This is a genomic window from Rhizobium sp. 16-488-2b (genome assembly GCF_017741815.1).
In the GTDB taxonomy this organism is placed as follows: Bacteria; Pseudomonadota; Alphaproteobacteria; order Rhizobiales; family Rhizobiaceae; genus Rhizobium.
In genome coordinates, this window is sequence record NZ_JAGHMF010000036.1 from 1 (window position 1) to 57,671 (window position 57,671).

General features: G+C 60.2%; 58 protein-coding genes (1 of these 58 running past the window's edge). 18 read left to right on the top strand and 40 right to left on the bottom strand.

The window, feature by feature from the left end; genetic code table 11:
- The 12 genes from J5286_RS26515 to J5286_RS26570 all read right to left on the bottom strand — a co-directional run.
- The coding region (locus J5286_RS26515; protein WP_209190840.1) for an NAD(P)-binding domain-containing protein at positions 1–100 on the bottom strand (100 nt) is incomplete at its 3' end.
- Between the two features lie 28 nt (positions 101–128).
- Positions 129–1,160, bottom strand: coding sequence for an L-idonate 5-dehydrogenase (locus J5286_RS26520; protein ID WP_209193005.1), 1,032 nt, complete (start codon positions 1,158–1,160; stop codon positions 129–131).
- A 10-nt stretch (positions 1,161–1,170) separates the two neighbouring features.
- On the bottom strand, positions 1,171–2,112 hold the full coding sequence (locus J5286_RS26525; RefSeq protein WP_209193006.1) for a 2-hydroxyacid dehydrogenase: 942 nt from the start codon (positions 2,110–2,112) through the stop codon (positions 1,171–1,173).
- Entirely contained in the window at positions 2,099–2,686 is a 588-nt protein-coding gene (locus J5286_RS26530; protein ID WP_209193007.1) for a gluconokinase, read from the bottom strand. The genes J5286_RS26525 and J5286_RS26530 overlap by 14 nt, the downstream gene beginning before the upstream one ends.
- Positions 2,655–3,422 carry an SDR family oxidoreductase gene (locus J5286_RS26535; RefSeq protein ID WP_209193008.1) on the bottom strand — a complete coding sequence of 256 codons (768 nt, stop codon included), beginning with the start codon at positions 3,420–3,422 and terminating at the stop codon, positions 2,655–2,657. Before J5286_RS26535 ends, J5286_RS26530 begins: the two co-directional genes overlap by 32 nt.
- A gap of 2 nt (positions 3,423–3,424) precedes the next feature.
- A complete protein-coding gene (locus J5286_RS26540; RefSeq protein ID WP_209193009.1) occupies positions 3,425–3,763 on the bottom strand; it encodes a hypothetical protein in 339 nt (112 codons plus the stop codon).
- A 12-nt stretch (positions 3,764–3,775) separates the two neighbouring features.
- Positions 3,776–4,657 (bottom strand): NAD(P)-dependent oxidoreductase, encoded by an 882-nt coding sequence (locus tag J5286_RS26545; protein WP_209193010.1) that lies wholly within the window; start codon positions 4,655–4,657, stop codon positions 3,776–3,778.
- A 65-nt stretch (positions 4,658–4,722) separates the two neighbouring features.
- Positions 4,723–5,454: an amino acid ABC transporter ATP-binding protein gene (locus J5286_RS26550; RefSeq protein WP_209193011.1), complete on the bottom strand. Its 732-nt coding sequence runs from the start codon at positions 5,452–5,454 to the stop codon at positions 4,723–4,725.
- A gap of 55 nt (positions 5,455–5,509) precedes the next feature.
- The gene (locus J5286_RS26555; RefSeq protein ID WP_209193012.1) at positions 5,510–6,295 is read right to left on the bottom strand and encodes a transporter substrate-binding domain-containing protein; all 786 of its coding nucleotides are present in this window, start codon (positions 6,293–6,295) and stop codon (positions 5,510–5,512) included.
- A 64-nt stretch (positions 6,296–6,359) separates the two neighbouring features.
- On the bottom strand, positions 6,360–7,016 hold the full coding sequence (locus tag J5286_RS26560; RefSeq protein ID WP_209193013.1) for an amino acid ABC transporter permease: 657 nt from the start codon (positions 7,014–7,016) through the stop codon (positions 6,360–6,362).
- Position 7,017: 1 nt separating this feature from the next.
- Positions 7,018–7,704: an amino acid ABC transporter permease gene (locus J5286_RS26565; protein WP_209193014.1), complete on the bottom strand. Its 687-nt coding sequence runs from the start codon at positions 7,702–7,704 to the stop codon at positions 7,018–7,020.
- Positions 7,705–7,740: 36 nt separating this feature from the next.
- Positions 7,741–8,373: an HD domain-containing protein gene (locus J5286_RS26570; RefSeq protein ID WP_209193015.1), complete on the bottom strand. Its 633-nt coding sequence runs from the start codon at positions 8,371–8,373 to the stop codon at positions 7,741–7,743.
- Between J5286_RS26570 and J5286_RS26575 the strand changes: the two genes are divergently transcribed.
- Complete coding sequence (locus tag J5286_RS26575) at positions 8,366–9,382, top strand: LysR family transcriptional regulator (RefSeq protein ID WP_245206583.1); 1,017 nt, start codon at positions 8,366–8,368, stop codon at positions 9,380–9,382. The two genes, J5286_RS26570 and J5286_RS26575, sit on opposite strands and share 8 nt — an antisense overlap.
- A gap of 179 nt (positions 9,383–9,561) precedes the next feature.
- Here J5286_RS26575 and J5286_RS26580 read toward each other — a convergent pair whose 3' ends face one another.
- From J5286_RS26580 to J5286_RS26610, 7 genes are all read right to left on the bottom strand, one after another.
- Positions 9,562–11,625 (bottom strand): SUMF1/EgtB/PvdO family nonheme iron enzyme, encoded by a 2,064-nt coding sequence (locus J5286_RS26580; protein WP_209193016.1) that lies wholly within the window; start codon positions 11,623–11,625, stop codon positions 9,562–9,564.
- Entirely contained in the window at positions 11,622–12,005 is a 384-nt protein-coding gene (locus J5286_RS26585) for a VOC family protein (RefSeq protein ID WP_209193017.1), read from the bottom strand. The genes J5286_RS26580 and J5286_RS26585 overlap by 4 nt, the downstream gene beginning before the upstream one ends.
- 17 nt (positions 12,006–12,022) lie before the next feature.
- Complete coding sequence (locus J5286_RS26590) at positions 12,023–13,408, bottom strand: ABC transporter substrate-binding protein (RefSeq protein ID WP_209193018.1); 1,386 nt, start codon at positions 13,406–13,408, stop codon at positions 12,023–12,025.
- An 8-nt stretch (positions 13,409–13,416) separates the two neighbouring features.
- A complete protein-coding gene (locus J5286_RS26595; RefSeq protein WP_209215392.1) occupies positions 13,417–14,256 on the bottom strand; it encodes an ABC transporter permease in 840 nt (279 codons plus the stop codon).
- Positions 14,257–14,261: 5 nt separating this feature from the next.
- On the bottom strand, positions 14,262–15,272 hold the full coding sequence (locus J5286_RS26600; protein WP_209193020.1) for an ABC transporter permease: 1,011 nt from the start codon (positions 15,270–15,272) through the stop codon (positions 14,262–14,264).
- Positions 15,273–15,358: 86 nt separating this feature from the next.
- Complete coding sequence (locus tag J5286_RS26605; RefSeq protein ID WP_209193021.1) at positions 15,359–16,924, bottom strand: ABC transporter substrate-binding protein; 1,566 nt, start codon at positions 16,922–16,924, stop codon at positions 15,359–15,361.
- A gap of 238 nt (positions 16,925–17,162) precedes the next feature.
- A complete protein-coding gene (locus J5286_RS26610) occupies positions 17,163–18,020 on the bottom strand; it encodes a sulfurtransferase (RefSeq protein ID WP_209193022.1) in 858 nt (285 codons plus the stop codon).
- A gap of 190 nt (positions 18,021–18,210) precedes the next feature.
- On the opposite strand from J5286_RS26610, the gene J5286_RS26615 reads away from it, so the two are divergent.
- Positions 18,211–20,013 (top strand): ABC transporter ATP-binding protein, encoded by a 1,803-nt coding sequence (locus J5286_RS26615; RefSeq protein WP_209193023.1) that lies wholly within the window; start codon positions 18,211–18,213, stop codon positions 20,011–20,013.
- Positions 20,014–20,028: 15 nt separating this feature from the next.
- On the opposite strand, the gene J5286_RS26620 is transcribed toward J5286_RS26615, so the two are convergent.
- Positions 20,029–20,721: a GntR family transcriptional regulator gene (locus tag J5286_RS26620; RefSeq protein WP_051961510.1), complete on the bottom strand. Its 693-nt coding sequence runs from the start codon at positions 20,719–20,721 to the stop codon at positions 20,029–20,031.
- Between the two features lie 192 nt (positions 20,722–20,913).
- On the opposite strand from J5286_RS26620, the gene J5286_RS26625 reads away from it, so the two are divergent.
- From J5286_RS26625 to J5286_RS26645, 5 genes are read left to right on the top strand one after another with little or no spacing between them, the layout of a single operon-like run.
- Positions 20,914–21,576 (top strand): aspartate/glutamate racemase family protein, encoded by a 663-nt coding sequence (locus J5286_RS26625; protein WP_209193024.1) that lies wholly within the window; start codon positions 20,914–20,916, stop codon positions 21,574–21,576.
- Entirely contained in the window at positions 21,573–22,934 is a 1,362-nt protein-coding gene (locus tag J5286_RS26630; RefSeq protein WP_209193025.1) for a dihydroorotase, read from the top strand. The genes J5286_RS26625 and J5286_RS26630 overlap by 4 nt, the downstream gene beginning before the upstream one ends.
- Before the next feature lie 21 nt (positions 22,935–22,955).
- Positions 22,956–23,882 (top strand): dihydrodipicolinate synthase family protein, encoded by a 927-nt coding sequence (locus tag J5286_RS26635; protein ID WP_209193026.1) that lies wholly within the window; start codon positions 22,956–22,958, stop codon positions 23,880–23,882.
- Positions 23,882–24,640 (top strand): SDR family oxidoreductase, encoded by a 759-nt coding sequence (locus tag J5286_RS26640; protein ID WP_209193027.1) that lies wholly within the window; start codon positions 23,882–23,884, stop codon positions 24,638–24,640. Before J5286_RS26635 ends, J5286_RS26640 begins: the two co-directional genes overlap by 1 nt.
- A 3-nt stretch (positions 24,641–24,643) precedes the next feature.
- A complete protein-coding gene (locus J5286_RS26645) occupies positions 24,644–25,789 on the top strand; it encodes a MalY/PatB family protein (protein WP_209193028.1) in 1,146 nt (381 codons plus the stop codon).
- 180 nt (positions 25,790–25,969) lie between these two features.
- Here the strand turns inward: J5286_RS26645 and J5286_RS26650 are convergent, their stop codons facing one another.
- Positions 25,970–26,737, bottom strand: coding sequence for an IclR family transcriptional regulator (locus tag J5286_RS26650; RefSeq protein WP_209193029.1), 768 nt, complete (start codon positions 26,735–26,737; stop codon positions 25,970–25,972).
- A gap of 140 nt (positions 26,738–26,877) precedes the next feature.
- Here J5286_RS26650 and J5286_RS26655 point away from each other — a divergent pair, with 140 nt between their 5' ends.
- From J5286_RS26655 to J5286_RS26695, 9 genes are all read left to right on the top strand, one after another.
- Positions 26,878–27,585: a 3-oxoacid CoA-transferase subunit A gene (locus J5286_RS26655; RefSeq protein WP_209193030.1), complete on the top strand. Its 708-nt coding sequence runs from the start codon at positions 26,878–26,880 to the stop codon at positions 27,583–27,585.
- A complete protein-coding gene (locus J5286_RS26660; protein WP_209193031.1) occupies positions 27,582–28,271 on the top strand; it encodes a CoA transferase subunit B in 690 nt (229 codons plus the stop codon). The genes J5286_RS26655 and J5286_RS26660 overlap by 4 nt, the downstream gene beginning before the upstream one ends.
- 10 nt (positions 28,272–28,281) lie before the next feature.
- A complete protein-coding gene (gene pcaF / locus J5286_RS26665) occupies positions 28,282–29,487 on the top strand; it encodes a 3-oxoadipyl-CoA thiolase (protein ID WP_209193032.1) in 1,206 nt (401 codons plus the stop codon).
- 201 nt (positions 29,488–29,688) lie between these two features.
- Positions 29,689–30,603: a LysR family transcriptional regulator gene (locus tag J5286_RS26670; protein ID WP_245206584.1), complete on the top strand. Its 915-nt coding sequence runs from the start codon at positions 29,689–29,691 to the stop codon at positions 30,601–30,603.
- A 249-nt stretch (positions 30,604–30,852) separates the two neighbouring features.
- Entirely contained in the window at positions 30,853–31,797 is a 945-nt protein-coding gene (locus J5286_RS26675; RefSeq protein ID WP_209193033.1) for a glutathione S-transferase family protein, read from the top strand.
- A gap of 9 nt (positions 31,798–31,806) precedes the next feature.
- Positions 31,807–32,439: an alpha/beta hydrolase gene (locus J5286_RS26680; protein WP_209193034.1), complete on the top strand. Its 633-nt coding sequence runs from the start codon at positions 31,807–31,809 to the stop codon at positions 32,437–32,439.
- Positions 32,440–32,566: 127 nt separating this feature from the next.
- Positions 32,567–33,511, top strand: coding sequence for a hypothetical protein (locus J5286_RS26685; RefSeq protein ID WP_209193035.1), 945 nt, complete (start codon positions 32,567–32,569; stop codon positions 33,509–33,511).
- A 78-nt stretch (positions 33,512–33,589) separates the two neighbouring features.
- Positions 33,590–34,168, top strand: a complete 579-nt coding sequence (locus J5286_RS26690) for a YceI family protein (protein WP_209193036.1) — start codon at positions 33,590–33,592, stop codon at positions 34,166–34,168.
- Positions 34,169–34,397: 229 nt separating this feature from the next.
- On the top strand, positions 34,398–35,429 hold the full coding sequence (locus tag J5286_RS26695; protein ID WP_209193037.1) for an aldo/keto reductase: 1,032 nt from the start codon (positions 34,398–34,400) through the stop codon (positions 35,427–35,429).
- A 43-nt stretch (positions 35,430–35,472) separates the two neighbouring features.
- On the opposite strand, the gene J5286_RS26700 is transcribed toward J5286_RS26695, so the two are convergent.
- The 15 genes from J5286_RS26700 to J5286_RS26770 all read right to left on the bottom strand — a co-directional run bounded on the left by J5286_RS26700 (position 35,473) and on the right by J5286_RS26770 (position 51,793).
- The gene (locus J5286_RS26700) at positions 35,473–36,543 is read right to left on the bottom strand and encodes an ABC transporter ATP-binding protein (protein WP_209193038.1); all 1,071 of its coding nucleotides are present in this window, start codon (positions 36,541–36,543) and stop codon (positions 35,473–35,475) included.
- The gene (locus J5286_RS26705; protein ID WP_018896480.1) at positions 36,540–37,367 is read right to left on the bottom strand and encodes a carbohydrate ABC transporter permease; all 828 of its coding nucleotides are present in this window, start codon (positions 37,365–37,367) and stop codon (positions 36,540–36,542) included. Before J5286_RS26705 ends, J5286_RS26700 begins: the two co-directional genes overlap by 4 nt.
- Positions 37,364–38,266, bottom strand: a complete 903-nt coding sequence (locus J5286_RS26710) for a carbohydrate ABC transporter permease (protein ID WP_018896481.1) — start codon at positions 38,264–38,266, stop codon at positions 37,364–37,366. Before J5286_RS26710 ends, J5286_RS26705 begins: the two co-directional genes overlap by 4 nt.
- Before the next feature lie 143 nt (positions 38,267–38,409).
- Entirely contained in the window at positions 38,410–39,642 is a 1,233-nt protein-coding gene (locus J5286_RS26715; RefSeq protein WP_209193039.1) for an ABC transporter substrate-binding protein, read from the bottom strand.
- A 67-nt stretch (positions 39,643–39,709) separates the two neighbouring features.
- Entirely contained in the window at positions 39,710–40,612 is a 903-nt protein-coding gene (locus J5286_RS26720; protein WP_018896483.1) for a sugar phosphate isomerase/epimerase family protein, read from the bottom strand.
- Positions 40,613–40,623: 11 nt separating this feature from the next.
- Positions 40,624–41,658: a Gfo/Idh/MocA family protein gene (locus tag J5286_RS26725; protein WP_209193040.1), complete on the bottom strand. Its 1,035-nt coding sequence runs from the start codon at positions 41,656–41,658 to the stop codon at positions 40,624–40,626.
- Positions 41,659–41,906: 248 nt separating this feature from the next.
- Complete coding sequence (locus tag J5286_RS26730) at positions 41,907–43,160, bottom strand: glycerate kinase type-2 family protein (protein ID WP_209193041.1); 1,254 nt, start codon at positions 43,158–43,160, stop codon at positions 41,907–41,909.
- Positions 43,161–43,180: 20 nt separating this feature from the next.
- Positions 43,181–44,218 (bottom strand): substrate-binding domain-containing protein, encoded by a 1,038-nt coding sequence (locus J5286_RS26735; RefSeq protein WP_018896486.1) that lies wholly within the window; start codon positions 44,216–44,218, stop codon positions 43,181–43,183.
- Between the two features lie 161 nt (positions 44,219–44,379).
- On the bottom strand, positions 44,380–44,925 hold the full coding sequence (rfbC, locus tag J5286_RS26740; RefSeq protein WP_209193042.1) for a dTDP-4-dehydrorhamnose 3,5-epimerase: 546 nt from the start codon (positions 44,923–44,925) through the stop codon (positions 44,380–44,382).
- Between the two features lie 3 nt (positions 44,926–44,928).
- On the bottom strand, positions 44,929–45,807 hold the full coding sequence (gene rfbA / locus J5286_RS26745; RefSeq protein ID WP_047505434.1) for a glucose-1-phosphate thymidylyltransferase RfbA: 879 nt from the start codon (positions 45,805–45,807) through the stop codon (positions 44,929–44,931).
- A complete protein-coding gene (gene rfbD, locus J5286_RS26750) occupies positions 45,804–46,700 on the bottom strand; it encodes a dTDP-4-dehydrorhamnose reductase (RefSeq protein ID WP_209193043.1) in 897 nt (298 codons plus the stop codon). Before rfbD ends, rfbA begins: the two co-directional genes overlap by 4 nt.
- The gene (gene rfbB / locus J5286_RS26755) at positions 46,697–47,746 is read right to left on the bottom strand and encodes a dTDP-glucose 4,6-dehydratase (RefSeq protein WP_209193044.1); all 1,050 of its coding nucleotides are present in this window, start codon (positions 47,744–47,746) and stop codon (positions 46,697–46,699) included. Before rfbB ends, rfbD begins: the two co-directional genes overlap by 4 nt.
- Positions 47,747–47,796: 50 nt before the next feature.
- Positions 47,797–49,236: an exopolysaccharide biosynthesis polyprenyl glycosylphosphotransferase gene (locus tag J5286_RS26760; RefSeq protein ID WP_209193045.1), complete on the bottom strand. Its 1,440-nt coding sequence runs from the start codon at positions 49,234–49,236 to the stop codon at positions 47,797–47,799.
- Between the two features lie 474 nt (positions 49,237–49,710).
- A complete protein-coding gene (locus tag J5286_RS26765) occupies positions 49,711–50,004 on the bottom strand; it encodes a hypothetical protein (protein WP_209193046.1) in 294 nt (97 codons plus the stop codon).
- 886 nt (positions 50,005–50,890) lie between these two features.
- Entirely contained in the window at positions 50,891–51,793 is a 903-nt protein-coding gene (locus J5286_RS26770) for a DMT family transporter (RefSeq protein WP_209193047.1), read from the bottom strand.
- Positions 51,794–52,012: 219 nt separating this feature from the next.
- Here J5286_RS26770 and olsE point away from each other — a divergent pair, with 219 nt between their 5' ends.
- A complete protein-coding gene (gene olsE, locus J5286_RS26775) occupies positions 52,013–53,023 on the top strand; it encodes an ornithine lipid hydroxylase OlsE (RefSeq protein WP_209193048.1) in 1,011 nt (336 codons plus the stop codon).
- Between the two features lies 1 nt (position 53,024).
- Here the strand turns inward: olsE and J5286_RS26780 are convergent, their stop codons facing one another.
- The 3 genes from J5286_RS26780 to cbiE form a co-directional block, all read right to left on the bottom strand.
- Complete coding sequence (locus J5286_RS26780; RefSeq protein ID WP_209193049.1) at positions 53,025–53,813, bottom strand: response regulator transcription factor; 789 nt, start codon at positions 53,811–53,813, stop codon at positions 53,025–53,027.
- 622 nt (positions 53,814–54,435) lie between these two features.
- On the bottom strand, positions 54,436–55,194 hold the full coding sequence (gene cobM, locus J5286_RS26785) for a precorrin-4 C(11)-methyltransferase (protein WP_209193050.1): 759 nt from the start codon (positions 55,192–55,194) through the stop codon (positions 54,436–54,438).
- Between the two features lie 10 nt (positions 55,195–55,204).
- Entirely contained in the window at positions 55,205–56,437 is a 1,233-nt protein-coding gene (gene cbiE / locus J5286_RS26790) for a precorrin-6y C5,15-methyltransferase (decarboxylating) subunit CbiE (protein WP_209193051.1), read from the bottom strand.
- On the opposite strand from cbiE, the gene J5286_RS26795 reads away from it, so the two are divergent.
- Positions 56,436–57,191 carry a cobalt-precorrin-6A reductase gene (locus tag J5286_RS26795; protein WP_209193052.1) on the top strand — a complete coding sequence of 252 codons (756 nt, stop codon included), beginning with the start codon at positions 56,436–56,438 and terminating at the stop codon, positions 57,189–57,191. The two genes, cbiE and J5286_RS26795, sit on opposite strands and share 2 nt — an antisense overlap.
- Here the strand turns inward: J5286_RS26795 and J5286_RS26800 are convergent.
- Positions 57,166–57,671: the 3' portion of a precorrin-3B C(17)-methyltransferase gene (locus J5286_RS26800; RefSeq protein ID WP_209193053.1), read on the bottom strand. It continues 262 nt past the right edge of the window; only the last 506 of its 768 coding nucleotides appear in the window; the start codon falls outside the window, past its right edge — the gene reads right to left on this strand; its stop codon occupies positions 57,166–57,168. The genes J5286_RS26795 and J5286_RS26800 overlap by 26 nt on opposite strands.

Sequence of the window (57,671 nt, forward strand, 5' to 3'; positions counted from 1 at the left end):
GGTTGAACACCGCAATCTTGTTGCCCTTTTCCGCGATGTTCAGAGCGAGGTTGGAACCCATGACCGCAAGGCCGATCAGCCCGATTTCTGCCTTTTCCATAATGTCTTCACCTTGGTGTTGTGCCGCGTCAGAACGCGAGTTGGACCTTCATAGATTTCGTGCGGTCATCGGCAGCTTCGAATGCCGCGACGGCATCCTCGATCGGATATGTGCCAGTTAGAAGCGGCTTCAGGTCGACCCGGCGCTGGTTGATCAGATCGACAGCCAGGCCAAACTCCTCATGGAAACGGAATGTCCCCTTGATCTCAATTTCCTTGGCGACCACCATGTTCTGTGGGATGGACACGTCGCCACCGAGGCCCAGCTGCACCAGCGTTGAGCGAGGGCGCAGCACCTCAAGTCCGGACCGAACCGCTCGTTCATTGCCGGAGGCCTCGAACTGCACGTCGAAGTACCCCTTGTTGGCCGAGTAAACCGAGAGCGCGTCTGGATTAGTGGCCACATTGATGACGCGGTCGGCGCCGATCTCCAGTGCTTTCCGCAGAACGGGATCCATGACATCGGTCGCGACAATCTCGCGGGCACCATGTGCCCGTGCGGCGATGATCGCGAGCGCCCCGATTGGCCCGCAGCCTGTCACAAGCACACGCTTTCCGATGAGCGAACCGGCACGATTGACCCCATGCAGCGTCACGGCGAAGGGTTCAGCCATGGCAGCCTCGTTGATCGAAATCCCCTCGCAGACCTTGTGGCACTGGTAGGCGTCGGCGACCAGCCGCTGGCGGAATGCACCCTGGATGTGCGGCATCGGCATTGCGGAGCCGTAGAACCGCATGTTGAGGCAGTGGTTCTGCTCCCCCTGAAGGCAATACTCACACTCATTGCATGGGCGGCTCGGCGATACGGCCACGCGGTCGCCCACGGCCAGATGCGAAACACCCTCGCCTAGCGTCTTGATGGTGCCCGCCACCTCATGGCCGAGGATCATCGGCTCGCGAACGCGGATCGTGCCGAAACCACCATGATTGTAATAATGCAGATCAGAACCGCAAATACCGCCCGCCTCAATAGCGACCTCCACCTGCCCGAGCCCAAGAGCCTCGACGTCCCGCTCCTCGACGCGCAGATCCCTGGCTGCATGAATGACGACTGCTTTCATAGTCTTTCCCCTACACAACCGGCGTTGACAGCGGCTGGCCTGCAAAATGCGCTGCAAGATTGTCACGCACGAGTTGCCCCATCGCCCTTCTGGTTTCGACCGTACCCGAGCCGTGGTGGGGCTGCAGCACGACATTGTCGAGCGCCAGGAACCGCTGATCGATACGGGGCTCGTTATAAAAGACATCCAGGCCAGCCGCCTTGATGGTCCGCTGCTGCAGCGCGGCTATCAGCGCCTCTTCGTCCAACGTCGATCCGCGCGACACGTTGATCAGGATGCCATCAGGGCCGAGCGCGTTGAGAACCTCGGCGTTGATGATGTTCTTCGTGGCATCGCCACCCGGAACGATAACGATGAGAAGCTCCGACCACTCAGCAAGTTTAAGCAAGTCTGGCTCATATCGATAAGATACCTGCGGCTGCCGATTACGCGAGAAGTAGCGAATGTCGCAGTCGAAGGCGGCTGCGCGGCGCGCAATCGCCTGGCCGACGCGGCCCATGCCGGCAATACCGACACGCTTGCCTGTAAAGCGGGTGACGAGCGGCATTGCGGTCTTGCCCCACTGGCCAGACCGTACAAAGACGTCGGCTTGAGGAATAAGACGTGCAGTTGCCAACGCCAGACCGATCGCGATATCCGCGACGTCTGATGTCAAGACGTCCGGCGTGTTGGTCACGCCAATGCCATGAGCCTTTGCGTAAGCGAGATCGACGGCGTCCGTTCCGACACCGTAAACGGAGACGAGTTCCAGCTTCGGCAAGCTTCGCATCAATTCCGCCGATGCACCAAGCTCGCCGCGCGTGGCAATAGCCTTGATGTTCGATCCGACCTCTTTCAGGAGTGCAGCACGGTCAGCGGCTTCATAGAGCTTGTGGACGATGTAGCGCTCTTCAAGGTCAACCATGTCCCATTCGGGATATGGGCCGGCGAGCAGTATTTCAGACTTTATCATGCGTTCCTCCCTGGGACTTCGCCATATCGCGGTCTTGCGCGAGCTTCGCCGTTTCGGTGATTGCCGTCGACACGATGTGCTCGAGCGGCTGGCCGATATCGATGGTGACGATATCGGCCTCATTGGTCGGCGGCTCCAATGTATTAAGCTGGCTTTCGAGCAGCGAGAGCGGCATAAAGTGTTCGTTCCGGGCGGCCATTCTCGCCGCCAGGGTCTCCCTGCTGCCGTTAAGCAAGACGAAGCTGATCGGCCAGCCAGCTCCATTTCGCAGAACGCTCCGATAGGAGCGCTTCAGTGCGGAGCACGAGATGACGACTTGTCGGTTTGTCGCCATCTCCTCACCAAGAGACAATAACCAAGGCAGGCGATCTTCATCAGTGAGGGGAATGCCTTTCGTCATTTTCTCCACGCTGGCTTGCGAGTGCAGGCCGTCTCCCTCGATGAAGACGTATCCCAGCTCGGCGGCGAGCAGCTTTCCAACCGACGTCTTGCCGCATCCAGAAACACCCATCACGACGAGCGGGCCAATGCCTGGAAGCGTCTTAGAGGGATGTGGTGATGCCGCCGTCGACATAAAGCGTGTGTCCGTTGACGAAAGAGGAAGCCTGGGACGACAGGAACACGGCCGCGCCAACAAGTTCATCGACGTCGCCCCACCTGCCCGCTGGCGTTCTTTTCTCCAGCCAAGCCGAAAACTCTTGGCTATCGACCAGAGCCTGATTGAGCGGAGTCTTGAAATATCCCGGCGCAAGCGCGTTGATCTGCAGGCCGTACTTGGCCCAGTCGGTGCACATGCCGCGGGTGAGGTTCTTTACGGCGCCCTTTGTCGCCGTATATGGCGCAATCCCCGGACGGGCGAGTTCGCTTTGTACCGATGCCACGTTGACGATCTTCCCGCGACCACGGGAGATCATGTGCCGTGCGACCGCCTGGCCAACATAGAAGACACTCGATATGTTGGTCCGCAGCAACTGGTCCCACTTATCAGCAGGGAAGTCTTCAAGCGGCGAGCGAAACTGCATGCCTGCGTTGTTGATCAATATGTCGATCGGGCCGACCTCACGCTCGATCTCATCGACGCCGCGATTGACCGCAGCCGGATCGGTAACGTCAAATAAGGCGATTGAGACCGATGCACCTGCGTCACGCAACGGCGTGGCGGCACTTTCGAGCTTAACACCGTCGCGGCCGTTAAGAACGAGTTCCGCTCCGTGTCTGGCGAGGCCTGCCGCCAACGCGAGACCAATGCCCTGAGACGATCCTGTGACGAGCGCCCGCGATCCAGAGAGGTCGAAGAGATCGAACGCCATCGTCAGCTTCCCAGCGTCTGGTGAACGATCCGGTCGGTGACCCTATGGTAGACCACGCCGTCGAACATCGCGAGCAGGATCTTCGTCTGCTCACGAGATTCGAACCTTGCATCGCAGGCCATCGCTCGTTCGAGCGCAGCCTTGTCCGGATAAGCGATGGCCAGCAGGAGAGGCATCGAAGGTGCTCCCTCATCTCTCTCCAGCTCACGGGACACCGTAACGCTTACGGCGCCGTCAAACTGCGTCCAGAGCGGGGTCAATACGTCCTGAACAAAGCGGTAGAATTCGGCTTCCTTGCCTTCGTGAATCTGCCCTACGAACTCGGCATAACGAATGATCATTGCACTACTCCTTTAGCCCTTCGGGCCATCGTAAAATCGAACGAGCGCGGCGCTGTCTGCCGCACCGAGGCCTGCTGTCATCATCAGCCGGTGTATTTCCATGCAGAGTGCGGTCATCGGCATGGCAGTTCCCGTATGTCCGGCAAGGGACTGTACGGCCATGAGATCCTTGACCATGTTGTCTATGCGCCCGGTAGGCGTGTAGTCGTTTCGCGCCATCTTACCCATGTATTCCTGCAGGATCGCGCTATCGGCGCGACCGCCGCTCAGAGCCGCGGGAATTCTTTGCGCATCGACGCCGGCATCAACAGCGAGCCTGGTGGCTTCGGCGACCGCGACAAAGTTCAAAGCACAGAGAACCTGGTTGATGAGCTTGGTGGTCTGGCCCGAGCCGCTCGGCCCCATAAGCGTCAGATTTTGGCAGAGGTCGTCGAGAACAGGCTTGGCTTTGTCGAAATCGACGGGGTTGCCACCGGCCATAACAGTCAACTTCCCCTCCAGCGCCTTCGGTGCGCCGCCGGAGAGCGGGCAATCGAGCCACCTCAGTCCGGCCTCAACGGCATCGGCCCACAATTGACGTGTTGCGACGGGCTCGATGGACGACATGTCGATGATGACAGTGCCAACAGCGGCGCCTTGGGCCACCCCGCCTTCACCGAATACTGCCTCGCGCACGATCCGCGACGAATTCAGGCTGAGCACGACCGTGTCCGCCCTTGCGGCGGCGTCGGCTGCCGAGGTCGCTGGTTCAGCACCGAGCGCTTCGAGTTGAGCCACCTTGCCACGATCGAGATCGAACGCGATCAACGTGTAACCGGCCTTCAGGAGACGGGTGCTGATGGCTGTGCCCATCACACCGCATCCGACAAGAGCAATCTTCTGTTTTACAGGCACGGCAACTCCCTTCCGCCGGAGGGCGGTCAAATGAATGTTCGGTAAAAAGAATAAGGGCGACCCGCTTAGCCGATCTCGGACCGTAGAAAGGCCTGCAGCTCCGGTGTCTTCGGATTTGCGAAGAGCTCCGCCGACGGACCTTCTTCGTGAATGACGCCGTCTTTCATGTAGATCGTGCGATTGGCGACGCGGCGCGCGAAACCCATCTCGTGCGTGACGAGAAGCATCGTCATTCCCTGGCGGGCCAGGCTTTCGATCACCGCCAGGACTTCGCCGGTAAGTTCAGGGTCCAATGCCGATGTCACTTCGTCAAAGAGAAGGACCTTCGGGCGCATCGCCAGCGAGCGAGCAATCGCCACGCGCTGCTGCTGTCCGCCGGAAAGCATGTCTGGATAAGAATCGAACCGATCAGCGAGGCCGACAAGCGCAAGGCAACGTTTCGCCTCTTCTCTTGCGGACGCCTTCGCTTGGCCTTTCACCTGCACGGGCGCAAGCATGATGTTTTCGCCGGCAGTCAGATGAGGGAAGAGGTTGTAACTTTGGAAGACAATGCCGACGTCGCGCCGCAACTGGCGAAGCAGGGCCGGCTTCTTCGTCATCGCATGGCCCGCGATTTCGATGTCGCCGCCGTCGATCGTCTCAAGCCCGTTGAGACACCTGAGAAAGGTGCTCTTTCCTGATCCGCTTCGGCCGATCAACGCAACAACCTCGCCACCTTGAACCGTCAGGGAAACACCCTTGAGGACTTCGAGCGGGCCAAAGCTCTTACGAATATTGTTTGCAACGACGACGGACATCTCTTTAACCTCTTAAGGGTTGGCGGGGCGACGACCGCCCCGCGGTCGGTCTGGCTTAGAAGGACGGCAGCGCAGGCATCGGCGTTTTCATCCACTTTTCGTAGATCTTGCCGAGTTCACCGCTTTGATTGTGGACGAAGAGCACGGTGTTCAGCCAGTGCAGCAAGTCCGGATCGCCGCGGCGCAATCCGACGCCGTAGAAGCTCTGGAGATACGTGGTCTTCTCTTCGAACTTGTCCGGATAGCGTTGCTGCAGTTCGGCTGCGATGTAGTTGACGGTGCCGATCGCGTCGACCTGGCCGGCCACCAGGGCGTTCAGCGTCGTGCTGTCATCGTCGAAGCGTACGAGTTCCATGCCGGGAATGTTTGCGCTGGACAGGATCTTTTCGTGCGCTGTTCCGCGCGGAACGCCGACGCGCTTGCCTTTCAGGTCATCGAGGCTCTTGATCGCGGTTCCCTTCGGAGCCACGATTACCGACTTGTGGCCACCATAAGGATTGGAAAATGCTACCGAAAGTGCGCGCTCGGTGTAGATGCCGAAGCTGGCAACCACGAAGTCGACCTTACCGGTCTGAAGCGATGGGATGCGGCTCTGGCCGGTGACAGGAACAAGCTCCAGTTCGACGCCGAGATCCTTGGCAAGCAGCTTGGCGACATCGACGTCCAGGCCGTCTGGCTGCATCTCTGCGTTGGTAATCCCGAAGGGAGGGACGGAAAGGTCGACGCCGATCAAGACTTTCTTGCGGGCAATAATGTCATCCAGTGACGACGCCGAAGCGGCTGTGGCACCGAACGCGATCGCGAGACCGACCAGAGGTAGCAGTAGGGATTTGAAACGCATTTTGCGTCCTCTCAGTTTTCGAGTTCCAGTTGTTGGCGAACGACCTTCTTCGTGTCGTTTGATTTCAAGCGCGCGATCCGCGTCGTGCTCCCCTGCGCTCCAGCCACAGGCTGACTTGGGTGAGAGGAAAACAGACGGCGAAGTAGAGTGCCGCCACCGCGAGGAATGATTTCAGGGGCTCGAACGTGGCGTTGCTCACCAGCTGTCCCGCTCTGGTAATTTCGATGAAGCCGATGATCGAGGCGATCGAGGTCTGCTTGATGATCTGGACCAGGAAGCCGACCGTAGACGGCATTGCCAGCTTGATTGCCTGAGGCGCGATAACGTAGCGAAGTGTCTTCAGCGGCGTGATCGCAAGCGCATCGGCACTCTCCCATTGCGCTTTCGGAATTGCCCGCAAGGCGCTTTCCCAGATGGCGCCAAGAAACGCGCTGGAATTGATCGTCAAGGCTACGGCTGCGGCGACGATGGCGCTGACCTCGTAGCCTAAGAGCGACGGCGCATAATAGCAGATGAACATGAGGACGAGCAGCGGCAGCCCCTGAATGAACTGCATGTAGGCCGATGTGAGGATCTTAAGCGCTCTGCTGGACGAAATCCGCAAGAGAGCAAGAGCAATCCCGGCAATACCACCGCCTATAAAGGCAATGACCGTCAATGTTAGCGTCCAGCGCAGGGCGTAAACGATGAAGAGGAATTCCGGCGAGCCAAACGTACGCATGTCAGATCCTCCCCAGCAGATTGCGGCGTGAGCGACGAAACACGATCAGGCCAATAAGATTGAGAAGCGCCCAGAAGATGAAATTGAGCGTGACGTAGACGGCGGCGATGACCAGATAAACTTCCATGGTGCGGAATGTCTCGGAGCTCGCGATCATAGCGGCCCCCGTTATGTCCTCAACGCCGATCGCGGAGACCAGGCTGGTCGACAGCATCAAGAGCACGCATTGAGAGACAACCGGTGTGAATACCTTTTCCAGTGCTGGCGGAAGGATCACGAAGCGCAGCGTCTGCATATAGGTCATGCCGAGACTTTCAGCCGCCTCGAACTGACTGCGGTGCGTGGACTGGATGCCGCCTCTGACAATCTCTGCAATGTATCCGGCATTGTTGAAAACCAGAGCAATCATCACGGATGTCAGTGGCGACATGCGGACACCGATATTCGGCAACCCAAAGAAGATTACGAAAATCTGGACCAGAAGCGGCGTGTTACGCACCGCCTCCACATAGCAGCGGACAAGAAAGCGCGGCAGGAACCACGGCAATGTCGACACGACGGCGAAGCCTATACCTAAGGCAAAACCACCAAAAATGCCGACAACTGATAGCAGCATCGTCAACCACAAGCCGCTGAGGAACTGCGGCAGATATGCTATAAGTGGAGCGAACTGGAAGGTGTATTGCATGGTGACCTCGGCGCAGGTTCCTGATGAGCTTCGAGATTACTCGGCTCCCAGGGGGCGAACGCGGATGTTCTTGCCAGCGAATGAAATCGTATCGGGATGGCAGAGATCCAGGGCAGCGGCGACATGCCACCATGCGTGGTCGGCCTGGCGGATGATGAAGCACTCGGTGCTGTGGCCGATACCGCCGAATTCGAATGCGTGCCCCATGCAGATGTGACCAAGCTCGTCAGGAAGACCGACCGAGAGACAAACGTGGGCGCCGTAAGTGGAATGGCGATAGGTCGGATCGCCATAGCGATCCCCGCGCTCGGCAGAACGCTTCAGGTTTACCGGGTCGAATTCCCAGGTTTTGCCGATGTCATGGCAAAGGCCGCCGGCAAGGATGATATCACGATCGACCTTCGCTTCGGGATAGGTTGCCTTGAATTCCTCATAGATGGCGAGGGCAAGGCGGGTGACGCCGCGAAGATGAGCGTCCTGCGTGCCGCGCTTCAGCGAGAAGACGTTTGGGCTGCCTTCACCCTGGATATCGGTGACGCGGTCGAATGAAGAGCGCTCCAGAGCAAATACCCACGCATCGACGACCTTCTCGCGAAGTTCTACCGACTGGATCTCCGCGATTTCCGGAAGATCTTCTAGGATCTGCGCGCGGGAAATGGTTTTGTACATTTTTTCAACACCGTTGCTATCTGCCTATTTGTCGAGCTTACGGCCGATTGAATTGCAAATCCAATTGGGATATTCGGGGTTATCGATCGAAATTTTCTATCATGCGCAGATGGCTCTGAACTTTTCCGCAGTTGAATCTTTTTATTGGGTCTCTCAACTCCGCAGTTTCAATGCTGCCGCGGAGAAGCTCAACATCACCCAGCCCACAGTTTCTTATCGGATCAAGGAGCTTGAGGAGCAGCTTGGCGTGTCGCTTTTCATAAGACAGAAGCGTCAGCTTCTCATGACCAGCGAAGGTGAAGCGCTAAAACGTTACGCGGAAGCGATGATCGGAATCGCACGCGATATCGAGTCCAATATCAAGACGAGAAATACCAAGCTGCCGACGCTGAGAGTTGGGGTCATGGATAGCTTCGCGGCGGTCGGCCTCCCTCCCCTTTTGGACGAACTGGACCACAGGTTTGCCGGCACGCGTATCGCCGCGACCGTCGATACGAGCCACAATCTTGCAAGGCAGCTGTCGGAAGGGCTTCTTGATATCGCGCTGCTGTCGACGCCTCCGGAACATGAGAATGTTGCTCTTGAGCTTCTTGGCCGTCAGACCGTGGAATGGATCGCCAGCTCCAAACTCAACATGAAGAAGGAATTCGTTTCCGACGACGATCTGCTGTCTCAGCGCGTCTTTTCGACACCAGCACCGTCCAATCTCCATGAACTCACGACCAATGCGTTGAGCGGCGGCTCAAATCTCGGCCTGAGACTTAATGTCTGCAACAGTCTCAGCGCTATCCTGAATCTTGTGGAGGCGGGCACCGGTATCAGCATTCTTCCGGTTCGCCTCGTTCGTGATCAGATCCGAAAGGGATCCGTCCACGTTCTTGAAACCAGATCCAAGTTGCCGATGCAGGACGTCTTCATTGGTACAAACAAAGGTGCGGTGGTCCGCGCCCTACCCCAGGTCACGCAGATGATCAGGAAGGTTAGCGTCGATGTCGCCTTCTGCGGCTGACAACCAGCCTTTGATTTGAGCTGCTCGGGACCGCACCGTCGGCGTTCTTGAGTGGGTACGAACCCACGGCCGGCCCAAACGCTTCAACTAACGAGTTGGAAAATCGAAGGTTTTCGAGAGAGTTAGAAATGCTCGGCGAACGATTTTGGTAAAGGTAAAAGTAAAGTTAAAGCTATGGCTCAGGCGCTTGCGACCACGATCCTGAAACCATTGCCGCACCAGAAACCATCGGGCTCCAGACTTCCGCGATAGGTGCAGCAGGCCTTGAGCTTGCCGCTGGAGAAACATCCTCCGCGGAGCACGCGACGGATGGATGGTCCGGCATCCGGCGCCTCGCGGCCGTCGTTCAGATAGGGATATTTGTAATGCGGCGTCGCCATGTCGTCGCCCCAGAGCGTCGTCGCCCACTCCCAGACCTGACCGGCCATGTCGAAGCAGCCATAGGGCGACCTGCCCTTTGGGAAGAGGCCAACGGCACAGGTGGTGTTGAACCCGGCTTCCTCGGAATTAGACGCATCATCGGTCCATGCAGCACCCCAGGGATAGACGATCGTCTCTGCGCCCACATCAGGCTGATCTCCGCGCGCCGCGCGTTCCCATTCGGGCTCCGTCGGCAGGCGCACGACTTCGTCAGACGAAATACGTCCCTCGCCGCGCCAGCGTTCCGTCAGCCAGTCGCAATAGGCCCGCGCATCGCGCCAGGTGAGGTCCGTCGCAGGCGCGTTGCGTCGATCCTCCGCGAATCCGTCGGGGCTGCGCCAGAGGTGATTCATCGCCCGGACGAAAGCGCCATAGTCGCGGTTCGTGACGGGATAGATGCCGATCCGAAACGCACCGACCGTCACCCTATGCGGCGGTGCCGAATTCGGGTGCGTGTCGGAACCGAACGTAAAGGTGCCGGCCGGAATATCGGTCAACGCCTGCAGATCGCGCGGATCGCCCCAGCGCGAGAGAGTGCGGGCTGCCTGCTCGCGTTGCGGCGCCGACAGCGCGCCATCTGTCACGATGGCAAGCAGATGTACTGCGATACGTTCGCGAAGCGGGCTGGTTTCGATCACAAGGTCGGCGGCAAGGAGCGCGCCACGCAAGACATCGTCACCCTCGCCCGCCAGCAACGCTTCGATAAGTTGGTCGGCGGCGTCGGTACCCGCGAGACGTTTCGCCAATCCCCGCAGAACCGGCGCCCAGAGCGCTGGATACTTCCGGAACGGCAGGACGGCTTTTTCGGCTGATTGCGATGCGAGATGGCGCGCCGCCAGCAGTTGACGCACACGGGTCACCGGGAAGAGCGCGGGATCATCGTTTTCGCCGACGAGAGCATCGAAAGCGAGGCCGCAGAGAAGGCTGCCTGTCTTTTCGTCACCGGCGATCCGCGCCACCCAGCGGTCGGTGATAGCTTCGGCGGTTTTGCCGGCATCGCCAGCCGACATCGCCATGGCAAACTGAGCCGGGTTGCTGGCCCCGGCACCAAGCGCGACGCTTGACTGAGTAAGGTCGAGACCGGCCAATCGGGCGGCGGCGTCGATACGCTGGGTCTTCAGAAGCGGCAGCAGATCGTAGCGGACACAATCGGCGGGCAGCGGCCAGCTCTTGACAGTGGAAATCTCGCCGAGCGCCAGCAGACGAAGCCGAGGATGTGTCTTCTGGAACGCCAGCGCCTCGGCGAGCAGTCGCGGACCTTCCGCGCCGGCGGTTTCGATCGCATCGAGAATGAGGAGAACGATGATGCCGGCATCGGCAAGCGCCTGACCGTCGAACACACTGCGCACACCGGTCTGCTCGATTAGATCGTCGAATGTCTGCGGGCCGGTCACGGCTATGTAAACGGGAAAGACGTTCTCGAGATCCCAGCGCTCTTCATGCGCCGCCCCGAGATCGTTCCGCGGCACTGCCTGCGGTGGCACGGCCGAAGCGCCGATGGCAAGCCTGGAAGCGAGGCTGCGGGCAAAACTCGTCTTGCCGCTGCCGGTTTCCCCGGCGAGCATCACGGCCGGATTGTCGCGAACCATCTCCAACGCCGTGAAATAGACAGCCGGTTCAGGTTCGGCCTGATCCGTGAGCTTGCGCAGCCCCTTCGCCGCCTTATCCTCAAAGGTGAAGTTGACCAGCAGCGGAATATAGCCGGTCTCGAGATCCGCCACCGAGCCATCGGGCAAGCCAAGCAACGGCGCCGCCGCATAGGTCCGCGCTTCGGCAAGAATGGCGTTCAGCGCGGAAAGCGGCGGCTGGTGCGTCGTGGTCATTGAAACAGCTTTGCAACGTCTGGATTGTGGAAGCGCTGGATCTCGATCGCGTAGCCGGCGGGATCTTCGAAGAAGAAATGCTCGCAGAAGCGACCGCGCAGCATTTCGGACTGTCCGGCAACACCGGCTTGCTTGAGACGCGCATGCCAGCCTTCGACATCCTGCGAAACGATCGTCAGCAGCACCGCGCTCTTCTCTTGATGCTTCAGATGGCCGCGATTGCCGTCGACGATGCCGAAATAGCAGTTCTCGGCGATGCGGTAGATGCGCGCCAGGCCTTGATCGAGGACCAGTTCGAAGCCGAGCGTCTGCTCGTAGAACGGCACGACGGCATGGATGTCGTCATAGTAGAAGAAGGTGATCGAATAGTCGTTTTTCATGGTCTGTCCTCACAGGCTCAGGCGATGCTCAAAGTGCCCTTGTGATCGATGGATAGGCCGGCAATCTCCTTGCGCGCGGCGAAGACGTCGACCGGATGCACGAGATAGAGCCAGGGCGGATTGGCGTTGAGATAGGTCAGGCACGCCGCATAGGCAGCCTCGCGCGCCGCGCGCTCGACGGCGGCATTGGCGGACGCGATCAGGCGCTCGGCCTCGGCGTTGTCGTAGCCTTGCCACCACACGGCCTTGGTGACGCTGGAAATCTTGTCGTTCAGGATGCGGTAGGTGCTGTGCGGCGATGAATCGAAGATCGCCAGATCTCCCATCTCCTTGCGGCCGATCTGGCGCGCATATTCCGGCCGGTCCGTTTCGATCTCGATCTCCACCTCGAAGCCGACGGCCTCCAGCGATTGCGCCACCAGCCGGCTTACCTCGGGCGCGCGCTCCGGCATGAAGGTCGGCGTGCGCAGCTTGACGCGCTTGCTTCCCTCGACCTGGCCGAGCAGCGTTCGCGCGCGCTCGGGATCGTAAGGGATCGGCGACAGGCTCGCGTTCGCCATGCCGAGATGATAGGGGCTGACGATGCTCGATGACGGCACGGCGAGACCATGGAAAATCTCGTCTGCGATGCGGGCGGCGTCGACCGCGAGATTGGCCGCAAGCCGCGCTTCAGGCGAGCGAAAGACACCCTTCTGGCAATTGAGATAAAACATCACTGACAGTGTATTGACCGCCTTGCCCCACTGGAAGCGATCGTCCGACGCGAGGTGTCCCTCGACGCGCTCGAGATTGAGCGCGGCATCGACCGCACCCGATATCAGAAGAGCAAGGCGTTTGTCGGCGGAGGGTTCGGCGATGGCGACGATCTCGCGCGGCTGGGCACGTCCGGTGACACGCTCAAGCACCGCTTTTGCCTTGGGCTCGAACGAGCGAACGCGGAATGGTCCAGTCCCAAGGATCGGCTGCCCATCGGGCGCTAAGCGGCAGATGTAGAATTCGGAGAATATGTCGAGAATATCGGCGAAGGCATGGGGGTTGCGGACGACGACGGTGGTGTCGCTCTCGGTGGTGATCTTCGCGTCGGCCAGATAGCGCGCGTAGGACCACTTCATCCCAAACGTGTCGACGGCTTCGAGAATGCCGTCAATGAACGCGATGACATCTCCCGCGACACAGGGCTTTCCATCATGAAAGGTCGCGCCCTCGCGGATCTTAAATCGCCATTCGCGGCCGTCTGCACTATGCGTCCAATCGGAAAAAAGCGCAGGCAGCACCTGTCCGTCCTGCCATTTCAACAGCGGCTCGAACACCAGGTTCTTCAGCGTCAGCACGCTGGTATCGTCGGTCACCCGCGTCGGCGGCAGGAAATCGACCTTCTCGAGGCTGATCGTCAGTGTGGACATTATGGGCCTCAGTCGAGTTCGCTGCGTCGGCGTGGATTGAACCAGTCCGCAAGGGAATCGCCGATCAGATTGAAGGACAGCACGGCAAGCAGGATCGCCATGCCGGGCGCCAGCGCCACCCAGGCGGCGCCACGCACGAATTGCAGGTTGGCTGACACGTCCGCCCCCCACTCCGCCATCGGCGGCTGGGCGCCGAGGCCGAGGAAGCCGAGGCTGGCGGTCTGCAGGATGGCGCTGCCGAGCGCCAGCGTCGACTGCACCAGGAGCGGCCCCAGGCCGTTCAGAAACACATAGCGGAAGAGCACGCGCGGCGTCGGCAGGCCGAGCGAGATCGCGGCCTCCACATAGGGTTTCACCGAGATGCTGACCGCCTGGCTGCGGGCGACGCGGGCAAACTGCGGCGCCAGCGTGATCGCCACGGCGAGCATCGCGTTTTCAAGGCTTGGGCCGAAGGCGGCCGCGAGCGCAATCGCCAGCACCAGCGCCGGAAACGCCAGGATCGCATCGACGATGCGCATGATCACACTGTCCGTCCACCCACCGGCAAAACCGGCGAGCATGCCGAACGAGACGCCGACGACAAAGGCGATCGCCACGACGCCAACCCCGATCGCAAGCGTCGCGCGGCCGCCATGCATGATGCGGGTGAAGACGTCGCGGCCGAAGGCATCGGTGCCGAGCCAGTGGCTGAAACTCGGTGCGGCAAGCTTATGCAACACGTCGAGCTTGGTCGGCGAATAGGGCGTGATCATTGGCCCGACGACGATCACCAGCACGAGGGCGAGCAGGATAAGGCTGCCGGCCATGGCCAGCGTGTTCTTGCGCAGGAAGCTGAAAAACTCTGACATCGCGCTCACTTCATCTTCTTGCGGACGCGCGGATCAAGAACGCCATAAAGGACGTCGACCACGATCGAGGTGAAAACGAAGAGCAGCGCGAAGACCAGCGTGGTGCCCTGGATGACGGGATAGTCGCGGTTCTTGATCGCCTCGAACATGTAGCGTCCGATGCCCGGCCAGGCGAAGATGGTTTCCGTCAGGATGGCGCCGCCGAGCATCTCGGCGAATTTCAGGCCGATGACGGTGATCGCCGGCAAAAGCGAATTGCGCAGCCCGTGATGGATGATCACGTCGCCCCGCCTCAGCCCCTTGGCCTTGGCCGTGCGAATGAAATCCTCGCCCATGACCTCAAGCATGGTGCTGCGCACGAAGCGGCCGAGCGTGGCCGCGAGGAAGGCGGCGAGAACGGCGGTGGGCAGGATCAGGTGCTGCAGCGCGCTCAGCGCCGCCGCCCAGTTGCCGGTGATCATACCGTCCAAGATCGCGAAGCCGGTGACCGGTTCGGCGACTATGAAAGAGCTCATGCGACCGGAGACCGGCAGCCAGCCGAGATAGGTGCCGAAGACCAGCTGCAGGATCAGCGCCAGCAAAAAGGCGGGCATGGAAACGCCGACGAGCGAGACAACGCGCGTCACATGATCGAAGACGGAATTGGGACGGGTGGCAGACAGGATGCCGATCGGGATGCCGATGATGACGGCGACGATGACGGCGAGTACCGAAAGCTCGATCGTGGCCGGTAGTCGCAGCAGGATTTCATGCGCGACTGGCAGTCCTGTTTTCAGCGACATGCCGAAATCGCCCTGCAGTAGGCCACCGACATAATTCAGGAACTGGATCGGAAACGGCTGGTCGAGATCGAGCTGCGCCCGCAGCGCATCGATCTGCGCCTGCGTCGCTCCCGGCCCGAGAAGCGTCACGGCCGGATCGCCGGGAATGAAGCGCACCAGCGAAAAGACGATGACCAGCACGATACACATGACGGGTATCAACGCGATCAATCGGCGCAAGATGAAGGTCGCCATGCCCAGTTCTACTCACATCCTAGGGAAAGAACCCGCAGCGACGAACCGCTGCGGATCGTTTTTTTGTCAGAGAGACGCGGCGCGCCTCACTTCTTGGACACGCCCCAATACTCGTTGAGCGGAGGCGCGCTGTTGACCACAAGACCCTCGACATTGGCGCGGGTGAAGACGATCAGCTTCGGGCTGAACAGATAGGCACCCGGCACGCGCTTGACGATCTCTTCCTGCACCTGCTGATAGAGCGCCTTGCGAGCATCCATGTCGACCGTCTGCTGAGCCTTCAGAATAAGGTCGTCAAGCGCCTTGTCCTCGGGCATGCGGAAGGTCATCGCGGTGTTGGCGAGCGACGAGAGATAGCCGATGGTGATGTGTGCGTCCGGATCATTGTACCACGGTTGACGGCCATCCAGCGCGGCGTCGAACTGGCCGGCGGTCTGCAGCGCGCGGTAGGCCGGGAATTCGGTCTGCTCGATCGTCGCCGTGATGCCGATGTCGGCGAGGTTGGCCTGCACGAAGGTGGCGACAGCGCCCCACAGCGGTCCCTGGAAGCTGTAGAGCTTCAAGTTGATGGTGGACGGATCGACACCGGCTTCGGAGAGAAGCTTCTTCGCAAGCTCCGGATCGTAGGCCGGCGCCATGTCCTTGATCTTCGTGTCGAAAGCCCAGCTGTTCGAGGTCAGCGGACCGTAGACGCGCTCGGCCGTGCCGCCGAATACGCCGGTCAGAAGACCGTCATAGTCGATGGCATGCGCAACCGCCTCGCGGACCTTGATATTGGCGAAGGGGCCATCCTTCTTGCTGTTGTTGAATTCCAGCTGGCGAATGATCTGGCTCGACGCCTCGATGATCTTGACGTCCTTGTTGGACTTCAGCGCTTCGATGTCCTCAGCCGCGATGGCCGACAGCTGGCCCTGCTGCTGCACGACGTCGACACCGCCGCTTTCAAGCTCCAGACGCCGCGTTGAGGCATCGGGAATGACGCGGTAGATGATGCGCGAGAGCTTCGGCGCGCCGCGGAAGTAATCGGGATTGGCTTCAAGCACGACATTGGTGTCGGCCTGCGCGCTCTTGAAGGAGAACGGTCCGGTACCGACAGGATTGGCCGCGAACTTGTCGCCGTACTTCGCGACGGCAGCCGGGCTGACGATCGCCGACTGCGGCTGTGCCAGGATCGACAGAAACGCCGGATAGGGCTCGGAGAGCGTGATCTTGACTTCGGTCGGCGAGACCACCGCGATGTCCTTGATCAGGTCGAAGGTCGCCTTGACATAGGAGTTGGTGGCCTTGGTGCGCTCCAGCGAGAACTTGACGGCGGCCGCATCGAATGGGGTGCCGTCCTGGAACTTCACGCCATCGCGCAGCTTGAAATCGAATTCCTTGCCATCGGCCGAAACGGTCCAGCTGTTGGCGAGACGGCCTTCGAGCTGCTTGAAATCGGGTGCGGTCCACGCGACCAACGTGTCGAAGACGTTGAGAATGATCTCGCTACCGATCGGCTCCGCCTTGTTGGTGCCGGGCTCGAGGCTGACGGGGTCGGAAGGAACGGCAACGACCAGCGTCTTCAATTGGTCGTCGGTCTGCGCATGCCCCGATCCGGAAAAGATCGGCAAGGCGACCAAGGCCACAGCGGCAAGTCCTTTAAGCAGTTTCATTCGCACGACCCTTTCATGGTCTGACAGGGACGCGATCAACGTCGCCCGAGCCTCATTGTCGGCCTATCAAGGCCTTCCCCTTCTGATATTCCACGAAATATATCATCGCTTTTTCGCCTGTAAAGGCTTGCCTGCCAGCGTTTTGAACAAGTAGCCAATATGGCCCAATTATTGTGCAATTGCGAAAAGATTATTCTGCACAGCAGCATTCAAGCGAAAAATTCGGGCTATTCGCAGTCTATGCCGGGTCGGCCCCCGGGACGACCGGCCGCGTCGGGTCACTCACCCAGGCCGACCACGATCCCGGATACATCGCCGCATCGATACCGATCGACGCCAGCGCCAGCACCGTGTGCGCGGCCGACATGCCGGCGCCGCAATAGACGCCCACCGGCTTCTGACCATCGGCGCCTAGCGCGCGATACATCTCCTTCAGCGTCGCCCCATCGGTGAAGTTGCCGTAGTCGGTGACATTGTCAGGCGCCGGCGCGCTCAGCGCATGTGGGATATGCCCGCGCGGCGGCTGGCCGGGAAGCGATGCGCCGCCGATATAGTTCGGACGGATGCGGGCATCCAGTAGCACGCCATCGACGGCAAGACGCAGCGCCTCATCCGGCCCGATCTCGGTCATGTGACCTGAAGTCAGCGTGATATCGCTAGGCGTTGGATGAGAAACCGCTTCTGCAACAGGAAGGCCGGCGGTCAACCAGGCTGGAAAGCCGCCGTCAAGCACCCTGACGTCAGGCAGACCGGCCCAGCGCAGCACCCACCAGGCCCGCGCCGCCGTCATGCTGCGATCGGCGTCGTAGATGACGATCGTGCTCTCGCGGCGCAGCCCCCAGGCGCGCGCCTTGGCCTGCAGCACCGCGATATCGGGCAAAGGCCGCTGCCCGCCCTCGACCGTCGCCGGCGATTGGAAATCCTCATAGGCTTGCGTATCGACGGCCCCTTCGATGCGCTCCCCCTTGAACGAGGCCTGCCCCGTATAGGGGTTGATCGAGTGGACGGCGATGACGGTCACATCGGCGCCCGATGCGCGCATCGCCTGCAGCTGCATCGGGGTGAGCAAAACGGTCTGGCGCTGCGCGTCTGTCATGTCGGTCTCCGATCGATCCGGTGAGGCACCTGTTTGCATCTACGTCAGAGGCAGATTTGTCGATTGGGAAAAGGATCGCAAGCTTAAAATATCTTACGTAATATTCCACGAGGTATTTTTATTGACATTTGTCCATCGACGCGTTGCAATATCGACCTGCCAGCTTTGCCGCGATCTGGAGTATCCGCGCTTGACAGTCCTTTCGGTCGAAAATCTCACCACGTCCTTCCGCAGAAATGGCGCGTGGACACCTGTCGTCAACGACGTGAGCTTCAGCATCGCGGCGGGCGAAACGGTCGCGATCGTCGGCGAATCCGGCTCGGGAAAAAGCGTCACCGCCATGTCGATCATGCGTCTGCTGCCGGAGCGCACGTCGCGCGTATCAGGCAAGATCACGCTCGGCGGAACCGACATCCTGTCGCTGCCGGAGCGGCAGATGCAAGACGTGCGCGGCAACGACATCGCCATGATCTTCCAGGAACCCATGACCTCGCTTAACCCGGTCCTGACGGTCGGGCGCCAGATCGCCGAGGCCATTATCCGCCATCGCGGCTGCTCGAAGAAAGAGGCGCGCGCCGAGGCCGTGCGGCTGCTCGAACGCGTGAGAATTCCGGCCGCAGCAAACCGATACGACGAATATCCGCATCAGCTCTCCGGCGGCATGCTCCAGCGCGTGATGATCGCCATGGCGCTCGCCTGCCGGCCGAAGCTCCTGATCGCCGACGAGCCGACCACCGCGCTCGACGTCACCGTCCAGGCGGAGATCCTGCAGCTAATCAAGTCGCTGCAGGACGAGGAAAACATGGCGGTCCTATTCATCACCCACGACATGGGCGTCGTCGCAGAAATCGCCGACCGGACGGTGGTGATGTTCCGTTCGCGCGCGCTGGAGATCGGCGAGACCGAACAGATTTTCAAAGCGCCCGCCAATGTCTACACCAAGGCGCTGCTCTCCGCTGTCCCGAGGCTGGGCTCGATGGAAGGCCGCGCATATCCGGCAACGCTGCCGCTGACCGATACGGACACGGGCGTTGCCTCGCCGGAGCGCGAGATCGCCGGTACCGTCGAGAGCGGCAAGCGCCCCATTCTCGAGGTCCGCAATCTCGTCACCCGTTTCGATATCAAATCAGGCCTTTTCGGGCGCGTCAGCGGCCGCGTACATGCGGTCGAGAACGTCTCCTTCGATCTTCACGAGGGAGAAACGCTCTCGCTGGTCGGCGAATCCGGCTGCGGAAAGTCGACCACCGGCCGCTCCGTGCTGCGCCTGGTAGAACCCGTCAGCGGCTCCATCCATATCGATGGCCAGGATATCAGAGCGCTCGACCAAGCGAAGCTTACGAAGCAACGCCAGCATATGCAGATGATCTTCCAGGATCCGTTTTCGAGCCTCAATCCCCGCATGCGCGTCGGCGATGCCATCATGGAGCCGATGATCACCCACGGCCTGGCAACCGCGAAGGAAGCGCGCGAGAAGGTGGCGGATCTGATGGTGCGCGTCGGCCTGCAGGCCGACATGGCGCGGCGCTTCCCGCATGAATTCTCGGGTGGGCAGCGGCAGCGCATCAGCATCGCCCGCGCACTCACGCTCAATCCCGGCCTGATCGTCGCCGACGAGGCGGTCTCCGCACTCGACGTATCGATCAAGGCGCAGGTCGTGAACCTGATGATGGAACTGCAGGAGCAGCTGAAGATCGCCTACCTCTTCATCAGCCACGACATGGCCGTCGTCGAGCGCGTCAGCCATCGCGTCGCGGTCATGTATCTCGGTGAAATTGTCGAAATCGGCACGCGCGAGCAGATCTTCAGCAATCCGCAACATGCTTATACGCGCAAGCTGTTGAGCGCGGTCCCGATCGCCGATCCGGCGCGCCGTCATATCCGCCGCGCGACACCCGGCGGCGAGATCGGCAGTGCGGTGAGGCCCGCCGACTACCAGCCACCTGTCGCCCGTTACGACGAGCCGGCGCCCGGACACCTCGTCAAGGTCGCCTGACGCAGCCAGAAAAGATCAGAGCGTCAGCCCCACCTGCCCCGTAGCGACGAGCGCGCCCAGTATCCCCTGGCGCGTATTCTCGTTGTGCTCGACCACGGCGTCGCGCGCCTTGTCGGCATCGCGCTTGCGCAGCGCCGCCACGATGCGATGATGATCGTCGTTCGTCTCCGGATTGATGTCGCGAACGCGGGCGCCCATGTAGAACAGCCGCGCGCATTCCTCGAGATGGCTCATGACCAGCGCATAGAGGCGCGGATTGCGCGAGCCGCGCGCGATCGCGGAGTGGAACTCCTGATTGGAATCGACGAAGGTCTTGGTGCTGACCTCCTCTCCGATCACGTAGCTGACATCGGCGAGCTGATCGAGAAGATCGAGATCGGCATCACTAAGGTTCTTGGCGGCAAGTGCTGCTGCCGTTCCTTCCAACATCCCGCGAATGGCGAAGAGATCGTTCATGTCCTTTATCGTCACCGGCGTCACGCGATAGCCGCGCCGGGGATAGGCTTCCATGAAGCCTTCGACACAGAGCCGCGCCAGCGCTTCGCGCACCGGCGTTTTGCTGACCGACAGTTGCTCGGCCAGTTCCGGTTCCGAGACCTCCACGCCGGGCGCCAGGTCGCCGGTAATGATGCGCTCGCGAAGAATGGCGTAGGCCGTCTCCGTCAGCGACTTTCCACGCTTGCCGCTCGACGTGTCCGCTTTAATCAAAATCAATCTCCAGTTCCGATTCCGGCGGCGTCATCCGTCGAGCCGAGCATCAACATAGGCGAGCAACCCGCCAATTTCCACGGACACTTCGCATCATCAGGCCTGCGCCAACAGAACTTTGACAAGCCGGATTTTCTGATATACTACGTAATATATTTATTGGACGCAATGCTGTCCCCAGCAGGTATCGCCGTGTCAAGACTCCTCGTCATCAATCCAAATAGCTCCGTTTCGGTCACCCGGTCGATGGAAACGTGCCTGGGCATCGTTCGCGATGCCACCCGCCATGACATCCACTGCACGGAACTGCAGAAGTCGCCGCCCGGCATCGAGACCGATGCGCATGTGGCCGAGGTGATCCCCAACATTCTCGAAGCGGTCGCGATCTCCGACGCCGATGCCTTCGTGCTCTCCTGCTTTTCCGATCCCGGCATCGCCGCCGTCAGAAAGGCAACGACCCGTCCCGTCGTCGGCATCGCCGAGGCCGCCTATCTTGCAGCGCTGGGCCTTGGGCAGAAGTTCGGCATCGTCTCGCTCGGCCAATCCTCGATCGACCGCCACCTGCGCTATCTCAAGGTGCTCGGCTTCGACGGCCGGTTGGCCGGTGATCGCTCCATCGACATGACGGTCGTCCAGCTCATGGCCGGCGATGTGGTCGAAACCGTTTCCCGCACGGCGCGCCTGCTGCGCGACGAGGACGGTGCCGATGTCATCATCCTCGGCTGCGCCGGTCTCGGCGGCTATCGCCAGGCGATGCAGGATGCGCTCGGCATTCCCGTCATCGATCCGGTGCAGGCCGGCGTGGCGCTCGCCTGCACCACTCTCGACCTGCAATATGGAAGGCATGCATCATGACCTACGACATCGTCATTCGCGGCACCGCCGTCCTGCCTGAGGGGCCGCTCGACAACGCCTGGATCGCTATCCGCGACGGTAAGATCGCGGCGATCGGCACCGGCGAGGCACCCGATGCGGCCCAGAGCTTCGATGCGGGTGCCGACCTGATCATCCCCGGCGTCATCGACGGTCAGACCCACGCCTGCAGCTATGGCGGCCTGCCCGGCATCCGCTCCACGACGCGTTCGGCGGTCGCCGGCGGCATCACCACCATCGTCGACATGCCCTACGACAACCCCGACCCGCTCAACTCGGTCGCCAAGCTGGACGCCAAGATCGCGGCGATCCGCGAGCACGCCCACACCAACGTCGCCCTCTACGGCACTGTCATGCCCGGCCAGTCCACCGACGAGATCGACGGCCTGATCGAAGGTGGTGTCGTCGCCTTCAAGATCTCGACCTTCGAAAGCAGCCCGACCCGCTTCCCGCGCATCTCCTCAAACCAGACGCTGGAAATCTTCACCGCGCTGGCCGAGACCGCGATCCCGCTCGGCGTGCACAATGAAGACCAGGAGATCGTTCGCGCCAACATCGCCGTCGCCAAGGCCGCCGGCCGCGACGGCATCGAGGCGCATTCCGAAAGCCGACCACCGGCCGCCGAAATGGCCGCGACCGCCCAGTTCCTAGAACTCGGAGCCGCTGCCGGCGCGCACGCCCATATCGTGCATCTGACGACCACGCGTGGCTTCGATCTCGTCGAAAACTATCTGACGGACGGCTACCGCGCTACCGGCGAACTCTGCATCCACTATCTCTGGCTCGACCCAGAAATCGACGGGCCGGCGCTCGGCGCCAAGATGAAGGTCAACCCGCCGATCCGCCCCGGCCAGATCGAACTGCTCTGGGACGACGTCGTGTCCGGCCGCGTCGCCTTCGTCAGCTCCGACCATTCGAGCTGGCCGATCGACAACAAGTTCACGGCATCGATCTTCGACGCCGGCGCCGGCGTTCCCGGCCTCGAGACCCTGCTGCCCGCCTTTTACACCGGTGCCGAGATACGCGGCTTCGACGCCGTGACCCTGACTGTCGAGCAGCTGTGCGAACGCCCCGCCAAGTTCTTCGGCCTGTGGCCGCAGAAGGGTGCGCTCATCGTTGGCGCGGATGCCGACATCGCCATTCTCAAGATGGAAGCACAGGTCTGGGATTCGTCCAAGGCACATGACGAGCTCCGCTGGAGCCCCTTCGACGGCCGCGAATTCAGTGTTCGCGTCGCCCGCACCTATGTCGGCGGCAAGCTCGCCTATGATGGGACGGAGATCGTCAACGCCCCCGGCGACGGCCAGTATGTCGGCCGCAGCGATTCCGCCTGGTTCTGAGTGCTATAGCGAGGATAATACATGTCACACATCACAGCCGATACCTCGGGCGTCTTCGTCATCGCCTGCACCCCCTTCGACGAGAGCGGCGCGATCGACACAGCCAGCATCGATAGTATGGTCGATTTCTACTACGAAAAAGGCGCCGACGGCCTGACGATCCTCGGCATGATGGGCGAAGCGCCGAAGCTGACCCAGGCGGAATCGATCGACGTGACGCGCCGGACGCTGGCGCGCTCTGCCGGCAAGCCCGTTGTCGTCGGCGTTTCCGCCCCCGGCCTTGCCGCGATCGGCGAGCTGACGAAAGCGGTGATGGATATCGGCGCCGCCGGCGTCATGGTCGCGCCGCCGTCCAGCCTGCGCACCGACGACCAGATCGTCACCTACTACCGCAACGTCGTTGAAACGATCGGCACCGACGTTCCCGTCGTTCTCCAGGACTTCCCGCTCGCAACTGGCGTCCAGATCAGCTCGAAAACACTCGGTGTGATCTTCGAGGCGCATCCGAGCATCGTCATGCTGAAGCACGAGGACTGGCCCGGCCTGCAGAAGATCACCGACCTGCGCGCCGCCGAGGCCAAGGGCCGTCGGCGCGTCTCGATCCTCTGCGGCAATGCCGGCGTCTTCCTGCCGGAGGAAATGCAGCGCGGCGCCGATGGCGCCATGACCGGCTTTGCATACCCTGAGATGATGGTGGGCGTTTGCAAATTGAGCAATGAAGGCCGGCATGAGGAGGCGCATGATCTCTTCGACGCCTATCTCCCCCTGATGCGCTACGAACAGCAACCGGGTCTCGGTCTTGCCGTTCGCAAATATGTACTCGCGAAGCGTGGCGCGATCGCCAGCGCCGTCCAGCGCCGTCCCGGCGCCGCATTGAACGCGGCGGCGGTGGCCGAAGTCGAGCGGCTGATTGCCCGCCAGGAAAAGAAACTAGGAGCTTTGAACTAATGGACCTGCAGATCTCTGGGAAGAAGGCACTCGTTCTCGGCGCCAGCCGTGGCCTCGGCGCCGCCATCACAGCCGGCCTTGCGGCGGAAGGCGTCAAGGTATTCGCCGCCGCCCGCAGCGCCGACAAGATCGAGGCGACGAATAACATCGTTCCCGTAACCGTCGACCTCTCCGACGCCGCCTCGGTGGCTGCCCTGGTCGAGATGCTGACCGCGCAGGGCGGCGTCGATATCGTCGTCAACAATTCCGGCGGCCCGAAGGCCGGTCCGGCGCTCGGCCAGTCCTCGGAAAGCTGGGTTGCCGCCTTCCAGTCGATGGCGACCTCGATCTTCTCGATCACCGACGCCATGCTGACCGGCATGATCGCCCGCAAATGGGGCCGCGTCATCACCATCGGCTCTTCCGGCGTCGTCCAGCCGATCGCCAATCTGGCACTGTCGAACGGTGTGCGCGCCGCTGTCGCCGGCTGGTCGAAGACGCTTGCTTCCGAAGTTGCCCGGCACGGCATCACCGTCAACATGATCCTCCCCGGCCGCATCGCTACCGACCGCGTTCGCGAGCTCGACGGTATCAAGGCTGAAAAGACCGGCGCCTCGCTCGAAGCCGTGCAGGAAGCATCGCGCAACGAAATTCCGGTCGGACGCTACGGCAAGCCGGAAGAATTCGCGGCTGTCGCCGTATTCCTGGCGAGTTCTCAGGCCAGCTATGTCACAGGATCGTCCATCCGCGTCGATGGCGGCATGATCAGGGGGCTGTAAGCGATGACCGATTTCGATGCTGTGCATGAGCGCCGCGGCACTGGCAGCTCGAAATGGAGCAAGTATCCGGTCGACATCCTCCCCATGTGGGTCGCCGACATGGACTTTCCGGCCGCGCCCGAGATCGTCGACGCCATACGCAACCGCCTCGAACATCCGATGCTAGGCTATGGCGTTGCCCGCGACGAACTGCGCGCCCGGATCGTCGAGGACATGGCCTCGAAATACGGCTGGTCGATCACGCCTGACGATATCGTGTTCCTGCCGGGTGTCGAGCCCGGCTTCAACATGGCATTGAAGGCGATGCTGGAGCCCGGCGATGGATTGGTGGTGCAGACGCCGGTCTACCGCCCCATCCTCAATGCGCCCGGCCATTGGGGCCTGGTTCGCAACGAAGTGCCGCTGCGGGCAGCCGAACAGGGCTACGTGATGGATGTCGATCCGCTTGCCTCCGCGCTTGCCAGATCACGCGCGCTGCTTCTTTGCAATCCGCAGAACCCGACCGGTAAGGTTTTCACCAGGGAAGAACTCACCGAGATCGCCGCGCTATGCGAAAAGAATGACGCGCTGATCGTCTCCGACGAGATCCACTGCGACCTGCTCTTCGACGGCCGCCGCCATATCCCCATAGCCACGCTCTCGGATGAGACGGCGAACCGCACCATCACCTTGATGGCCGCCAGCAAGACCTACAACATCGCCGGTCTGAAGACCGCCTTTGCGATCGTTCAAAACAAGGAGATCCGCGAACGCTTCGTGCAGTCGAAGCTCGGAATGGTCGACAGCGTCAACATTCTCGGCCTCGATGCGACGCTTGCCGCCTACACGCACGCATCCGCCTGGAAAGAGAAGATGCTTGGCTATATCCAGGCCAACCGCGACTACCTCTCCAAGGAGGTCGCGTCGCGTTTCTCCAAGATCCGCCTAGTCAAGGCGGAAGCCACGTTTCTTGCCTGGCTCGACTGCCGTGACATGGGCCTGACGCCGGATCCGCAGGCATTTTTCCTCGAACACGGCAAGGTGGGTTTCAGCGCCGGATCCGAATTCGGCGCCGCCTATGGAGACTATATCCGTGTCAATTTCGGTTGCCCGCGATCGCTGCTGAGCGAGGGTCTCAGCCGAATGGAGCATGCGCTAGCCAAGCGCTAAGCCGAGCTTCATGTGGCCAGCTGGCCGCTGGGAAAAACTCTAAGCATATCCTGCGCTGAACCACGGTTCGCCTTTTCGCGCGGATCCGGGCCACCGCGATGCGCGAACTCGTCGCGCCTGCCCGTCGGGCCTGACCACGCTCATGGCTCAGAAATTATGAGCCCACGACCTCGGCCCTGCCTACGCCATCGATAGATTGATTTTTTGCGCGAACTCATGAAGCAGCGGCAGGAAGTTTGTCACCATCTCCTGCGACTGCAGATACGCGGCTGGTGCCCCTACGTTCAAAGCGGCAATAACCTCGCCGCGCCGACTGCGTAGCGGCACGGCGATCGAACAAAGGCCAAGCTCAAGTTCCTGATCTATCAGCGCATACCCCTGGGACCGAACTTTCGCGAGTTCTTCGGACAGTCTCTCTATATCCGTAATCGTATGTTCCGTGTTGGCCCTCAGGTCTGACCGGCCCAGGATCTTGCGCGCCTCGTTCTCCGGAAGAGCTGCGAGCAGCACCCGTCCCATTGAGGAGCAGTACGCGGGCAGCCGGCTCCCAGGGTTTAGATTGATGGACATGACCCTCCGTTGAGAGGCGCGCGCGATGTAGACGATCTCGGTGTCGTCGAGGACAGACGCAGATGTGCTTTGCCCGATCCTTTCTGAAAGCGCGTCGAGAAACGGCTGAAGAAGCATTGGGAGCGGTGTCGCGGAAAGATAGGAATGCCCCAGTCGAAGGATGCGCGACGTCAGCGTGAAAAATTTTCCGTCATACTCCGCATAACCGAGTTCCGCGAGTGTCAACAGAGATCGCCTGACGGTCGCGCGGTCCAAACCGGTCTTTTTGGCGACGTCCGAAATTGAAAGCCGACGATCTTGCTCTCCGAACGCTTCGATGACGCGAAGCCCCCGTGCAAACCCGCTCACGAAATCGGTTTCCTTTAATTGGTCGCGCATCATGCCTCTCCATATTTGTGCGATATGCGAACAAATATCAATTATCGCACATTCCATATTGCGGGCAACCCGGCGCTGGATTTAATTAGGCGCAGGAGGCTCTGCCGAAGGAGGCGGGTGCATTCGGCAAGGAGACATCAATGGACAAGACAATTGAGAGCGCGGCTGAAGCCGTCTCTGCAATCGGCGATGGCGCGACTTTAATGATCGGAGGCTTCGGCGGCTCCGGCGCGCCGATCGAACTGATCCACGCCCTGATCGACAAGGGCCCCAAGAACCTGACGGTAATCAACAACAACGCCGGCAACGGTCGAATTGGAATAGCCGCAATGATCGACGCCGGCATGGTGAGGAAGATGATCTGCTCTTTTCCCCGCTCATCCGACCCACGGGCCTTCACCGACAAGTACCTTGCAGGCGAAATCGAGCTTGAGCTCGTTCCCCAAGGCACTCTTGCAGAGCGTATCCGTGCTGGTGGCGCAGGTATTCCAGCGTTCTACACCCCCACCAGCTATGGAACCGAGCTGGCCGAAGGAAAGCCGATCGCGGAATTCGGTGGTCGCAGGTACGTTCAAGAGCGCTGGCTCAAGGCAGACTTCGCCATCGTCAAGGCGCATGTCGCAGACATTCACGGCAACCTGACTTACAACAAGGCGGCTCGGAACTTTAACCCTCTGATGTGCATGGCGGCGGAACAGACGATCGTGCAAGCATCGGAGATCGTACCGCTTGGAGGCATCGATCCGGAGCATGTCGTCACACCCGGGATATTCGTTGATAGAATCGTAGAGATCAGCGACCCGAAACAGGAAGAAGACCTCATCCGCGAAGGAGTGACATACGCATGACCGTCGACACTCGTGAAGACATCAAGCTGACGAATTCGCAGATCGCCTGGCGCGCGGCACAGGACATCCAGGATGGAGCTTACGTCAATCTAGGCATCGGCTTTCCGGAAATGGTTGCGAAGTACCAGCCGCCGGGCCGACAGGCCATCTTCCATACGGAAAACGGCATTCTCGATTTCGGCGAGACGCCGCCAGCGGGCGAAGAAGACTGGGACCTGATCAATGCGGGCAAGAAGGCCGTCACGCTCAAGCCGGGTTCGGCATTTTTTCATCACGCCGACAGCTTCGCCATGGTTCGCGGCGGACATCTGGATGTCGCGATCTTGGGCGCCTACCAGGTGGCGCAAAATGGCGACCTTGCAAACTGGCGGGTTGGGAGCAAGGGCGTCCCGGCCGTCGGCGGAGCAATGGATCTCGTTCACGGAGCGAAGCAGGTCTTCGTCATCACCGAACACATGACCAAGAACGGCGAGCCGAAGCTTGTCGAGAAATGCACCTTTCCCCTTACGGGGGTGGGCTGCATCACGCGAATCTACACAAGCCACGCAGTCATCGACGTCGTCGATTGCCGTTTCGTCCTTCGCGAGAAACTATCCGGCATGACCGTCGAAGAATTGCAGGCAATGACGGGAGCGCCACTGATTGTGAATGGTCCTGCCGCCGACCTCGTCGTACCCGAGCTTTAAGGAGCATCAAATGGCTGATGCATTTATCTGCGATTACATCCGCACCCCGATCGGCCGATTTGGCGGATCGCTGTCCTCGGTTCGAGCAGACGATCTCGGTGCCATACCTCTCAAGGCCTTGATGGATCGTAATCCCGGCATCGACTGGGAAGCCGTTTCCGACGTCATTTACGGCTGCGCTAATCAGGCCGGTGAAGACAACCGCAACGTTGCGCGAATGTCCTCTCTGCTCGCGGGCCTTCCCGTATCGGTCGGCGGAACGACGATGAACCGTCTTTGCGGTTCGGGCATGGACGCGGTCATCACGGCGGCCCGCGCCATCAAATCGGGCGAAGCCGAGCTTATGATCGCCGGTGGCGTGGAGAGCATGAGCCGGGCTCCATTCACCGTTCCGAAGGCCGAATCCGCGTTTTCGCGGAATGCGGAGATTTACGACACAACGATTGGCTGGCGCTTCGTCAACCCGTTGATGAAGCAGCAGTATGGCGTCGACTCCATGCCCGAGACCGGTGACAATGTCGCCATGGACTTCAAGGTTTCGCGTGAAGATCAGGATGCCTTCGCAGTGCGATCACAAACCAAGGCCGCGGCAGCGCAGGCCAACGGTCGCCTGGATCAGGAAATCACACCGGTCACCATCAAGCAGCGAAAGGGTGACTCCGTCGTCGTCACAAGAGATGAGCATCCGCGAGCGACCAGCATCGAGGCGCTGGCGAAGCTGAACACCGTGAACAAGCGCGACGGCGCGACAGTCACTGCAGGAAATGCCTCAGGCGTCAACGATGGGTCAGCAGCGCTTATCATCGCTTCTGAAGCAGCGGCGAAGAAGTATGGCCTCACTCCCATCGCCCGCATAATGGGTGGAGCGACCGCAGGCGTAGAGCCTCGCATCATGGGTTTCGGACCGGCTCCCGCAACCAAACGGCTCTGCCAGCTGGTCGGCCTTACCCCTAAGGAATTTGGTATCATCGAATTGAACGAAGCATTTGCCTCTCAGGGCATCGCCGTTCTCCGCGATCTTGGCCTGTCTGAGAGCGCGGAAAACGTCAACCCGAACGGCGGAGCGATTGCTTTGGGCCATCCACTCGGGATGTCCGGTGCGCGCATCGCAGGAACGGCTGCATTGGAGCTTCGATTGCGTGGCGAGCGATATGCGTTGGCGACGATGTGTATCGGCGTCGGCCAAGGCATCGCGGTTGCACTCGAGCGCATCTAAGATCTGTTTGCGACCGGCTGAAGGCGTACCCTTGCCATGGCCGCGATTTGGATAAGGTTTGGCGCCTGGTGACCGTGCGCATGTCTTGGGATGATCAGCATCAGTCGGCGGCGGTCAGCGAACTCGAACGCCACGAATAGCGTTGGACGAAGGTTGGCTTCAGGCCTTATGACACCTGGGAATCAACTTCGGAGAGAGCCCTTGGATCGTCTCGACTGTGACCGCATGTTTGTAGCCGTGATCGATACGGGAAGCTTCGCTGCAGCTGCTGCGCGACTTGGAACAAGCAGCGGACAGGCCTCGAAGCTCGTGTCACGGCTGGAAGCAAGTCTCGGCGTCCAGTTGATCATGCGTACCACACGCGCGCTCTCCCTATCGGAAGTAGGCAGGGCCTACCACGATCGAATCAAGCCGTTGCTTGAAGACTTTGACGCCTTGGATGCCTCCATCAGAACGGCGTCGGGGACGCCTTCTGGCCGATTGCGTATCACCGCGCCAATTACCTTCGGCACCACCCAGTTGGTAACGATCCTCAATCAATTCGCGTCCAAATTCCCTGACATCAATCTCGACGTCAGCTTCTCCGATCGCATCGTCAACCTCGTCGACGAGGGCTATGACGCGGCGATCCGCATCGGACATCCGGACGATAGCAGCCTGATTGCCCGCAAACTCTGCGCCGCACGGATTGTCCTCGTCGCAGCGCCCGCTTATCTTGAGGCGCGCGGCGTACCGGATCGTCCTGAGCAGCTGATGCAACACGACTGCATCATCGACACAAACTTTCGCGATCCGCTCGCATGGCAGTTCAGAAACATCGACAGCTTGCAGACCTCGATCGCGGACGTACGCGGCCACATCCAGTTTTCGAATGCGGAAGCCTGTGTTTCCGCCGCCGAGGCCGGCCTTGGCATTGCCCGGGTTCCCAGCTTCGTGGCCGGAGCACGACTGCGCGTCGGGGCGGTAAAACCCGTGCTCGGTGCGTTTGAGGACGAGCCGCGTGGTCTCTATGTCGTCTACCCACCCTCCCGATATCTCGCGCTGAAGGTCCGGGTGCTGATCGATTTCCTGGCCGACGCCTTTCGCGGCCAGCCTAGCTGGGATAGAGGCTGGTAGTCACTCCTTCCGTTTTGGAAGTAAATATTCTCTTATTGACCGTATAATCATCCATCCGGATGTGGGCCATAACCTTGCCGTACGAATTCACGCAAGGGAAGCACCTCGGCAATGGTCGATTTTAGCAACGCAACCGCCAAAATCGAATCTGTCGCATCCGCGACTCAGGAGACCCTTTCCCTTCGCGACCTTTGGTGCACCGAAATCACCATCACCGCACAAAGTGAAAAGACGCGTTAGGAGTGCGACATGCTTGTAGACGGAAAGTGGACAGCCAATTGGCATCCAGTGCAGGCGACTGACAACAAGGGTGGCTTTGTTCGCCAGATCTCCGGTTTCCGGAATTGGATTACGCCAAGCGGAGACGCAGGCCCGACCGGTGAAGGCGGCTTCGAGGCTGAAGCCGGTCGCTATCACCTCTATGTCGCGTTGATCTGCCCTTGGGCATCACGCACGTTGATCGGCCGAGCCCTGAAGAAGCTGGAGGACGTGATCTCCGTTTCAGTGGTCGAGCCGGAACTGTCGGACGAAGGATGGCGATTTGCGGAGCCGGAAGCACTGAACGACGCAGGCTACATGCACCAGATCTACACCAAGGCGGACCCGCATTATACCGGCCGCGCAACAGTGCCTGTTCTCTGGGACAAAAACCGTAACACCATCGTCAACAACGAATCGGCGGATATCCTGCGGATGCTGAATTCCGGTTTCGGATCGCTGGCGGACAACGCCAACGATCTTTATCCGCAAGATCTTCGCTCCGAGATCGATGCTCTGAACGAGCGCATTTACCCGCGCCTCAACAACGGTGTCTACCGCACCGGCTTTGCGACCACGCAAGTGGCCTATGAGGAAGCCTTCACCGAGGTGTTTCAAATGCTCGACGAGCTGGAAGCGCGCCTCGCGGACCGCGGACCGTACCTCTTCAGCGACCGACTGACCGAAGCCGACGTCCGGCTGTTCGTGACGCTCGTGCGTTTCGATGCGGCTTACAATGGCCTGTTCAAATGCAATCTGCGCCGATTGGCAGACTACGCCAATCTGAGCCGCTATCTTGAGAACATCCTCGCCATCCCCGGGATCGCAAAGACTGTCAGCATTGATCACATCAAGCGGGGTTACTACTCGATCAAGGCACTCAATCCAACGGGAATTGTGCCGGTTGGTCCGCAACTCCCATTCTCGGTCGCTTGAGGACGAACCATGTCGACAGTAGCTACACACGTCCTAGTCATTATGTTGCATGGCGTGGGATCCAGCGGGAATGATCTAGCACCGCTGGCCGACGTCTGGCGTGACCGCCTTCCGGGCGCAGTCTTCGTTTCACCGAATGCCCCCAGCCCATCGAGCTTCGGCTCTGGCTATCAATGGTTCAGCGTGGCCGGCGTCACCGAAGACAACCGCAGTTCACGCATCAAGGATGCTCGCGCCTCCTTCGACGCAACGATCTCCGCGATCGTCAAGGAGAACGGCTTTGAGGACCGCCTCGACCAGGTGGCCCTTGTCGGCTTTTCTCAAGGCACCATCATGGCGCTGGATGCCGTTGCATCGGGCCGCTGGCCGGTTGGTGCCGTCGTCGGCTTTTCAGGCCGCCTCGGCTCACCGCTCCCGCTTGAACCGGCGCTCGCCACGCCGGTCCTGCTGCTCCATGGCAACGCCGACGCCGTGATACCAGCGAGCGAAACGACCAAAGCCGCCGCCTTGCTCGAACCTCTCGGCATGAAGGTGGAAACAGTCATCGTACCTGGTCTTGGTCATACCATTTCGGCAAGCGGTGCTGAAAAAGCCGGTTCTTTCCTGGCTGAAGCACTTTCAAAGATAGGAGAGCGAGATTGAGGTCGGTCTTCATAGGTTCGGCGGCCTTTCCATTTTTAAGGGCCGCCGCGTCGCGCCAGCGTCTCCAGGAAATTATCGATGCCGCCAAGCTCGCTGATGACGCCGGATTGAGACCAACCAACGCTGATTGCCAACCGGCAGCCTGTTAGAAATTCTTCCCGAAAGCAGCGTCCTCCCGCTCGAATTCCCACCTCGATCCAAGGCGAAAAACGTGATTCAACAAATACTTGTTATGACAATCGCCATCCCATTCATAATGGGGATCGCCATTGCCGCGACGCACCGGACAACGCACTCCGGAGTTCCGCTCCTGACGGGTCTCCTCCTTCTCGCAGCCGCGCTCATCATCCATCTGCTCGGCGAAGGCTTTCCCGCATTTCCGCCCGTCGCCTCCAAGCACAAAGTGATGTTTGTGATCGTCGGATATGCCGTTCTGCTTGGGGCTTCCTACGCCTCGCGAAAGAAGATCGGCTCACCCTACACATGGTTGGCATCGCTGGTCGCCTTCACCATCCCGGTCTACTGGCTCGGGCAGAACATTTTCAAGGCGAATACCACCAAGAGCGTAACCGTCGCGATTATCTTGCTGATAGCGTTTGCAATCCTGCCGCTTGCCGTCAAGGCACAGCGCGCGCCGCAACGAAATGCGCCTTCTGCTCTTCTGCCCGCGCTCCTCGCAACTTTTATCGCCACTGCGATAACCTCCGTTCTTGGAGGCTACATCGGCATGTCGACCGTGGCCGGAGCCTTAGCGGCAATGACAGGAGGCTTCCTGCTGATCATCTTCATTGGCTTCCTGCGTGGCGACAACGACGCGTTCTCCCTGCCGTCACCCGCAGCGCTTTCGTTTGGATGGCTTGCCGTCCTTCACGTCGTGATGACGGCACTCTTCACCCCGAATGCTTCAGCGATCGGTATTGTCCTGTGCATTTTGCCGCTCGTTGCCGCGTACTGCATCGACAGCAATCAACGACTGTTTGCCGGTCTGCCTCGTCCAGTGCAGCCGATAGTCATGGGTGTCGTGGCAGCGGCACCCGCCATCATCGCCATCATCATCGCGTTTTCGATCTAGCCGCAGACACAGACATACATCTTTCCACCGAGCCTCGGCGCGAGCGCCTGGCATTTTATTAAACCAAAGGAGATACAAATGAAGTTAACTGGTCTGACCGCCGCATTGGCTGGCCTGCTGATGGCAGGCTCGGTTTTCGCTGCTGATTCCTATGAAGTCGACCCGACGCATGCCTGGATTGGCTTCAAGACCGGCCATGCCGGCTGGTCGAATGCCCACGGCATTTTCAAGACGGTTGCCGGCACGATCTCCTTCGACAAAGACGACGTGACCAAGAGCTCGATCGAACTGACGATCGACGCCGCAAGCGTTGACACGAATTTCGAGAAGCGCAACGAGCACCTCAAGAGCCCGGATTTCCTCAATGCCGAGGAATTCCCTCAGATTACCTTCAAGAGCACAGCGATCGAAAAGACCGGCGAAAAGACCGCCAAGGTTACGGGCGACCTCACGCTGGTCGGCACCACCAAACCCGTGACGCTCGACGTCACCTGGAACGGCGAATCGCCGCTTCCTTGGGACGCGAAGACCATCAAGACCGGGTTCTCGGCAACCGGCAGCATCACCGGCTCCGACTTCGGCATCACCAAGATGGCCGACTTCGGCCTCGGCCCCGACATCAAGCTCGACATGGACTTCGAAGCAATCAAGAAGTAAGCAAATTCTGCTTCTCAACTAGAGGACCGGGGATAACACCCCGGCCTCATCGGACGACAGTATAGCGAAGGCAAGGCTCTGGGAACTTGTGCGCGGGAGGGAATCTTCCTGCGGCAGCTACCTAAACCGTTGTTTTATCGATAGTGTGAATGCCGATCCAGTGACGCGAGGCATTTGGAGGCCGGCGATCCAGAGATAGAGAAACCCATTTCGACATGGAGGATGTTCGATGGATTATCGAAAGCTTGGACCAAGCGGGACAATCGTCGCGCCATACTGCCTGGGAACGATGACATTCGGCGCGGAGGCCGATGAAGCCACATCCCACAAGATACTCGACGACTATTTCAAATGGGGCGGCAATTTCGTCGATACGGCCGATGTCTATAGCGCCGGCGTTTCGGAAGAGATCATCGGTCGCTGGCTGAAGGCGCGGCCGACAGAGGCCCGCCAGGCGGTGATCGCCACGAAGGGACGTTTTCCGATGGGAAACGGGCCGAATGATATCGGACTGTCGCGGCGGCATTTGAACGTCGCGCTCGACGATTCGCTTCGACGCCTCGGTGTCGACCACATCGATCTCTACCAGATGCATGCCTGGGATGCCCTGACGCCGATCGAGGAGACGCTGCGTTTCCTCGATGATGCCGTCTCCAGCGGCAAGATCGGATATTACGGATTTTCCAATTACGTCGGCTGGCATATCGCCAAGGCGGCCGAAATCGCCAAGGCGCGCGGATACACCCGGCCGGTAACGCTGCAGCCGCAATACAGCCTGCTTGTCCGCGATATCGAGTTGGAGATCGTCCCGGCCTGCCAGGATGCGGGCATGGGACTGCTGCCATGGTCGCCTCTCGGCGGCGGCTGGCTGACGGGCAAATACCGTCGTGACCAGATGCCGACGGGCGCGACCCGGCTTGGGGAGAATCCCAAACGCGGGATGGAATCCTACGACCAGCGCAACGCGCAGGAGCGGACCTGGGACATCATCGGTACGGTAGAAGAAATCGCAAAGTCCAAGGGTTGCAGTATGGCGCAGGTGGCGCTTGCCTGGACCGCAGCGCGGCCGGCCGTGACATCAGTCATCCTCGGCGCCCGGACGACGGAGCAACTGGCGGACAACCTCGGCGCGGCCAAGATCAGCCTCTCGGACGAGGAGATGCGCCGCCTCACCGAGATCAGCGCTCCGCGCCCCTTCGATTATCCCTATGGGGTGGGCGGCACAAACCAGCGCCACCGCAAGCTCGAAGGCGGACGGTAAATCATCAGGCAGCGGCGGCGTATACCGCCGCTGCCTTGTTCCTTCAGATACGGACGCCAGTCGCGTCGTCGAACAGATGCATCTGTGCCGGATCGATGGCCACGCCGATCGTCTCGCCGCCACGGGCCGCGCTGCGGCCAGTCTCGACGATCGTCAGTTCCGGCGTCGTCGCCGCGGCGATGAAGGTGGCCGAGCCGGTGGATTCGACGACGTCGACGGGGATATCGAACGTCCCCTGCCCCGTCGCGGTGATACCGATATGCTCCGGACGGATACCGACCGTCACCTTGCGGCCTGGCTGGAGCTGGCGATTGCTCGGCAGCGTATGCTTGACCGTTCCGAGATCGATAGCGAGCCCGCTTCCGTCCGCCTGCACGACACCAGGAATGAAATTCATCGCCGGCGAGCCGATGAAGCCCGCCACGAATTTGTTGGCCGGCGTGTCGTAGAGTTCTAGCGGCTTGCCCTGCTGCTCGATGACGCCCTCGCGCATGACGACGACGTGGTCAGCCATGGTCATCGCCTCGATCTGGTCATGGGTGACGTAGACCGAGGTCGCGCCGAGCCGATCGTGCAGCGCCCGGATTTCCTTGCGCATGTGAACGCGCAACGCCGCATCGAGGTTCGACAACGGCTCGTCGAACAGGAACGCCTTGGGGTGACGGATGATGGCGCGGCTCATGGCCACGCGCTGGCGCTGACCGCCCGAGAGTTCGCGTGGGTAGCGCTTCAGCAGGTTGGACAGGCCTGTGGTTGCCGCAACATCCGCCGCGGCCTTCTTGGCCTCGGCTTTGGCGACGCCGCGAATTCGCAGGCTGTAGGTCAGGTTTTCCTCGACCGTCATATGTGGATAAAGCGCGTAGGACTGAAACACCATGGCGACGTCTCGCTTGCGCGGCGGCACGTTGTTCATCAGCTCGCCTGCGATCTTCAGGTCACCCTCGGAGATGCTTTCCAGGCCCGCGAGCGAGCGCAGCAAGGTGGACTTGCCGCAGCCCGACGGGCCGACGAGCGCCACGAAGCTGCCCTTGGCGATCTCAAGGTTGATGTTCTTCAGCGCATGAAAGGCGCCATAATGCTTGTTGACGCCGCTGAGCTCGATCTGATTGGTCATTTGAGGGCTCCAGAGGTGAGGCCGGATACGATGCGGCGCTGCAAGAGAACGAAGATGGCGAGAACGGGCGTCACATACATCGTGGCATAGGCCATGATGTTGTTCCACTCGCTGGTGTTAGGCCCCATGAAGGAGTTGAGACCGACGCTGGCGGGCTGAAGCTCTGCTTCCTGGATCATCGACTTCGAATAGACGAACTCCCCGAAGGCCTGCATGAAGATCAGGATCGCGCTGACAAGGATGCCGTTGCGGGCAAGCGGCAGCACGATGTTGAAGAAGGCGCCGAAGCGGGAATTACCGTCGACAAGCGCTGCTTCCTCGAGCTCCATCGGCACGGCCATGAAGGTGGCGCGCACCAGAACCACGAAGAAGGGCATGCTTTTCGCGGCGATCGCCAGGATCACGGCGAAGCGCGGATAGTCGAGCAGGCCGAACTGCGAGAAGCCCACGAAGATCGGCGTGATCATCAGCGATGCCGGCAGGACCTGCAGCATGAGGATGAGGAACAGGCCGATATCCACCCACATGTTGCGATAACGCGCCAGCACATAGGCACAGCCGACGCCGAGCACCGTGATCAGCGCCACGGAACCGAAGGCGATGACGACAGAGTTCCAGAGATAGCGCCCCATATTCCGGCTTTCCCACACATAGGCGTAGGTTCCCCATTGCGGTGAGGATGGCCAGAAGCTCGGGGGATTGGCGAACATCTCCGAGCCACTTTTCAGCGCCGTGATGTACATCCAGTAGAGCGGAAAGAGATAGATTGCCGCCAGGACGATCGCGATGAAGAGCATCAGGCGGTTGCGGTTGGTATCGCTCATCCGCGCACCTCATGTTTTGTCGACCGGACATAGACGATCGAGGCGAACATCACGAAGACGATCATGATGACGGAGATCGTGGCACCCTTGCCGAAGTCGTATTGCCGGAAGGACAGGTCCCAGGCCCAGTATTGCGTGACGTTGGACGAATTGTTCGGCCCGCCATCGGTGATGGCCGCGAACAGGTCGAACTGCTGCAGCGTGAAGATCAGGCCGAGCGAAACGATGGCGCCGATGGTCGAGCGCATCATCGGAAGCGTGATCGTCCAGAAACGCTGCCAGGCATTGGCGCCGTCGAGTTCAGCTGCTTCGTAGAGATCGCCAGGGATCGAAGACAGGCCAACGGAGAGCAGGATCATGTTGAAGGACGTGCCGAGCCAGATATTGGCGATAACGACGGCCCAGAGCGAAAAATTGGGGTCCGAGCGCCAGAAGATGTTGGAGCTGATCAATCCGCTTTCGCGCAGGATGAAATTCAAGACACCGAAATCGCCCGACAGCACCCAGTTCCAGATCGCGCCGACCACGAGGCCGGGCATGACCCAGGAAACGAGGAATAGGCCGCGCAGCCAGGAGGCCCCCGGGAAGTTCACCCAGAAGAACAGCGCCAGGCCGAAGCCGATCAGGAACTGGCCGGCGATGGAGCCGACGACGAACAGCACGGTATTGTAGATGATTGGCAACGTTTCGGGCTGCTTGAACAGATCGACATAGTTCTTAAAACCGACGAAGGGGCGCACGAAGGTCCCGAGGCTGAACATGTCGACCTCCTGGAAACTCATGACGATGTTGTAGACAAGCGGCAGGCCCGCGAGCACGAACAGGAAGATGAGCGGCAGGGTGACAAGCGTGATGTCGAACCCGCGGCCATCGGTGATGCTGGAAAATAGCCTCTTCATGGATACCCCTTAAGCTCCGAACGGGGCTGCCTGGCGCTTGCGCGGAAGACAGCCCCTGCCGGGAGGAAACGGTGGGATGGCGAAAACGCCATTGGGGTCGGACAGGCGGAGCGCGTCCCGCACGCTCCGCTTGCCCTGATATGTCACTCTTCGACGGCCTTGATCTTCTCGGCGGCCTGATCAAGCGCGTCCTTCGGCGACATCTGGCCGGTCAGTGCGGCCTGGATCGCATCCTGGATTGCCTTGGAGATCTTCGGCCATTCCGGCGACGGACCGCGCGGCTGGGCATATTTCAGCTGTTCGACGAAGGTCTTCAGCGCATCATCCTTCAGCTTGTTGCCTGTCGGCGGGATGGCGATGTCGGAGCGAGCCGGCAGCTGGCCGAACTTCTGGTACATCGTGTCGTCCTTCGAGGCGAAGAACTCGAGCGCCTTGAAAGCTTCGGCCGGATGCTTGGAACTGGAGAAGATCGCCCAGTTGTAGTCGCCCATGGCCGAAGACCGCGTCGCGCCTTCCTGCGGAACCGGCAAGAGCGCCGTGCCCCAGTCGAACTTGGCATCGGTCAGCATGCGGTCTCTTTCCCACGGACCGGAGATGGCCATGGCAGCATTGCCGGCGTTGAAGGTGGCGGTCGAATCCCACTGGCTGCGGGTCAGCGTATCGGGAGAAGCAAGCTTCTCGTCCATGATCTGCTTCCAGACCGTCAGCGCCTTCACGGCACCGTCTGCATTGATCGTCTTGTAGGTCGCCCCGCCCATCTGCGCCCAAGGCAAGAACTGGAAGGTGCCTTCCTCGTTGGCCTTGGCCGAGAAGGTCAGGCCGTAGACGTTCTTCGACGGATCGGTGAGCTTCTTGGCGTCCGCAACCAGCTCGTCCCAGGTCTGCGGCGGCTTTTCCGGATCGAGGCCGGCGGCCTTGAACATGTCCTTGTTATAGTAGAGCGCGATCGTGTTTGTCGCCTTCGGCACGCCGTAGAGCTTGCCGTCCCAGGTGGCGGACTTCAGCGGTCCGGGGAAGTAGTTCTCGGGCTTGATGACGGTCGACTTGGCGATCATGTCGGTCAGGTCGAGGAATGCCTTGCGGGCGGCGAACATCGCGTGGTTCGGGTTGTCGATGGCGATGATATCAGGCGCCTTGCCGGTCGAAAACGCGCGCATCGATTCGCTGACGACATCGTCGAACTGGATCTGGCGGTATTCGATCTTGATGCCGTTGTTCTGATCGTTGAATTCCTTGATCAGGTTCGGCGCCGGCTGAATGTCGCGGTCGAGCGACCAGAGGGTCAGGGTGACGTCTTCGGCCTTGGCGGCTAGGCCGAAGAGCGACACGCCCGCCAGCGCAAGCGCGCCGATCATTGCAAATTTACGGATAGCCATGGTTCTCCTCCTTTGTGGTTATCCTAGATCGTAGGCCGGCAATTCCTCCTTGCCGGCCGCGATATCATCAAACCGGATCGACGACGAAATCGCCGCCCCGGGCATGCTTCAAATGGTTCAGCGCATGAACCTGCCCGGTCATCTCGAGCGCGTCGCGATAGACCGGATCGTGCCAACCTTCGATGTCGATGGATCCCGACCAGCCGGCGAGGCGCAGTTCCGAAATGATGTCCGTCCAGTTGCTGTCGCCGAAGCCCGGCGTGCGCATGAAAACGAACTTCTCCTTACCGAAGATGCCATGCTCCTTGATGACATCCCAGCGGATCGTTGCATCCTTACCGTGAACGTGGAAAATTTTCGACGCCCACTTGCGGATCTGTGGGAGCGGCTCGATCAGATAGACCATCTGATGGCACGGCTCCCATTCGATGCCGATGTTGTCATCAGGCGTCTCGTTGAAGATCAGCTCCCAGGCATCCGGATTGTGCGCGATGTTCCAGTCGCCCGTCTGCCAGTTTCCGTCCATCGCGCAGTTTTCGAAGGCGATCTTCACGCCCTTGTCGGCAGCGCGCTTGGCAAGCTCGCTCCAGATTTCCTTGTAGCGCGGCAGGCTGTCGGTCAGCACCTTGCCACGGATACGGCCGGTAAAGCCGGCAACGCAGGTGGCGCCGAAATGGTGGGCGTTGTCGATGCAATCCTTCCAGCCCTGGAGCGTGTCGAGATCGATATCGGTCGTCTCGAGCGGGTTGCCGAACATGCCGAGCGTCGAGATGGTGATGTCACGGTCGCCGATGGCGTCGACGCAGCGCTTTCCGAGTTCGGCGAGGTTCTGGCCGTTGGTCGTCTGCCAGAAGAAGGGTTCGAAGCTTTCGAAGCCCATATCGGCGATCTGGCCGATCCGCTTGTCGGCGCCGCCCTTCGACGCGCTGACCATGGTTCCGATGCGAATGGACTTGGCGGGGTTGCTCACAATCTCAATCCTTATGCTGAAATTTCAATACGCTTGCCGGTCTTGGCGCTTTCGATCGCGCCGAAGACCATGGCGAGGCTTCTGATGTTGTCGGAACTTGCCGTTTCCGGGCGCTTGCCCGTTTTGATCGCCTCGACGAAGCTCGCGATCACGCTGGCGTGGCCGTGCGTCTCTTCGTCATGTTCTGGTGCTGGGACCTCGACCGGCGTGAAGCCATGCAGCAGCCCTGGCTCGCTTCCAGCGGTCGCGGCCTTGAAGCCCTCTTCGCCATCCCAGGTCAGCATTCCCTTGGAGCCGACGAGGCGCCATTGGCTTTCCCAACTCGTGCGTTCGCCTTCAGCGCACCACGAACCGCGATAGGTGAAGACGACGTCATCGGAAAATTCAAACGTCGCGTTGGCGGAAGCGCCATGCTGATACCAGGACCCCTTGGGATTGCGCTCGACACAGTAGACGGCGAGCGGCTTCTTGTCGGCGACGAAGCGCGCGGCATCGAAAGTGTGGATCGCCATGTCGAGCAGCAGCACGTTCTGCATCTCTTCGCGGAAGCCACCGAAATGCGGCGCCAGGAAGAAATCGCAATGGATGCCGGTGATATCGCCGATCGCACCGCTCTCAACGAAACGGCGCATGCGGCGAACGCCGGAGATGAAGCGGCGGTTCTGAATGATGGCGTGGATCTTGCCGGTCTCGGCGGCGAGATCGATGAGAGCAGCCCCTTCTGCGAGCGAGGTCGCCATCGGCTTTTCACTCAACACATGGCAGCCGGCTTTCAGCGCCGTCGACACGACGTTGAAGCGCGCGGTCGGGATGACCACGTCGAAGACGATGTCGGCTTTGGATTTTGCGATGACGTCGGCGAGATCAGTACCGATCACGGCACCGCTCAAACCAAACTCCTCGGCGAGCTTCTCAGCCGCCGCCGGATTGACGTCGACGAGGCCCTTGACCTCGATCTCGGCTGCAAGAGCCGGGGTTTCTTTGATGGCGCGCAACCAGCCCTTGGACATGGCTCCACAACCGCAGAGAACGGCATTCAATGTCACGATTTCCTCCCGTGGACAGTTTCCGGCTTTCCTCCCGAAACTTGTCCCGTAAACGTTTACGATACTAAGCGGAAACGTTTCTCGCTGTCAATCCCACGTGATCAGACAAAAAATGCTGCGGAAAACATCTGCAAATGCGGGGCCTTAACTCCGGCTGCGCCGCGGCGCAGCACGAAAAAATTTCGCGCTATTTTGCGCCCGCGTTCCGGCGGGAACGCAGGTGGCCGGATCAGATTTCGATTCTTCGATTAGCGGATCAGGATCGCACGGAAGTCGTTGACGTTGGTTCCCGTCGCGCCGGTTTCGAACAGGTCGCCAATCGCAGCAAAGCCGCTATAGCTATCATTGCCATCAAGCAGGCGGCGCGGATCGAGACCGGCGGCGCGCAATCGTTCGACCGTCTTCCCATCCACGAAAGCACCTGCATTGTCTTCCGACCCATCAATGCCATCGGTATCAGCAGCCAGCACATGCATGTCGTGCCCCTGGATCGCCAGCGCCATGGCGAGCGCGAATTCGCCGTTGCGCCCGCCCTTTCCACCCTTGCCCCGGAGCGTCACCGTTGTTTCCCCACCGGAGAGAATAACGACCGGCTTTTGGAAGGGTCGATCTTTGGCAAGCACTTCGCGGGCGATCGCCGCATGCACCGAAGCGACATCGCGAGATTCTCCCTCGATGGAATCCGACAGGATAGCGGCTTCCACCCCGTGCGATCTGGCAAGCGCTGCCGCAGCCTCTAGCGAGACGCCGGCCGAGGCGATCACATAATGCTCGTGGCGGCCGAACACCGGATCATCCGGGCTCGGCGCATCGGCAGCCGGCGTCGCGAGAAAATCGAGTGCAGCCTGCGGCAGCGGCATCTTGTATTGCGCGATAATGTCACGCGCATCGTGCCGCGTCGAGCGGTCGGGAACCGTTGGACCGGAAGCGACATAAGCTGGGTTGTCGCCGGGGATATCCGACACGACCATGCTGACGACGCGCGCCTTTGTGGCCGCCGCCAGCCTGCCGCCCTTGATCGTCGAGAGATGTTTGCGCACCACGTTCATGGCGGAGATCGGCGCGCCCGAGGCGAGCAGGATCTCGTTCATGGTGATTTCGTCTTCGAGCGTCAGCCCCTCGGGCGGCGACGGCAGCAGGGCCGACCCTCCCCCGCAGATCAGCGCGATGACGAGATCATCCTCGCCAAGCCCGCTCACGGCATCCATAAGCCGCTTCGAAGCCACGAGACCGGCGCTATCGGGGACCGGATGCGAGGCTTCAAGGATCTCGATGTTTCGGGTCTCGCAGCCATAGCCATAACGCGTCACCACAACACCCTCGAGCGGGCCATCCCAGACGGTCTCGAGCGCCTGCGCCATCTGTGCCGCGCCCTTGCCGGCGCCGATCACCACCGTTCGACCCTTCGGCTTTGTGGGAAGATGAGCGGTGATGCCCGTGAGCGGGTCGGCAGCGTTGACGGCAGCGGAGAAGAGATCTTTTAGGAATTCGCGCGGTTGCATGGGCTGGCTTTCGAGAAAATTCAACTGTCGAGACTGAAGGCATCGCTTTCGCCCGCAACGAGCTCAAGCGGCCAAATCGTGTTGCGCGCGCCGCCGGGATAGAAATCCGCGTAGGCGGGCATGGTCGCGAGCAACGTTTCCGCAAGCTCGGCGCCGAGGTCGCGCAGCGACATCCTAAAACATGTCAGTGCCGGCTGCAGGAACCGGGCGCGCGGCTCCTCGCGAAAGCCGATGACGGCAAGATCCCGGCCTGGAATGATGCCTGCCTCGACCATGCGCCGGTAAAGCCCGATCGCCATCAGCTCATAAATCAGAATGATCGCCGTCGGTCGGGGATCGAGGCGGATGAGCTCGTGACCGGCCTGATATCCGCCCTGCTCGCTCGACTTCGCGCGAATGACGAGTTCGGGATCATAGGCAATACCGTGGCGTTCGAGCGAGCGCCGGTAGGCATCGAGGAAGATATAGCCGAGGTTGACATCGCTCGATGGGACCGCGATCGCGATCCGGCGATGCCCCTTGGCGACGAGCCTGTCTACAGCGCTGGCCGCGACGCCTTCGAAGTCGAGGTCGATCCAGCTGTAATTGCCGCCGGACGAACTGCGGCCGAGCGCGACGAAGGGTATCTTCGCCTTGGCCAGGAAGTCGATGCGCTTGTCGATGCGCTGCGTGGCGGAAATGATCAATGCATCGACAACACGACGCGCCACCATGCGCTTCAGATATTCCTGAGGATCCTCGTCATTCGGGCAAGGCAGCATGATAAGGTCGAGCTTGTGGCGCGAAAGCACGCTCTGCAGACCGCCGGTCAGGCCCAGGAAGAAGTTGTCGGCGTTCTCGACCGTTTCCTTGCTGGACTCGATCATCAGGCCGATGACGTTGGTGGTTCCCTGCCGCAGGCTTCGGCCCGACTGGTTCGCGACATAGCCAAGCTCCTCGGCCGCCGCCAGCACGCGCTTGCGGGTCTCCTCATTCACATCCGGTTTGCCATTGAGCGCCCGCGACACGGTCCCGATCGAAATATCGAGATGCTTGGCCAGTTGGCGAATTCCCCTCATTCCGACAATCGTCCTCCCAGTGGCGATGGCTAGCCGACCTTATGTGACACACCAAAACCGATCCGGAAAGGACCAAGGGCAACGATATGTGGTAGAGCGAGAGACGGCAGGCCGATGATCGGCAACTTTCGCGCCAACGCAGCTATGATCGCGAACCGCCGTTACGGAAAAAGATCCGCATCTTTCATAAACGGCGCCTGCGCGTCCTTGGATGAAAGGGTGGGGGGTACCTCTATCGGCCAGGCGACGTTCACCGTCGGATCGTTCCAGATGATGGCGCGCTCGTGCTGCGGCGAATAGAAATCCGTCGTCTTGTAAAGAAACTGCGCGGTCTCCGAGAGAACCACGAAGCCATGCGCGAAGCCCGGCGGAATATAGAGCTGGCGCCTGTTATCCGCCGACAGGATTTCGCCCACCCATTGCCCGAAGGTCGGCGAGGATCGCCGCAGATCCACCGACACGTCGAAGACCTCGCCCTCGACCACTCGAACCAGCTTTCCCTGGGCTTGGCTGATCTGGTAGTGCAGCCCGCGCAGTACGCCTTTGGCAGACTTGGAGTGATTGTCCTGAACGAATAAAACCTCGGCCCCGACCGCTTCGTTGAAGCGGGCCTGGTTGAAGCTTTCAAAGAAGAAGCCGCGCTCATCGCCATAAACCGTGGGCTCGATGAGCAGGACCTCAGGAATTGCCAGCGAAGAGACTTTCATTGGTCAGCCTGCCTCCGCCAGAAGTCGCATCAGGTATTTCCCATATCCGTTCTTGCAGAGCGGCGCCGCCAGTTGCTCCAGCTGGCGGCCGGTGATCCAGCCGTTTCGAAACGCGATTTCCTCAGGGCAAGATACTTTCAGCCCCTGGCGCCGTTCCAGTGTCGAAATGAATTGCCCGGCGTCGAGCAGTGAATCATGCGTTCCCGTATCGAGCCAGGCGTAGCCGCGGCCCATGATCTCGACGGTCAGGCTGCCGTCTTCCAGGTAACGCCTATTCAGATCGGTGATCTCGAGCTCGCCGCGCGGCGAAGGGCGCAGCGATTTGGCGAATTCGACGGCGCGTTCATCGTAGAAATAGAGGCCCGTCACCGCGTAATTCGATTTCGGCTCCGCCGGCTTTTCCTCGATCGAGACCGCCCTGAAGCGCCTGTCGAATTCGACGACGCCATACCGCTCTGGATCGAGCACGTGATAGGCGAAGACCGTTGCGCCGCGGTCGACAGACATGCCGCTCGCGAGAAGGATCGGCAGGTCGTGGCCGTAGAAGATGTTGTCGCCGAGCACGAGCGCGGACGGCGAACCGTCAAGAAACTTCTCGCCGATGATGAAGGCCTGCGCCAGGCCATCGGGTGACGGTTGTTCGGCGTAGGAGAACTTGACGCCCCAGGCACTGCCATCCCCCAGCAGTTGCTCGAAGCGAGGAATATCCAGCGGCGTGGAGATGATCAGGATGTCGCGGATGCCGGCCAGCATAAGTGTGCTGAGTGGATAATAGATCATCGGCTTGTCGAAGACAGGCAGCAACTGCTTGCTCATGGCAAGTGTCGCGGGATGAAGACGTGTGCCGGATCCACCGGCGAGAATGATGCCTTTTCGGGTCACAGCGCCCACCCCCGTTCCTTCAATTGATCAAGTACGCGATCGACATGCACCGTCCATTCGGGCAGGGTCAGCCCAAGGGCGGAACTCAAAGCATCCGTGTTGAGCGACGAATTGCGCGGCCGCACAGCGGGCCGTGGAAACTCCTCGGTCGTTATTGCCTCGATATCGGCGGGATCGACCACCGATACGAAGCCGATCTCGATCGCCCTTTGGACGATGTGCCGGGTAAGTCCATGCCAGCTTGTTCGCCCCGATGCGGTCAAGTGATATGTCCCGTCAGCAAGCCCACCGCGCCGGTTCGCGACAATTGCAAGGGCAGTGACATCGGCGAGCAGCTCGACGGCCGTCGGCGCGCCAAACTGATCCGCAACGATCCGCAGGTTCGGCCGCTCCCGCGCTAGGCGCAGAATAGTCTTCACAAAATTCGTGCCGTCAGCAGACACGACCCAACTCGTGCGGAACAGCAAATGCCGGCAGCAGGACTCAGCGATAGCCAACTCGCCAGCCCGCTTCGACTCGCCGTAGACATTCAACGGATGAGTATCATCGCTCTCGCGATAAGGCGTCTCCTGGCGACCATCGAAGACATAGTCCGTAGAGTAATGAACCAGCAGCGCGTCACTCCGGCGGGCGTAATCCGCCAACGCCTTCACGGCCTGATGGTTGACGCGAAACGCCACGTCGGCATCCGTCTCGGCCAGATCGACCTGCGTATAAGCCGCCGCATTGACGATGATGTCAGGGCGTATGGCATCAAGCCGACCGGCGATTGCTTCCGACTTGTCCAGATCGAACTCGTCACGCGCGAACGCGACAAGATTGCCGAATGGAAGCAGCGTGCGCTGAAGCCCGCGTCCAAGTTGCCCATTCTTGCCGAGAAGCAGCACGGTCATGCGTATTGCTTCTCCACCCAGTTGCGGTAGCTGCCTGAGGTGACGTTCTCGACCCAGTCGGCATTGTCGAGATACCATCTTACGGTCTTGCGAATGCCGCTCTCGAAGGTTTCCGCCGGCCGCCAGCCGAGCTCGACCTCGATCTTGCGCGCATCGATCGCATAACGCCGGTCGTGCCCCGGGCGATCGGTGACGAAGGCGATTTGCTCGCTGTATTTCTTGCCATCGGGTCGCGGCTGCAGCTCGTCGAGAACCGCGCAAAGCGTGGTAACGACATGAAGGTTGGCGCGCTCATTCCAGCCGCCGATATTATAGGTCTCGCCCAGGCGCCCCGCCTCCAGAACGCGACGGATAGCGCTGCAGTGGTCTTTCACATAGAGCCAATCACGGATCTGCATGCCATCGCCATAGATCGGCAGAGGACGGCCTTTCAGCGCATTGTGGATCACCAACGGAATGAGCTTTTCCGGGAAGTGCAGCGGGCCGTAATTGTTGGAGCAGTTGGTGGTGACGACAGGAAGCCCGTAGGTATGGAAATAGGCGCGAACCAAATGGTCGCTCGCCGCCTTGCTGGCGGAGTATGGGCTGTTGGGCCGATAGCTCGTTTCCTCATTGAAAGCGGGATCATCGGCGTCGAGCGTCCCGAAGACCTCGTCGGTCGAAACGTGCAGAAAGCGGAAATCATGTTTGCTCTCGAGGCCACCCCAATAGGCGCGCGCGGCCTCCAGCAGACGAAACGTACCGAGAATGTTGGTCTGGATGAAATCTTCCGGCCCGTGGATCGAGCGGTCCACATGGCTTTCCGCCGCGAAGTTCACAACCGCTCTTGGCTTGTAGTGCGTAAAAAGATCGCTCAGAAGCGCCGCGTCGCCAATGTTGCCATGTACGAAGATATGGCGCGGATCGTTCTCGAGAGACCGCAGGTTGTTCAGATTGCCGGCATAGGTCAGCGCATCGAGATTGACGACCGGCTCTTGATGCTCCGCCAGCCAATCCAGCACAAAGTTCGAGCCAATGAAGCCGGCTCCTCCAGTCACAAGTATCATCGCCTACGCACCTCTCAACCAACGCAAACACCAGGATTGACGACGAAATTTCAGTAGACGTTGCTCCGATCCTGCAAGCCGATCGCCGTCATCACGACGATCCTGAGATCCAGCCACAACGACCAATTGTTGATGTACCAAATGTCGTGCCGCACCCGGTCCGTCATCTTGTCAACGGTTGGCGTCTCGCCCCTGTGTCCATTGATCTGCGCCCAGCCCGTCAGGCCCGGCTTCACATGCCGGCGAGAGGCGTATTGGGCGATTAGCGTTCCATAGAGATCGTCGTGTGCCAGCGCATGCGGGCGTGGGCCGACCACGGACATCTCGCCGCGCAGCACGTTCCAGAACTGCGGCAGCTCGTCGATGCTCGTCGAGCGGATGAAAGCACCGACGCGGGTCACGCGTGGATCGTTGCGCGTTGCTTGGCGGATATCGCCGGAGTCTTCCATAACCGTCATGCTGCGGAACTTCAGGATCCGGAACGGTTTGCCGTTATGTCCTTTGCGGCACTGCATGAAGAAGACAGGACCACGGCTATCAATCTTGATGGCGATCGCCACCAGTACGCAGAGCGGAAGCGTGACCGTCATCGCGCCGATCGAGAAGCCGATATCGAACAGCCGCTTCATCATGCGCTCGACCAGGCCGAGCGGCGGGCGGTGAATCTGGAATGCGCGGTTTTCACCGATATCCTGAGCAAAACCCTGGGCGATATCGCCAACCAGACCCGAAAACATCACGCTGACGGGAACACAGAACTCACGCAGTGCCGACAAGCATTCTTCGAGAACGGCGGCATTGGCATAATCACCCCAGACGATCAGGACCTCATCGACGTCGGCAATCCCGTTCTTCTGGAGCTTCTCCTGCAGCAGGCTGGGAGCCTCATCGGCGCCGCGCAGGTGCATCGTGTGCTTGATCGACAGCCCGCCGAGCGCAGCCTTGTGTATAAGCGGCTCGACCGGCGTGGAATCGGGGCAGATCAGCAAGACCCGCCGCGTCGGAAAAGACGCATGCGCGACGGCACGGTTGAGATAGGAATACCACGCGAGCCGCAGCGTCGTCAGCGCGCCGAACGACAAGACGGCAGCGGACAGGATGGCGCCGCGCGACACCATCGTTCCAATCTTGAGGAAGAAAACAATCGCAAGAAGAAACGCAACGACTGCTGGCAGAAACGTGCAGATAATGGCCATCTGCCGGCGAAACGACAGGAGCCCGGCGGGGCGGTAAGCATGAGCGCCGCCCAAGGCCAGGACGAAAACGGTGGAGACCAGCAGGCCGACGCCCGCATATCGCGACAAGTCACCATCCATCCCCAACAATACTTGCTCGTAAAGCATGTATCCACCGGCGCTTGCAAAGAATAGCACCGCGAAATCAAGAATAGCCGCAACATAGGTGGTTGCCACAGCATTGAAGCTGAACCACCCTCGATCATTTCTGGCTGAAAGCCGCACGTTCCAGCTGTGTTCCACTGGCATGGTCATAACGTTTATCCTCAACCCGCCAGTCTAGTTAACACAAGATTAATACACCCAACAATTCGACCAGGAATACTCCTTATTTAGTATTTCAAAGTAGGAATACGTTTCTCGTCGCAGTCTTGTCGAATATACGACTTGACGTTGGAGTAAATCTTCAAAATTACAAACTACGGGTAGGCGTTTAAGCCGCGAGAAAATGTCGAGCGCTTTAGTAGTAAAATTGTCGACGCTGCGTGCTAAACCGCGAACGGGAGCGCTGGAGGCAGACGATGAGTTGGGCGGCAAACCACGGAACGAGAGGCCAGAAATTTTCCGGCCCACAAGCAATGCCCTCGACAAAACGGAAGCTATTTATGGGCTGGAAACGCGTGCATTGCCAGATGCCGAAGCACAGCCATAGCTTTAGCTAAAATACTTCGAATCTATATTTATAAGTAGATAAAATTACTATTCGTCGCGATCGGTTCCGTGTCTCCGTCACTCATCCAGCGGATCGTCGTCATCGTCGTCGACGCCAAATGACGCGCCCTGCATTTCGACCATCATCTGCTGATAAGCGCGCGCTTTGATCTCATTGCTAATCAGGACGATCCAATTGTGCGCACGGCCGATGCCGGATGCGTTTTCCGGCATGACGAGAGCCATGCAGGTCATGACCCGAGGCCCGGTCTCGCGATAGGGCTGCATGCTCCAGGCGAACGGCTCATCCCGCTGGCGGCGTTTGCGAAATGTAACGCTACGTTTGCGCGCACTCTTCCACGCCATCGTCATCGACCTCTGCTATCGACACCGCGGACGCAGAGCTGGCGCTCTTTGCCATTTGGCGCCTGATTGCTCGATCGAAAGATAAACGGCATAGCGCGTAGTGGCCGGCAGGCAACCCTGGCTTGCCCGCAGGGGATTGCCTGGCTTCCGCCAACGAGCACGATCTCGCTAAATCCCTCTGTCATCACCGTACGCCTCAAAAATCATCTCACTCATGTCGCGATGAAGAGCAGCTTGCGCGCTCAGGTATCGTCCCGCCGCGTGGTGGAACGACAACGCAAAAGGCACGTGATCGGTGAGATTTTCTCAGCATGGAATGTCGCCGACGGGCGGCTTCGTGCGCCGGTCCGCTATTTATCAACGACAGTGAGAGCTTAAATGAGACTTGAGCGGAGGCGGACGCCGTGACGGAAAGGCTCTTGAATCGTGGGCGATAAAGTATCTTATCGCCTCCTCCATCGACGGGGTCGACGATTCCCAGTGTTTTTCGCATCTTTTCCCCCGAAAGCACACAGACAACACTTCCAGATAAGAACTATCCGGTCACTATACATACACTCAAAGGAAGCCACACTCGACGATATTGCTCTCGTTCACTTTATTATTAATTCGATACAATGCTAAGCGCAAAAATTCAGCGATGCAATAGTCAAATTTCAGCATGAAACAACATAGATTGAATCGAGAGGCAATACCAAGAAATATAGCAGAAGCACCGACCGTCGACACCAGTATATTCGCATTATCGCGTCATCATTTCGGATATACAGATAATTACAATGGCGTTACTTTAAATAGACGGCGCGCCAAGTGCGTCAACCGGAAGTATTCTTGCAACCACTCTATCGGCTCGCGTAACGCGATGAGCGGCGACGGGAGTCAAGGAGAAGGATCAGGCGATCAGACGGCGGCTGGCTAGCACCGCACGGCGCTCCCACCACACAAGCAGGAGGCTGGAGCAAACGATGACGACAGCACCTGCAACGACGTTTACCGTCGGGATTTCCGACCAGATGAGATAGCCAAGGAGAAACGCCCAGACGAGGCCGCTATACTCCATGGGGGCAAGTGTAGACGCCGGCGCGTGACGGTAACCTTCATAGAGCAGGAATTGACCGAGCGCCGATACGGCCCCAAGACCGAGCATGAGCGCCCAACCGGTGAAATCGGGTGATTTCCAGACCCACGGCAACATGGCCCCGCAGGCGATGGCGAAGAGGAAGCTGGTCGCCATCATCTGATTGAACGTGCTCTCGGAGCGGCTGACCAGGCGAACAAGCACAGTGCTCCACGCCCAGCAGAAGCCCGCGAAAAGCACCATGAGCGTCGGCACGAGGCTTGGGGACTGCGTGGGGTTGGCAGCAAGTATAACGCCGGCAAAGCCCGCGAAGCAGGCAAACCATCGCATCGGGCCGACGCTTTCCTTCAGCACGAAGATGGAAAGGAAGATGACGATAATGGGTGCCGAGAAGTACAGGGTCGTGATTTCGGCGAGACCAAGATGCCTGGCGGCCGAGTAATATGCCATCCATGCGCCCAGCATGAGCAGGGCGCGCAGAACGAGCGAACCGCGGTGAGCGCTCTTAAGGATCGAGGGATGGCGCAGCCGCTTCACCATGAAGCCCGCCACCGCGACGATGATCACGCTGCGGATAAACAGGATTTGCGGCACCGCATAGTCCGCGACCAGCCATTTCACGACGGCATCCTGGATCGCGAACAGTGAATAACCCGCGCAGGACAGCGCAATACCAACGAGCGGGTTGGGCGTGGTGTCTGAAGCGCGAATATGCATGATATGGTAGCCTGGATGCGGCATTGATGATGGGTGAGCACCTAGCAAGAAGTTGCATGGCGAACAATGGCTAGTTTTGGCCCCGATATACCGCTTGTGACATTGCGAATGATCGGCGCGCGCCATGTTTGCACATGGTTGCTTAAACACGCGATATTGCATACGAGCCACAATCGTAGTGTATCAACGAATGACTTCGAACTTTGGCGGAGAGTACACGTGACCGACAAGAGCGCATCGCCTCCCTACGTGCTGCTTTCCTGGACGCTGTGGCCAGTGCTGTTTTCAGCTGGGCTGATTGGCGCCGGGTTGGCCTTTGAGGCAAAGGCGCCGTTGCTATGGTTCAACGTGGTCTACTTGGCCATCGTCTTCGCGATCGCGATGTTTGAGCGCGTCATACCCTTCGAAAAGCAATGGCTGCGCCGCGATGGCGAGACATTCAATGACGTCGCGCACACGCTGCTAAGCAAGGGTGGCGTTCAGCTAGCCGCAGCGCTGGGCGCGACCGCGCCGATGGCGGTAGCCACCGTCGCACATCCCTTTGTCGTCCGCCTCCCCGACATCTGGCCCAACAATTGGCCGCTGGCTCTTCAGGTGGTTCTTGGGTTGGTAATCGCCGAGTTCGGGCTGTACGTCGCCCACCGTGCGGCCCATGAGATTCTATCGCTTTGGCGCTTTCATGCCCTTCATCACAGTGTCGAGCGGCTTTGGGTCGTTAATACCGGCCGGTTCCATTTCATGGACTCGCTATTCAAGATCGCGCTCAGCCAGCTTCCGCTCTATCTCTTGGGCGCGCCGCTCCCGGTGTTTTTATGGATCGGCGCAGTGACGGCCTTCATCGGCCTTCTCACCCATTGCAATATCGACGTGCGAACGGGCCCGCTCGACCTGATCTTCAGCACGCCGGCCCTGCATCGCTGGCATCACTCGCGGGTGCTGGCCGAGGGAAACACGAACTACGGCGAGAACCTTGTCTTGTGGGATCAGTTGTTCGGCACCTACTTCAATCCCGACCGCCGCCCGCCGACGAACATCGGCATCAGCGGCCGTGTGGCTGATAACTTTATTGGGCAGTTGTTTCAGCCATTCTCGAAGAAAGGCTACCGGCAAATTCTTGGCCGCCGGGTACACCCCAACGGCCAAGAAACAGGAACAGATGATAGAGGCTCGCGGAGCCCGTCCGGCACCATCAGCGAGAACCGTCAGGTCAGCACGGATGGCACCGCCTGATCTAGTCCGCCGATGCACTCCAGCGCGAGTCGGACTGGAACAGATCGTTCAGCTTATAGGCAACCTCGGTACGGTTGGTTGCCTTGAGCTTCTTCATGATGTTGCGGATGTGAACCTTGACCGTGCTTTCGCGCAGATTGAGTTCATAGGCGATGATCTTGTTCGCTTTGCCCTTGCGCAACGCCTGCACGACTTCGGCCTGGCGCAGCGTGAACATGCGGGAGAGCTCTTTCTGGCGCGGCGCGTTGTCGACGGGAGCCGACGACGTGAAGCTTTTGCCCGCGACGATGAAGGTCCCGCCTGCAACCGCAAGGCCGATGGCCTCTACACAGACCTCTATGCCCACGGAGGTGGGAATGAAACCGCGAGCGCCGTGTTCAATCGCCCGGAGCGTCTGGTTGAGATCGTCGCCATCCGCAAGGATGACGACCGGCGCCGGTGCGAGTTCGGTTGCGATGCTGGCGATCTCTTCATAAAGAGCGCCATCGCTCGAAGCACGGCCGGTGATGTTCAGCAGCACCGCCTTGACGCGCTGCGTTGCATCTTTCTTGCGCCGCCATTCCGCCACCGAGCCCACCGCGCAGGCCTTCATGCCGAGACCGTTCTGCGTCAGCGTCGTCGCGAGGCATTCCCGCTCGAGTGTTCTGCCGTCGATGATCAGCAGGCACCGGTCCTCGCCGATAACCTTTACTTCGCCCAGCTCGCTGAGAGCTCTGGGTGCCACGGCAACGGCCTGAAGTCTGTTGACAGGCGTGCGTCCGCTTTCAAATTCCGAAGGTACGTAATTCATACTAGCCTCATACTCAATAGTGTTAGAGGTGACCATTCGCAACGAAATGCAATACTCGGGGGACATCGGCGTGTATTAAGTCAGTAAAGTAGTTTATCCGTTTTGGATCACTTATCGCGTGTGGTTTCTACTTTATTAAGAACCTACATACATCAGTAGTGACAATCAATACAAAATATTTCGTCAGATTTAGATTAAAAATGCTCAGTATATAAAATTATACCGTCTAATGATAAAAACAGGAATTAATTTTTACTCCGAAGCAAAAACATCAACCAAGAAGCGTACGGCAATTATTCTTTAGAAATACCGTTTCTTAACGATAATAATCGTTTGTGTTTTCGCGTCACGGTATAGTGCCAAATCCCGTATTGTTCTGGCATAGACGAAGCAACGTCATCCCTAGTAAATACTGTAGCAACGCCATTGTAACGGGATCACGAAACCAAGCTAATCCAATTGGTTAATCCCTCGTTTACCCTTGTAGGGCGGATTTCAGGGCGATCTTCCAGGATACTGGGCGCTGTGGATAACATTACGCCTCGCCGCGCGCCGATCATCGGACGCGCAGACACACTGCCGGGCAATTGCGCGGCTCGAAGGCCCAAGTCCTGCGACGGTTTTACTGTCGACCTCTGAAGCGACGCTGATAGGTCGCATCATAAAGAGAGCTCTCGCGAAAATCGGTCGATGACAAGGATGGGCCGACAAAGATAATCGCCGTCCGCTCGATCGGCTCCGCGGCCACCTTGGCCTCGATATCGCCGAGCGTCCCGCGCACGATCCGCTCATCCTGCCAGCTCGCCTTTACGACGATGGCGACGGGGCATTCGGCCCCGTAAAGCGGCGTAAGGTCACCGACGACCCGGTCCAGAGCATGAATGGCGAGATGGATGGCAAGCGTGGCGCCCGTGGCGCCGAACTGCGTCAGGGTCTCGCCGCCTGGCATCGGCGACGCCCTGCCCGATACACGGGTCAGAACCAGGCTCTGCGCGACCTCGGGTATGGTGAGTTCGCGCCCGAGCGCGGCCGCCGCTGCGGCAAAGGACGGCACGCCTGGTGTCATCGTGTAGGCAATCCCATGTTTCTCAAGGCGGCGGATCTGTTCGGCGACTGCGCTCCAGACCGAGAGATCGCCCGAGTGCAGGCGCGCGACATCCTCGCCGGCATTGGCCGCGCGCAGATATTCGGCCTCGATCTCGTCGAGTGACATGGGGGCGGTATCGACGATGCGCGCTCCCGGCGGACAATAGGCGAGAAGATCGGGCGAAACGATCGAGCCGGCATAGAGGCAAACCGGGCACTTGCCGATGAGGTCGCGGCCGCGCACGGTGATGAGATCCGCGGCACCCGGGCCAGCGCCGATGAAATGAACGGTCATATGCTTGTCCTCAATTCTTGACCCAGTGCCACTGTGTGACGGGCATTGCCGGACGCCAGCCCGTCATAGCGCCGATCGCGCCGGCGCGGGAAATATCGATGCGGGTCAACGACCCACCCAGCGTGGCGTGCAACGCCAGCAATTTCGCATCCATCTCGAGCGTCACGGCATTGGCAACCAGCCGGCCGCCGCTTTTCAGCGCCGCGATCGCGGCTTCCATTACCCCATCCTCGCTACCCCCGCCACCGACGAAGATAACGTCGGGCTCGGGCAGCGACTGCAACGCCTGCGGAGCCGCGCCTTCCACAACAGCAAGCCCCGGCACGCCGAAGGCTGCCGCATTGCGCGCAATGCGCTGAACGCGCTCGCTAGATTGCTCAATGGCAATCGCCCGAAGCGACGGATCACACAGCATCCATTCGATGCCGATGGAGCCGGAACCGGCACCGATATCCCACAGCAGTTCCCCATGGCGGGGCGCCAGCGTCGACAGCGTCAACGCCCGGATCTCCCGTTTGGTGATCTGGCCATCATGCTCGAAGAGCGCATCGTCGAGGCCGGGCGCAAAGGCGAGCACGCGCGCGCCCTCGCCTGCCACGACATCGATGGCGCAGACGTTCAGCGGATCGATGTCCTTGAGATCGAACGCATCGGCTTGGCAGGCTCTGACGCGTTCACGCTCGCCGCCAAGCGCTTCGAGCACATGCAGCCGCGACCGGCCAAAGCCGTTGGCCGCAAGCGAAGTCGCAAGCTGCATCGGTGTCTCCTGGTCGGAGGTGAGCGCGATGATGCGCCGACCGTGATGCAGATGCGGACGGATGAGATCGAGCGGACGTCCATGCAGCGAAACGGAGGCGACCTCCTGCAACGGCCAGCTCAACCGCGACGCGGCAAGGCTGAAGGATGACGGCGCCGGTATCGTGCGCATCTCCATAGCATCGACGCTCCGCGACAGCGTGGCGCCGACGCCGTAGAGAAACGGATCTCCCGAGGCGAGCACGACGACAGGCGAACCGCGGCGCGCCGTAATTGCCGCGACCGAACGCTCGAACGGACTTTCCCACGCCAGGCATTCCCCCTGAATGAGACCGGCCATCAGCGCATGATGGCGGGCACCGCCGAAGACGACGGATGCAGCCGCGATCAGCCGCTTGGCCTCATCGCCCAGCCCTGCTGGACCATCTTCGCCGATGCCGATAATAGTCAGCCAAGGTTGGCCGGGAGCGGAAGACATATCAGCCATGAGCAAAATCCGCATTCTGATGCTTGGCGGCACGACCGAGGCAAGCGCGCTCGCCAAGGCTTTGGCCACTCAGACGCGCTACGATGCCCTGCTGTCGCTTGCCGGCAGGACGGAAAAGCCCGCTCCGCAGTCCCTGCCCACCCGCGTCGGCGGGTTTGGTGGCGCGGAGGGGCTCGCGCGTTTTCTGCGTGACGGGAAATTCGACCTGCTGATCGATGCTACCCATCCCTTTGCCGCGCGCATATCGCAAAACGCCGCGCAAGCCGCCACGATAACCGGCCTGCCTGCCTTCTGCCTTCGCCGCGCGCCCTGGCAGGCCGAGGCGGAAGACCGCTGGCGGCATGCCGCAAGCGCCCAGGACGCGATCGCGCAAATCGGCAGCGCGCCGCGCCGCGTGTTTCTCGCCATCGGCCGCCAGGAGGCGCACCGGGCGGATGCCGCCCCGCAGCACCACTATCTTATCCGAAGCGTCGACCCGGTCGATCCGCAACCCCAGCTTCCCCACGCGCATTATCTTCTCGATCGCGGACCCTTCGATGTCGAGCGCGAGACTGCGTTGCTGCGGGAGCACACTATCGATGTCGTCATCACCAAGAACAGCGGCGGCTCCGCCACCTATGCCAAGATCGCGGCCGCACGCGCGCTCGGTATCGAGGTGATCATGATCGGCCGCGCCGAAGCGCCCGCCATCCCCACGGTCGCTACCGTCGACGAGGCCTTGGCGATGATCAATCACCTGCTGCCCCCGGGCTGAAACGAGGGGTATAGATGAGATCGGCCCTGCCCTTGCGCTCGATGATCCTCGTCTCCCCCGAGCCGATGATCACGCAGGTCGCCATATCGGCTGTCGCGGCATCCGCGACTTCGAGCGGCTGAACGGAAATGCGCTCATCCGGTCGTCCGGCGGCACGACCGAAGATGACAGGCGTAAAGCCGGGGAGCTTTTCGCGCAACAGCTCGAACGCCTTTCCAAGCTGCCACGGACGCGCCTTGCTGATCGGATTATAAAGCGCGATCACGAAGCCGCCTTCGGCTGCGGCAGCCAGACGCTTTTCGATCGTCGCCCAGGGCTTCAGATTGTCGGAGAGCGAGATCGCGCAGAAATCATGGCCAAGCGGGGCGCCGACACGGGCGGCGACCGCCAGCATGGCGGTGATCCCCGGCAGGATGACGAGATCGACATCCCGCCACGCGTCCGGTCCATTGTCGACCGCCTCGCAAACCGCAGCCGCCA

Bases quoted from the DNA above. Each gene is read 5' to 3' on its own strand.
- J5286_RS26540 (WP_209193009.1), bottom strand. From the start codon at position 3,763: ATGATCATTCGTTATGCCGAGTTCGTAGGGCAGATTCACGAAGGCAAG.
- J5286_RS26710 (WP_018896481.1), bottom strand. From the start codon at position 38,266: ATGAAGAGGCTATTTTCCAGCATCACCGATGGCCGCGGGTTCGACATC.
- J5286_RS26690 (WP_209193036.1), top strand. From the start codon at position 33,590: ATGAAGTTAACTGGTCTGACCGCCGCATTGGCTGGCCTGCTGATGGCA.
- J5286_RS26700 (WP_209193038.1), bottom strand. From the start codon at position 36,543: ATGACCAATCAGATCGAGCTCAGCGGCGTCAACAAGCATTATGGCGCC.
- J5286_RS26530 (WP_209193007.1), bottom strand. From the start codon at position 2,686: ATGTCGACGGCGGCATCACCACATCCCTCTAAGACGCTTCCAGGCATT.
- J5286_RS26555 (WP_209193012.1), bottom strand. From the start codon at position 6,295: ATGCGTTTCAAATCCCTACTGCTACCTCTGGTCGGTCTCGCGATCGCG.
- J5286_RS26595 (WP_209215392.1), bottom strand. From the start codon at position 14,256: ATGTCAGAGTTTTTCAGCTTCCTGCGCAAGAACACGCTGGCCATGGCC.
- J5286_RS26765 (WP_209193046.1), bottom strand. From the start codon at position 50,004: ATGACGATGGCGTGGAAGAGTGCGCGCAAACGTAGCGTTACATTTCGC.
- J5286_RS26565 (WP_209193014.1), bottom strand. From the start codon at position 7,704: ATGCAATACACCTTCCAGTTCGCTCCACTTATAGCATATCTGCCGCAG.
- J5286_RS26735 (WP_018896486.1), bottom strand. From the start codon at position 44,218: ATGAGGGGAATTCGCCAACTGGCCAAGCATCTCGATATTTCGATCGGG.
- J5286_RS26640 (WP_209193027.1), top strand. From the start codon at position 23,882: ATGGACCTGCAGATCTCTGGGAAGAAGGCACTCGTTCTCGGCGCCAGC.
- J5286_RS26655 (WP_209193030.1), top strand. From the start codon at position 26,878: ATGGACAAGACAATTGAGAGCGCGGCTGAAGCCGTCTCTGCAATCGGC.
- J5286_RS26550 (WP_209193011.1), bottom strand. From the start codon at position 5,454: ATGTCCGTCGTCGTTGCAAACAATATTCGTAAGAGCTTTGGCCCGCTC.
- rfbB (WP_209193044.1), bottom strand. From the start codon at position 47,746: ATGATACTTGTGACTGGAGGAGCCGGCTTCATTGGCTCGAACTTTGTG.
- J5286_RS26730 (WP_209193041.1), bottom strand. From the start codon at position 43,160: ATGCAACCGCGCGAATTCCTAAAAGATCTCTTCTCCGCTGCCGTCAAC.
- J5286_RS26630 (WP_209193025.1), top strand. From the start codon at position 21,573: ATGACCTACGACATCGTCATTCGCGGCACCGCCGTCCTGCCTGAGGGG.
- J5286_RS26795 (WP_209193052.1), top strand. From the start codon at position 56,436: ATGAGCAAAATCCGCATTCTGATGCTTGGCGGCACGACCGAGGCAAGC.
- pcaF (WP_209193032.1), top strand. From the start codon at position 28,282: ATGGCTGATGCATTTATCTGCGATTACATCCGCACCCCGATCGGCCGA.
- J5286_RS26520 (WP_209193005.1), bottom strand. From the start codon at position 1,160: ATGAAAGCAGTCGTCATTCATGCAGCCAGGGATCTGCGCGTCGAGGAG.
- J5286_RS26760 (WP_209193045.1), bottom strand. From the start codon at position 49,236: ATGACCATGCCAGTGGAACACAGCTGGAACGTGCGGCTTTCAGCCAGA.
- J5286_RS26590 (WP_209193018.1), bottom strand. From the start codon at position 13,408: ATGTCCACACTGACGATCAGCCTCGAGAAGGTCGATTTCCTGCCGCCG.
- J5286_RS26535 (WP_209193008.1), bottom strand. From the start codon at position 3,422: ATGGCGTTCGATCTCTTCGACCTCTCTGGATCGCGGGCGCTCGTCACA.
- J5286_RS26715 (WP_209193039.1), bottom strand. From the start codon at position 39,642: ATGGCTATCCGTAAATTTGCAATGATCGGCGCGCTTGCGCTGGCGGGC.
- J5286_RS26570 (WP_209193015.1), bottom strand. From the start codon at position 8,373: ATGTACAAAACCATTTCCCGCGCGCAGATCCTAGAAGATCTTCCGGAA.
- J5286_RS26635 (WP_209193026.1), top strand. From the start codon at position 22,956: ATGTCACACATCACAGCCGATACCTCGGGCGTCTTCGTCATCGCCTGC.
- J5286_RS26645 (WP_209193028.1), top strand. From the start codon at position 24,644: ATGACCGATTTCGATGCTGTGCATGAGCGCCGCGGCACTGGCAGCTCG.
- J5286_RS26600 (WP_209193020.1), bottom strand. From the start codon at position 15,272: ATGGCGACCTTCATCTTGCGCCGATTGATCGCGTTGATACCCGTCATG.
- J5286_RS26610 (WP_209193022.1), bottom strand. From the start codon at position 18,020: ATGACAGACGCGCAGCGCCAGACCGTTTTGCTCACCCCGATGCAGCTG.
- J5286_RS26580 (WP_209193016.1), bottom strand. From the start codon at position 11,625: ATGACCACGACGCACCAGCCGCCGCTTTCCGCGCTGAACGCCATTCTT.
- J5286_RS26605 (WP_209193021.1), bottom strand. From the start codon at position 16,924: ATGAAACTGCTTAAAGGACTTGCCGCTGTGGCCTTGGTCGCCTTGCCG.
- J5286_RS26650 (WP_209193029.1), bottom strand. From the start codon at position 26,737: ATGCGCGACCAATTAAAGGAAACCGATTTCGTGAGCGGGTTTGCACGG.
- rfbC (WP_209193042.1), bottom strand. From the start codon at position 44,925: ATGAAAGTCTCTTCGCTGGCAATTCCTGAGGTCCTGCTCATCGAGCCC.
- rfbD (WP_209193043.1), bottom strand. From the start codon at position 46,700: ATGACCGTGCTGCTTCTCGGCAAGAATGGGCAACTTGGACGCGGGCTT.
- cobM (WP_209193050.1), bottom strand. From the start codon at position 55,194: ATGACCGTTCATTTCATCGGCGCTGGCCCGGGTGCCGCGGATCTCATC.
- J5286_RS26660 (WP_209193031.1), top strand. From the start codon at position 27,582: ATGACCGTCGACACTCGTGAAGACATCAAGCTGACGAATTCGCAGATC.
- J5286_RS26675 (WP_209193033.1), top strand. From the start codon at position 30,853: ATGCTTGTAGACGGAAAGTGGACAGCCAATTGGCATCCAGTGCAGGCG.
- J5286_RS26585 (WP_209193017.1), bottom strand. From the start codon at position 12,005: ATGAAAAACGACTATTCGATCACCTTCTTCTACTATGACGACATCCAT.
- J5286_RS26780 (WP_209193049.1), bottom strand. From the start codon at position 53,813: ATGAATTACGTACCTTCGGAATTTGAAAGCGGACGCACGCCTGTCAAC.
- cbiE (WP_209193051.1), bottom strand. From the start codon at position 56,437: ATGGCTGATATGTCTTCCGCTCCCGGCCAACCTTGGCTGACTATTATC.
- J5286_RS26525 (WP_209193006.1), bottom strand. From the start codon at position 2,112: ATGATAAAGTCTGAAATACTGCTCGCCGGCCCATATCCCGAATGGGAC.
- J5286_RS26705 (WP_018896480.1), bottom strand. From the start codon at position 37,367: ATGAGCGATACCAACCGCAACCGCCTGATGCTCTTCATCGCGATCGTC.
- J5286_RS26680 (WP_209193034.1), top strand. From the start codon at position 31,807: ATGTCGACAGTAGCTACACACGTCCTAGTCATTATGTTGCATGGCGTG.
- J5286_RS26695 (WP_209193037.1), top strand. From the start codon at position 34,398: ATGGATTATCGAAAGCTTGGACCAAGCGGGACAATCGTCGCGCCATAC.
- J5286_RS26770 (WP_209193047.1), bottom strand. From the start codon at position 51,793: ATGCATATTCGCGCTTCAGACACCACGCCCAACCCGCTCGTTGGTATT.
- J5286_RS26560 (WP_209193013.1), bottom strand. From the start codon at position 7,016: ATGCGTACGTTTGGCTCGCCGGAATTCCTCTTCATCGTTTACGCCCTG.